We start from the raw sequence: 56,520 nt of genomic DNA on the forward strand, positions 1-56,520 counted from the left end.
CGAGGCAGCGCTTCTGCCCGACGGCAGCCGCTCAGATTTCCTCCTGATGTCCATTCTCCGCCGCGAATGGGCGGCGCGGCGCGGCTGAGGACACCCCATGGAACTTCCCGCCCCGCTCCGCTCCGCCGTCGATCAAATGCTCCAGGGTGAACCGCTGGAACGGCTCGCCAAGGCGAGCGCCATTCTCTCGGATCGCTATCGGCGCGAAGTGCGCGACGGGCGGTTTCATATCGACGATGCGCTTGCCGCCAAGGCCTATCTTGCGACCCGCCTGCCCGCCACCTTCGCCGCCGTTCGGGCAGCACTTGCCATGGTCGAGGATGCGGCACCGGATTTCCAGCCGGAGACCCTGATCGATCTCGGCTGTGGCCCCGGCACAGCACTCTGGGCAGCCGCAGACACCTGGGGTAGCCTAAGCTCCGCCGAGATGGTGGAAGCGAGCGGCGCGATCCGCAGCGTCGGCGAAAAGCTCGCCGCCTCCGGCAGCGTCAAGAGCCACTGGCAGGCCGGCGATGTGACGACCAAGATCCCGGCGCTGGGCGCGGCCGATCTTGTTACCCTTGCCTATGTCCTGGACGAGCTTCCGCCAGCAACCATCGGATCCGTCACGGAAAAGCTCTGGAGCCTTACCCAAGGCATGCTCGTCGTCATCGAGCCCGGCACGCCAGCCGGCTGGCAGCGCATTCTCACCGTTCGCGACAAGCTCCGATTCCTCGGTGCACATCTTGTGGCGCCCTGCATGCATTCTCACGACTGTCCGATCGTGGCACCGGACTGGTGCCACTTCTCAAGGCGTGTGGCGCGTTCGCGCGTGCATCGTCTGGCGAAGGGCGCTGAAGTGCCGTGGGAAGACGAGAAATACATCTTCATTGCTGCCTCGCGAGAGCCGGTCCAGGTGAGCGGCAGCCGGGTGCTCAGCCCTCCGCGCGTCAATGGCGGTGTGGGGCGGGTCAAGCTCTGTCGGACCGATGGCACGGCTGCAGAGCTGACGCTCAGCAAACGCGATGGCGAGGCCTTCAAGGACATACGCCGAGCCGACTGGGGCGATCGGCTGGATTTGGGAGATAAGGGATGACTACGCGGCTGACATCCGAGCTTGCCTCCCGCTTCGCGACGATCGCGCTCGGCCATGTCACCCGCGAATATCCCAATCACATCCTGCATGGGCTCGAAGGGCCTGACGATGCGAGGACGCCATCCGAACTGCATCCGGTTTTCTACGGCAGCTACGACTGGCATTCCTGCGTGCATGGCTACTGGATGCTGGCGCGGCTTTTGCGCCTCTATCCCGAGATGCCGGAGGCGCCCGCGATCCGCGATCTCTTCGGCATGATGCTGGTGCCGGACAGGATCGCCGGCGAATGCGCCTATTTCGACCGGCCGATGGCGCGCGGATACGAGCGTCCCTATGGATGGGGATGGTTGCTGAAGCTGGCTGCCGAATTGCACGGCCACGAGGATCCAGCCTGGGGCGAGGCGTTGTCGCCGCTGACCCTGCGGATCGCCCAGCGGTTCCGGGACTTCCTGCCGCTTGCCACTTATCCGGTGCGAACAGGCACGCATTACAACACCGCCTTTGCGCTGAGGCTCGCCGCCGACTACGCCGACACCGTCGGAGACGAGACCTTCTTCGATCTCCTGCGCGCCACGGCGCTTCGCTGGTACGGCCCTGACACCACCTGCCCCGCCTGGGGCGAGCCTTCGGGCGACGACTTCCTGTCACCAGCACTGATCGAGGCGGAATGCATGCGCAGGCTTCTGCCCGCCGCCGACTTTGCCCGTTGGTTTGACGACTTCCTGCCTGATATCGCAGCCAACCAGCCGTGCACGCTGTTCGCGCCCGCCTCTGTTTCCGACCGCTCGGATGGCAAGATTGCCCATCTCGATGGCTTGAGCCTCAGCCGCGCCTGGTGCTGGTCATCGCTCGCCAGCACCCTGCCGGACACGGATCCGCGCCGAGCTGTGATGTTCGAGGCCGCGCATGGGCATCTCGAAGCCGGCATCGCGCATGTTGTTGGCGACTACATGGGCGAACACTGGCTGGCCAGTTTTGCGGTCTTGGCGCTTACGGAGACGGAATGATGAGCAGCCTCACTGACACCGTCGACATCACGGGCCGCGTGCTCGTTTCAGGCTCAGCCGAGGGCGAGGTGCTGTTCACCGATACGGCGCTCAGCTTCTGGGGTGGCGCCGATGCCGTGACCGGCGAGATCATCGACCGACATCACCCGCTGAGCGGCGAGCGACTGACGGGCCGCGTGCTGGTACTCCCGACCAGCCGTGGCTCCTGCACCGGCAGCGGTGTAATCCTCGAACTGATCCTCAACGGACAAGGTCCCGCCGCGATCGTGCTCGAACATCCCGAGGCGATCATCACGCTCGGCATCATCGTCGCCGAGGAGGTTTTCGGGCGATCCATTCCGGTGATCGCTGTCGGGAAAGAGGCGTTTGCCGCATTGAAGACAGTCAAGCGCGTCCGGATCAGCGACGCCGTTGCAGGGATTGGCTCTGACATCGCGCTCACGGATAAGGACAGGGCCATTCTCGGAGGCGAGCGGGGCGAAGCGGCGGCTGTCGCCATGCGGATCGTGCTCCGGATGGCAGTACTGGAAGGCGCAAAGGAGCTGATCGACATCACCCGCGCCCATATCGACGGCTGCATCTACACCGGTCCTGGCGGCCTCGCCTTTGCCGAGAAGCTGCGCGACCTCAGCGGTCGCGTCGTGGTCCCGACGACGCTGAATGCGATTTCGGTCGATCACCGCCGCTGGCAGGCGCAGGGCGTTTCGGAAGCGCTCGGCCGTCCGGCAGCGGCAGTGGCCGATGCCTATGTTGCGATGGGGGCTGAGCCGACCTTTACCTGTGCGCCCTATCTGCTCGACGACCGGCCAGTCCGCGACGAGCAGATCGTCTGGGCGGAATCGAATGCCGTCGTCTATGCCAACAGCGTGCTCGGCGCCCGAACGATGAAATATCCTGACTATCTCGACATCGCGATCGCGCTGACGGGCCGGGCCCCCAAGGCCGGCTGTCATCTGCCGGAGGAGCGCGCGCCGCAGGTCCGGGTCACCGTGCCACCGCTTGAGGGTGTCGATGACAGCCTCTGGCCGTTGCTCGGTTATCTGATCGGGACCGTATCGCCGGATACCATTCCGCTCGTCGAAGGGGTGTCCGAACATCGACCGGACACGGACGCGCTAAAGGCCATCGGGGCAGCGTTTGCGACTACCTCCGCCGCACCGATGTTTCATATCGCTGACGTCACGCCGGAAGCACTCGACCCAAAGGCCTTTGTAGCCCTCGACCTTCCGACCATTGCACTCACCTACGACGACCTGCTGCGGGCCTGGCGCGAGCTGAACGGTGCGGATGCGGGTCCGGTGCACCTGGTCTCGCTCGGCAATCCACATTTCTCTGCCACCGAACTGGCCGCCCTCGCCGCGCTCTGTCGGGGGAAGACGCGTCATCCTCAGGTGCCCCTCGTCATCACCTGCGGGCGCGCCGAGATGGCCAAGGCGGAAGCCACAGGCGATGTGGCTCTGCTCACCGCCTTTGGCGTCACCCTCGTCAACGACACCTGCTGGTGCATGGTGACCGAGCCGATCATTCCGGTCGATGCTCTGACCATCATGACCAACTCCGGCAAATATGCCCATTACGGCCCAGGCCTCACCGGGCGGACCATGCGCTTCGGCAGCCTCGCTGTCTGTGTGGAGGCCGCCGTGACCGGTGAAGATCGAGGCCACCTGCCCGCTTGGCTCGGCTAGCCTGTGGGTAACGGGTGGCGTCATTGAAACTTCACCCAACGGCAATCGGTGCGACATGAAGGCTCCTTAAGGACAGCGGCGTTTCCTCCCTTCCAACAAGGTGACGCCATGACCCGATCCCTTTTGACTTCTGCCGCGCTCTTCATCCTCTTCGTCTCCCAGGCCTCGGCCGAGGAGAAGACTTTCCCGGCCAAGCTCGTCAACCATGCCATCCTGCCGGCGAACACGATCATCGCGGCCCCTGCCGATGCGCCCGATTATCTCAAGACCTCCGGCAAGTTCTCGACCGCAGACCGCAAGCGTGCGGACGCACTCGGCAGCGTGCCGGGCAAGGATGGCGTGCGCCTGACGGGTCTTTCGCTTCCCTTCGACGGCCAGCCGCTGCAAGGCTTTTCCGGCATCAAGCGCATGGAAGACGGCACGTTCTGGAGCCTCTCCGACAACGGCTTCGGCTCGAAGAACAATTCCAGCGATGCCATGCTGATGCTGCACCACCTGACCTTCGACTGGGATGCCGGCGCGGTAACGGTCGAGAAGACGCTCTTCCTCTCCGATCCCGACAAGAAGGCTCCCTTCCCGATCGTCATGGAAGGCTCAGACAAGCGTTATCTGACGGGTGCGGATTTCGACGTTGAATCCATCCAGCCCGTCGCCGATGGCTTCTGGGTCGGTGAAGAGCTGGGCCCCTATATGCTGAAGTTCTCGACCGAGGGTGCACTGACCGATGTCATCGCCACCAAAGCCGGCGAGATCGAGGTGAAGTCGCCTGACAATCCGACGCTCGTTGTTCCGGCGAACCCGACCGCCAAGATGCCCGTCTTCAACCTCAAGCGCTCCGGCGGTTATGAGGGCCTGGCCATGTCGAAGGACGGCACGAAGCTCTATGGCATGCTCGAAGGCCCGCTCTATCTCGAAGACGGTTCCGTCGAAAAGGCCGATGGCCTGACGGCTCTGCGGATCATCGAGCTCGATGCGGCCTCCAAGGCCTGGACCGGCAAGACATGGCTCTATCTGCTGTCGGAAGGCGGCGAAGCGATCGGCGACTTCAACATGATCGACGAGACGACGGCACTGGTCATCGAGCGCGATAATGGCGCGGGTGTGGTTGAAAAGGCTTGCGCCGATCCGAAGGCTCCGGCTGCCGACTGCTTTGCCGTTCCGGCCAAGCACAAGCGCATCTACAAGATCGAGATGACGGAAGAGAATGCCGGCAAGGCCGTGCGCAAGATCGGTTACATCGACCTGATGAAGATCGAGGACCCCGACAACAAGAAGCGTCAGGGCGGCGGCGAAGGCTTCTATGACATGCCTTTCGTCACCATCGAGAATGTCGATGTCGTCGATCCGACCCATATCGTCGTGGGCAACGACAACAACCTGCCCTTCTCGGCCGGCCGCGCACTGGACAAGGCAGACGACAACGAGTTCGTCCTGCTCGAAGTCGGCGATTTCCTCGCCGCCAAATAAGCTAGACGCCTGAAACGAAGAGAGCGGGTCCCGGCCCGCTCTCATTTCGTCTGGCAAACGGTGTTCGCGCTATTCGAAGACGAAGGCCAGGCGCTTGCCCGTCAGTTTAGAGAGCTGCATCAGGCGCCCATCCAGCCGTTCTCCTGCGAATTCCTGGTAGGATTTCGGCACGACGAATTCGAGGTCGAGATCGGCATTGTCAGATCGGCGGAATGTGAGGTTATGGACCACGCCGGGCATGGATGCCGAGAAGAGGTAGACGACCCGCAACATGCCGCCGACGAGCTTGGCCCGGTCGAGCAGGCGTTCGGTGGCGATCGCGGCCAGCGGACCTGTCTGGCCGTCGTCGTGCAGACCTTCGAAGCGATAGTAATTTGTGAGCGCGATGAAGGCGCGGCCCGGATGGGTGATGCCGACGAAGGAGGAGTGGGCGATCACGTTCAGCGCCTGCAGCCCGCGATAGTCCGGATGGGCACGCCAGCTGATATCGGCGAGCAGGCAGGCGGCCTTGCGGTAGCGGCTTTCTTCCTCCGTCTCCGCGATGTCGAAGAAGGGCATCATCTGGCCCGTCCAGTCGGCCAGTTCACGGGCATGCTCGGGCGAGCGGGCACGCAGGATGGCCAGTTCGTCGGCCGCCTCGACCAGCGGATCGAGTGCCTGTTCCTCGTCGAGCAGCAGAGAGTAGAGATAACCTTCACGCACGCCCTGAGCGGAAAAGCAGACGCTTTTCGGCTTCATCACCTCGATGACTTCGCGCATCGCGATCGCACCGAAGGGGATCAGGTTACGGCGGCTTTTGGAGATCGTCGACCAGGCCGGATCGCGGCTGTTGGCACCCGAGATGATTTCCTCCAGAAAGAAGGCGATCTCGTCATAAGGCAGCTCGTAACCCTGCATCATGTGCAGCGGATACTTCCGGATCTCCATGTGGAGCTTGGCGATATTGCGCCAGGTTCCGCCGACGGCATAGAAGGTGCGCCCCTGCCCCTTCTTGAGCAAAGACACATCGCCGATGAGCTTTTTCGCGAGCGTGCGGGCCTTGGACAAGGATCCATCGACCGATTCCGACAAACGCAGGCCGCCGAGTGGCAGCGTGATACCCTTGCCGAAGCCCTTGCCGTGGATATCGATGAGTTCCAGCGAACCGCCGCCGAGGTCGCCTGCGATGCCGTCGGCGTCGTGGAAGCCACTGAGCACACCGAGAGCTGAGTATTTCGCCTCCTCCTCGCCGGTCAGCACGAGGATCTCGTGGCCGAGGATCTCTTCAGCACGGGCGATGAAATCGGGACCGTTGGAGGCCTCGCGGGCGGCAGCGGTGGCGAGCACATACATACGCGTCGCCTGGGCCTGGTTGGAGAGCGCCCTGAAACGCCGAAGGGCTGCGAGGGCGCGCTCGACACCGTCCTCGTCCATCCTGCCCGTCATGGCCACGCCCCGGCCGAGTCCGCAGAGGACCTTCTCGTTGAACAGAACCGTCGGGGCACGGGCCAGCCCCTCATAGATCACGAGACGGATCGAATTTGAGCCAATGTCGACAACGGAGACAGGGGCGATACCGGGAAGGCGCCCCTGGGCTTCAGATCTTGTCATGAGGTACCAGTGTTATCGTTTCCTGCCGGAAATGAGGCCGGCGATCAGTTTCGGTGCACTCGACTTCAAGGCTTCACCCCGGCCCGAGAGGCTGGGATTGGTCATGAAATAGTGCTGGGCGTTGAAAGGTTCCTCACCCTGTCGCACCTCGATGCGGCGTGACGTTCCGTCGGCCAATATCTCGTAGCTCTGCTGGTTGTCAATCAGGTTGCCCAGCATGATCTGGGAGAGAACCTGTTCATGCACCGTCGGATTGATCAGGGGCACCAGCGTCTCGACGCGGCGGTCGAGATTGCGCGGCATCATGTCGGCAGAGCCAATATAGACCAGCGCATTTTCCGAGGGCAGGCGATGGCCGTTGCCGAAGCAGAAGATGCGGCTGTGCTCGAGAAAACGGCCAATGATCGACTTGACGCGAATATTGTCGGACAATCCTGGCACGCGCGGGCGCAGACAGCAGATGCCGCGGATGACGAGATCGATCTCGACGCCGGCGCCACTCGCCGCATAGAGCGCATCGATGATCTCGGGATCGACGAGGGAATTCATCTTCATCCAGATCGCGGCTGGCCGCCCTGCCTTGGCGTTCTCCGTTTCCTCACGAATGTGCTTGAGGATGCGTGGGCGCAGGGTATGCGGCGATACCGCCAGCTTCATGCCCTCCTCCGGCTCGCCATAACCGGTGATGAAGTTGAAGATGTTCGCCATGTCATGGGCGATCTTCGGGTTGCAGGTGAAGAAGGACAGGTCCGTATAGATCTTTGCAGTGATCGGGTGATAGTTGCCGGTGCCGAGGTGGCAGTAGGTCCGGAGCTTGCCGTCCTCGCGGCGCACGACCATGGACATCTTGGCATGGGTCTTCAGTTCGATGAAACCGAAGACCACCTGCACACCAGCGCGTTCCAGGTCGCGTGCCCAGCGGATGTTCGCCTCTTCGTCGAAGCGGGCCTTGAGTTCGACCAGGGCCGTCACCGACTTGCCGGCTTCGGCAGCATCGATCAGGGCGCGCACGATCGGGCTGTCGTTCGATGTGCGGTATAGCGTCTGCTTGATCGCCAGCACATCCGGATCGCGGGCGGCCTGTAGCAGGAACTGCACGACGACGTCGAAGCTCTCATAGGGGTGGTGGACGATCATGTCCTTCTCGCGGATCGCCGCGAGGCAGTCGCCGGCATGCTCGCGCACGCGCTCGGGGAAACGTGCGTTGTACTGATCGAAGCGCAAGTCGTCGCGCGGCGCCTTGGTGATTTCGGAGATCGTGTTGAGCGCCAGCAGGCCCGGCAGCACCGCGACGCGGTTGTCGGCGACACCCAGCTCATGCACGACGAACTGGCGCAGTGCCACCGGCATTTCCGAGTCTACTTCGATACGAATGACCGAACCACGGCGGCGGCGCTTGAGTGCGGTCTCGAAGAAGCGAACGAGGTCCTCGGCCTCTTCTTCGACCTCGATATCGCTGTCGCGGATGATGCGGAAGGTGCCGAAGCCCTTGACCTCGTAGCCCGGGTAAAGCCGGTTGATGAAGAGGCCAACCATGTCCTCCAGCGTGATGTAGCGGATCGTGTTGGCTTCGTCCGGCAGCCGGATGAAACGGTCGAGCGTGGTCGGCAGGCGCAGAAGTGCCGTCATCGGATCGCCGTTGCGGCTCGAGCAGAGCTGCAGGCCCATGGAGAAGCCGAGATTGGGGATGAACGGGAAAGGATGCGCCGGATCGATCGAGAGCGGCGTCAGGACCGGGAAGATAGACTCTTCGAAGGTGGTCGCGAGCCAGTTTCGATCCGCTTCGGAAAGCGCTGCGGGGCGCACGACCAGGATGTCCTCCTGGGCGAGGTATTGCTGCAGAACGGCCAGCGAGGCCTGCTGCTCCATCTGCAGATTGTCGATCTCCTTCAGGATGTCTTCGAGCTGCTCGGCCGGTGTCTTGCCGTCAGGGCTCTTGATGACGATGCCCTGGCGGACCTGACCCTCGAGGCCGGCGACGCGGACCATGAAGAATTCGTCGAGATTGGCCGCCGAAATTGAGAGAAAGCGCACACGCTCCAGCAGCGGGTGCGCCGTATTCAGGGTTTCCTCGAGAACGCGCCGGTTGAACTGCAGCCAGGAGAACTCCCGGTTGATGAAGCGCAGGGGACTGTTCAGCAGGTCCTCGGCGGGTGCTGCCTCCGCGCCGCTATCGCCGCCCGTGCCGTGTACCGCGCTGTCCATGATTCCGTCCCTTCGTTGTCGTTCCCGGCCAATTATAACAGTTTGACGACAGATCTGTGACGATCAATCCGTACCGTCGGCCGCCTCCAGCGTTTCCAGCACCTCTGCCGCCAGGCTTCGGGTGATCTTGACCCGCCTGGCGAGCGCCAGCCTGTCCATGCGATCGACCACCACCTGCGCGGCGAGGAAGGAACGCTCCATGCGGCTGACGATATAACCGACGATCTTGTCATCGATGTAAAGCTGCCGGTCGGCGAAGAGTTTGGCGATCAGCTGCCCCAGCAGGTCCTCGTCCGGGGTCCCGATCTCGACCACGGTCGCCGCCTTCAGGCGCGAATTGAGATCTGCCAATTGCACGTTCCACGAGGGCGGAAAGCTGCGCGAGGTGATCAGCAGCGTGGTGCCATGCTGGCGCACCGCGTTGATGACGTGGAACAACTCGACCTCGTCGAAGCCCCGGCGGTCGGCATCCTCGAAGAGGACAGGACCTGTGGCTGCTGCTTGCGATGCCCCCTCGCCCGGCTGCGGCAGGATGTCGGTCGCACCGCTTATGTCTCGAAAGATCTGCGCAAGATGCGATTTTCCCGAGCCTTCCGGGCCTGTGAGGATGACCACCGGCGACGGCCAGTCGGGCCAGGCATCGACGATCGACACGGCAGCGGCCATGCGCTCGGAAACCAGCAGGTCATCGCGGCCGGTGGCAGAGCCATGCTCGAAGGCGAGCGGCAACTGTTCGGCGGCTCCGCGCTTTTCGGGAGCCATCTTGGCATCAGTCATTCACGTCTCGGATACGTCTCTGGAGCTTGGGAGTGCGATCTCGCCGACGGCGGAGGAAGGCGGCGCAAGGTCGAGCGTCGTTCCGTAATAGAGATCGCTGTCAAGATAACGCGAGATGGCGAAACGAACAAGGACGCCGACGGCAGCAGCAGCCGGCACTGCCACAAGCACGCCGACGAAACCGAAGAGCGCGCCGAAGGCGAAGAGCGCAAACATCAACCAGACCGGATGCAGGCCGACGCTTTTGCCCACCAGCTTGGGCTGCAGGATATTGCCCTCGATGAACTGCCCGAGGAAGAATATGCCGGCGATGACCCCGATCCAGATGAAATCCGGCCAGAACTGCACCAAGGCGACACCGACCGCGAGCAACAGGCCGACAGTCGAGCCGACATAGGGAATGAAACTGATCAGGCCGGTGAAGAAACCGATCAGCAGGCCGAAATTCAGGCCGGCGACCGACAGCGCGATCGCATAGAAAATGCCGAGGATCAGGCAGAGCGAGCCCTGACCGCGCACGAAGCCGGCGATCGTGTTGTCGAGTTCGGTCGCCAGCTGGCGCACCGTGCCGAGCTGATTGCGCGGGACCCAGCTGTCGACCTTCTCGATCATGCGGTCCCAGTCGAGCAGCAGGTAGAAGGCCACAACCGGCGTTACAACCAGAAGAGAGGCGATGTCGAGCAGCGCCTTGCCGGAATTCCAGATCTGCTCGACCAGGGTGCCGAGGAAGCCGACCCCTTCGCTCAGGTAGCGGGAGAAATTCTCCCGGATCGTGCCCATCTGTCCATCCACCCAATCCGGCAGCCAGGAAGCATTCGATGTCGAGATGAAGGTCTGCAGCTGGGTGATGTAACCGGGCACACGCTGGATGAATTCATTGAGCTGGCTGGCGAGCACCGGGATGATGATCATCAGGGAGAGCACGAAGACGACGACGAATGAGACGAGGATGACCACCGTCGCCATCAGGCGGCTCAGGCCGATACGCTCCAGCCGGTCGGCGACTGGATCGAGGAAATAGGCGAGCGCCATGCCGGCGATGAAAGGCAGCAGGATGGACGAGAACAGCATCAGGAAGCCGACGAAGACGACAAGCGCGACCAGCCAGAAGAAGAGCTGGCGGCGAAGGCCGATTGCACTGATGTTGCGAGCCATATCCGTCTCCGTTCTCACCTATCCAGCCGCGCGCAGTCGCCCTCGCATGCTGCGGCGCCAGAGAAGGAGATAGGTTACAGCCAAAGCCTTGGTCAAGGCTCCGGCATGATCGGCGGTGACAAGATGCAATCGAAGGCCAGAATGCCCGGGAAATCGTGGGGTTCTGCGGCTCGCAGCTTGCATCTGCGGGCTCTTCATGCCATGGCCAGCCCAAATTCTCGCAGGATCGGAGGCAGGCATGAGCCAGGCTGGCAAGAACGGGTTGACCTATAGCGATGCGGGCGTCGATATCGATGCCGGCAACCTGATGGTCGAGAAGATCAAGCCGGCGGTGAAGTCGACCCGTCGTCCGGGTGCGGATGGCGAGATCGGCGGCTTCGGTGGGTTGTTCGACCTGAAGGCTGCAGGCTTCAAGGATCCGATCCTGGTCGCGGCCAATGACGGCGTCGGCACCAAGCTGAAGATCGCCATCGACGCCAATATCCACGACACCGTCGGCATCGACCTCGTGGCCATGTGCGTCAACGATCTTGTCGTGCAGGGCGCCGAACCCCTGCTCTTCCTCGACTATTTCGCCACCGGCAAGCTGGACCCGGATCAGGGTGCGGCGATCGTCCAAGGCATTGCCGCCGGCTGCCGCGAGGCGGGCTGCGCGCTGATCGGCGGGGAAACCGCCGAAATGCCCGGCATGTATTCCAAGGGCGACTATGACCTTGCCGGTTTCGCTGTCGGTGCCGCCGAGCGTGGCGAACTGCTGCCTGCGGGCGACATTGCCGAAGGCGATGTGATCCTCGGCCTCTCCTCCTCGGGTGTGCATTCCAACGGCTTCTCGCTGGTGCGCAAGATTGTCGAGCTCTCCGGTCTCTCCTGGGATGCCGCCGCTCCCTTTGCCGAGGGCCAGTCGCTGGGTGCGGCGCTTCTCACCCCGACCCGCATCTATGTGAAGCCACTTCTGAAGGCGATCAAGGAAACCAAGTCGCTGAAGGCGCTCGCCCATATCACCGGCGGCGGCTTCCCGGAAAACATTCCGCGCGTGCTGCCGAAGCACCTCGCTGCCGAGATCGATCTTTCGTCCTTCCAGGTCCCGGCCGTCTTCTCCTGGCTCGCCAAGACCGGCGGCGTCGCCCAGAACGAAATGCTGCGCACCTTCAACTGCGGCATCGGCATGATCGTCGTGGTCTCTGCTGACAAGGTCGACGAAGTCACCAAGGCGCTCGAAGCAGAGGGTGAGACCGTCGCGCGTCTCGGCCGTATGATCACCCGCGAAGAGGGCACGCATGGCGTGACCTACAAGGGTACGCTCGCCCTATGAGCGGCAGCCGCAAACGCGTCGTCGCCTTCATCTCCGGCGGCGGGTCGAACATGCTGGCGCTGGCCAAGGCCTGCGAAGCGGCGGATTATCCGGCCGAAATCGTCGCAGTCTTTTCCGACAAGCCTCAGGCCGGTGGCCTCGCCAAGGCGGAAGCGCTCGGCATTCCGACACGCGTGTTCGAGCGCAAGACCTTCAGTTCCAAGGCCGAGCATGAGGCGGCAATCCTCGGCGCGCTTTCCGAGATCGACCCTGACCTGATCTGCCTTGCGGGTTACATGCGCCTTCTCTCGGGCGACTTCATCCGCGCCCATGAAGGCAGGATCCTCAACATCCACCCTTCCCTGCTGCCGCTCTTCCCGGGCCTGCACACCCATCAGCGGGCACTCGATGCCGGCATGAAAGTTGCGGGCTGCACCGTGCATTTCGTCACCGAAGGCATGGACGAAGGGCCGGTCATCGCGCAGTCCGTCGTGCCTGTCATGATCGACGATACCGCCGACAGCCTGGCCGCAAGGGTGCTGACTGTCGAGCACCAGACCTATGCGGCGGCACTGAAGCTGGTTGCCTCCGGCAGCGTCTTCATGCGTGCCGATGGCAGCGTCGAGCGGCTGACCTCCGAGACGGATGCCCGCGCGCGGCTGATCAGCGCGTAAAGCTGGCCGCAACGTTGAGGAAGCTCGCCCCTCCGGTAGCAATCTCTTAACCATAAACATGCAACCGTAACGATTATCGCATCGTTACGGTCAGCAAATGTTGAACAGACTCGTCACTTCCGGTCTCGCCCTCGCCGGTATAGTCCTCGCCGCCGCTCCTGTCTCCGCCCAGGATGCGCGCTTCGGCAAGTCGGACGGGTCCTTCCGCTACTTTGCCGGCATCGGCATGGCCAATATCAAGGCCGGTGAATACGTCTACAGTGGCAACCGCAAGATCAGCCAGCTCGACTGGGAGAGCAAGGGCGTCAAGACCGGCACAATCGGCGGTGAGGTGGATATCGGCTATGCATGGCGGCTGAAGGGCCGGCTCGATGTCGGGCTCGGCGGCGACGGCTATATGGAAGACTGGGACTGGCTGAGCACGTCCTATTCCGGTTGGACCCACCAGTCGCTGCATCCAGACACCGAACTCGACCGCTACATTAACGTCCTGCTGGAGGCCGAGAGAGCCTTGGTTGATACCGGCGCCACCCGGCTCGGGGTCGGCGGTGGCGTCGGCTATACCAATGTCAAATGGACGGCCCGCGGCGGCAGCTACATCTATAGCGACGTGACGCTGCACGATACGGTCGGCGACTTCGCCGACGGCGAGAAGGGCATTTCCTACGAGCAGCGGATTCCGACGCTGTTTCTCAGCGCCAATGCCGAGCAACGTATCGGTGCCCTGACGCTTTCCGGCGTTGTGCGCGGCGGCGCAGCACTCGGATACAAGGGTGTCGACGACCATTGGATGCGCGACCTGCGCTTCACCGACACGATGGACCTTGCGCCGATGATGGGGGCGACCGTCACTGCCGACTACAGGATCCTTCCCTCGGCCGCCATCTATGTTGGCGGTGATTTCCAGCAGATCTTCAAGACACGTGGCGATGCCCGTGTCCGCAACACCGTTACCGGCGCAAGCGGCAGCTTCGACGATGGTGCTGCGACCGACTACCAGTCGATTATGATGACGGCCGGTGTGAAGGGAAGCTTCTAGGCGGCCGTACGCCAAGGGCTTCATCTCATCCAGCGCAACTGACAACTTTCTGATGCCATAGACTCATGTTCTACTGCCGAAGATTGCTTTCGACCTTGGCATTTTAGTCCTCAGCGCAGTGTTTCCTATGGCCTTTTCAAATCGTCTGTTTCGTCCGTTTGAGACCCTTCTCCGGCCGCTCGACATCCCTTTCAAGACCATGCCGGATGGTGGACCGTTCCGCCTTCTCTATCATTTCGCCCGATACGCGCCGGGGCCGCTGATATCGATCCTCGTGCTCAGCGCGGCGATCGAGATCTCCAATCTTGCCGTCATCTGGGGCGTGTCGCATCTGGTCGACGGTGTGTCTGAAGGCGGGGCGGTCCCATATCTGCGCGAACATCAGACGGCGCTCGTCCTGTTCCTTGTGCTGTTCTTTCCTGTGACGCCCTTGATGAGCTTCCTCTGCAATGCGCTTGGGTCGCATGTGCTGAGCGTCGCCATGCCTGCGCTCATCCAGTGGCACGGGCACAAGGCTGTTGAGCGGCAGGATCTCGCCTTCTTTCACGACCTCTTTGCGGGACAGGTCGCGACGCGGATTGCCCAGGTCGCGTCTGCCGTGAAGCAGCAGCTCGCGGTCGCCATCTGGCTCTTGCCGAACTTCATCGTGCAATTGATCGGTTCGCTCGCCCTGATGATCACATTGTCGTGGCCGCTCGCCATTCCCGTGGTGATCTGGATCGCGGCCAACGCGCTCGTTGCCCATCGGGCGATTCCGAAATTCTCCGGGACCGCCAGGAAATCGGCCAAGGCTCGCAGCCGGCTGGTCGGCTCGATGACGGACCTCTACAGCAATATCCAGACCGTAAAACTCTTTGCAGCCGAAGACAGCGAGGCCGGCGCCCTGCGCAGGGCAATCGGCACATCGATGGAGGCGCAATACCGGGAGCGCCAGATCGGCATTCTGTCAGACATGGCCGTGATCACGCTGAATGTGCTGCTGTTTCTCTCGATCTTTGCCGTCAGCGTCTGGGGTCTGGTGCGGGGTTTCGTCTCGATCGGCGAGTTCGTGGCCGCGATCACCCTGACACAACGCCTGTCCGCCAATTCGCGCGGCTTCCTCAGCATGGGCCAGCAGATATTCGAAGCCGTAGGGACGATCCGCGATGCCATGCCCGTCATGACGAACGCGCCCAGTGTCGTCGACGCCACCGGTGCACGACCGCTCGCCGTCACACAGGGTGAGATCCGTTTCGAGCAGGTAGACTTCGGCTACCGGGACGAAACGCCAGTTCTCCAGGACCTCTCGCTTCACATCCACCCAGGCGAGAAGGTTGGGCTCGTTGGCCTCTCCGGTGCCGGCAAGACGACGCTGGTGAGCCTCCTGTTGCGGCTCTTCGACGTCAAGGGAGGGCGTATCCTGATCGACGGTCAGGATATTGCCCGCGTGACGCAGGCGAGCCTCAGGCAATCGATCGGCTACATCACGCAGGATGTGTCGCTGCTGCATCGCTCGATCGGCGACAACATCCTGTACGGTCGCCCCGGAGCCAGCGAAGTCGAGGTTACCTCGGCGATACGCGGCGCGAGTGCTGCCGACTTCATCGCCGAACTGAAAGATGGCGAAGGAAGGACCGGACGCGACGCCTTCGTCGGCGACCGGGGTGTGCGATTGTCGGGCGGCCAGCGGCAGCGGGTCGCCATTGCGCGGGTGCTCCTCAAGGACGCACCGATCCTCGTGCTCGACGAAGCGACCTCTGCTCTCGACAGCGAGGCGGAGGCGACCATCCAGGAAAAGCTCGACCTCTTGATGGAGGGCAAGACGGTGATCGCCATCGCCCATCGGCTGTCGACGATCGCACGCATGGACCGCATTGTCGTGCTCGACAGGGGACGCATCATTGAGCAAGGGGCGCCGGACAACCTACTCCGGTCGGGAGGCCTTTACAGCCGCCTATGGGCCCGGCAGACCGGCGGCTACATCGCATCGATGGACGATTAAGCGGCCCCCGCTCCGCCTCAACGCCGCCCATTGCAGCAGCATGATCGTCTTGGCGTCGATGATCTCGCCGGCCTCGACCATTTCCATGGCTTCCGTGAAGGCGATCTCGACCACTTCGATATCCTCCTGCTCGTCGTCCAGGCCGCCACCTTCGTCGATCCGTTCGGCGTCGGTGACGGAGGCGTAAAAGCCGTGGAGTTTCTCAGTGACAGAGCCGGGCGACATGAAAGCGGCAAAGGCGGGGGTGGCCCTCGCGATCTGGTAGCCGGTTTCTTCGCGCGCTTCGCGGACTGCCGCCTGCAAGGCTGTTTCGCCGTCGTCGATGAAGCCTGCTGGCACCTCGAGCAGATAGGGATGTTCGCCGCTCAGATGGGCTGCGATGCGCAGCTGGCGCACCAGGGTGACGGTGTCGCGTTCGACATTGTGCAGGAGAATGGCCGAGGCATTGCGGCGGTCGAAGACTTCCCAGGAGAGCCTGTGCGGCGTCCTGCCCTCGCGGAAGAAATCGAAGGTGATGCCGCGCAGATGGCTCCAGCCTTTCCATAGCGTCTTGTCTTCCAGGATCGCGATCCGGGACTTGTCGAATATGCTCATATTTATGCTTTTCTCAGCCAGACCTTGTTGTCGTGGAACGCAGCGCCGCCATGGGGGGCGGCCGGATCGGCACCGGTCAAAACGTTGATCCCCTCGCCGTCGAGATGGGACTTGTTCGGCCAGAGGCCTTCTGCCACGAGCACGCCCGGCTTCACGGCCTCGGTGATCTTCGCATGGATGCGGAGTTCACCCCTGACATTGCCGAGTTCGACGACATCGCCATCGGCAAGGCCCAGGCTCAGGGCATCGGCGGGGTTCACCATGACCTCTGGGCGGCCTTCCTTGTCGCGCGAGGTCTTGGTCTCGGCAAATGTGGAATTCAGGAAGTTGCGCGCCGGAGACGTGGCGAGCCGGAAGGGATGTTCGGCATCGGCGGTCTCGATCAGGTCGACCTGATCGGGGTAAACCGGCAGCGATTTAACCGGGCCGAGCGAACCGAGCTTTGCCGGCGGCTTGTTCGGGGCGGGCGTATTTTCCCAATCCGGCTTGAAGCGGAACTTGCCGTCCGGGTGGCCAAAGCCGTTCAGATAATGCGCGTCGTCGAAAGCCGGCTGGCAGTCGAGCCACTTGTCCTCGATCAGCGTATCGAAATCCGGCTTGCCGCTGATGTAGAGCATGTGTTCGATATGCTGGCGCTCAGTTTTTCCAAAGCCCGGGCGATCCGCGACTCCAAGGCGTTTGGCCAGTCCCTCGATGACGAAGAGATTGGTGCGCACGAGCGGTGGCGCATCGACAAGCTTCGGTCCGAGCAGGATATGGCTCTGGCCGCCGCCGCGATAGATGTCGTCGTGTTCGACAAACATGGTGGCGGGGAGGACGATGTCGGCCAGTTCCGCCGTCTCAGTCATGAACTGCTCGTGCACGGCGACGAAGAGATCGTCGCGCAGGAAGCCCTGTTTCACCAGCCGCTGTTCGGGCGCGACATTCACCGGATTGGTGTTCTGGATGAGCATGGCGGTGACCGGTCCGCGATGACGCAGTGCCCCGGCGTCCCCGGTCAGGACGCGACCGATCTGCGACTGGTCGAGCATTCGGATATCGGGGTCGACCATGGCGGTGCCCATCAGCTGCGCCTTGTTCAGCTGAAAAATATCGCTGTTGGAATGAAAGGCGCCGCCGCCCTCATATTGCCAGGAGCCGAGCACGGTTGCGAGCGACAAGGCCGCATGCATGGAGACGGCGCCGTTGCGGCTGCGGGTGAAACCGTAGCCGAGACGGAAATAGCTCTTTTTCGTCTGGCCGACGTGGCGGGCGAAGGCTTCGATCTCCTCCACCGAGAGGCCGGTGATGGCAGATGCCCATTCCGGCGTCTTGTCCTTCAGATGCGCTTCGAGCCCCGCCGGATCATCTGAAAACTTCGCCATGTATTCGCGGTCGGCATAGCCATCGCGGAAGGCTATGTGCATGGCAGCGCAGGCGAGCGCCGCATCGGTGCCGGGCTTGAGGATCAAGGCCATGTCGGCCTGTTTCATCGTCGGATTGTCGTAGATGTCGACGACGACGATCTTGGCGCCACGGTCTTTCCGCGCCTTGATGGCGTGGGTCATAACATTGACCTGGGTGGCGACCGCATTGGTGCCCCAGATGACGACACAATCGGAGACGGCCATCTCGCGCGGGTCGGGACCGCGCAGCGTGCCGGTGCCCATCACGTAACCGGTCCAGGCCATGTTGGTGCAGATCGTGCCGAAGAAGCCGGAATACTTCTTCGCGTGGCGCAGACGCTCGATTGAGTCGCGCTGCACGAGGCCCATGGTGCCAGCGTAAAAATAAGGCCAGACGGCTTCCGAGCCGTGGCGCTGCTCGGCCTTGACGAAGGCATCGGCGATCTCGTCGAGGGCGGCTTCCCAGGTGACGTCCTGCCACTGGCCTGCGCCATTGGCGCCAGCGCGGCGCACCGGTTTCATCAGGCGGTCGGGATGATAGAGGCGCTCGGCATACCGTGCGACCTTGGCGCAGATGACGCCGGCCGTGTAGCTGTTCCCGGTTGCCCCGCGCATACGACCGATGCGGCCATCCTCGGTCAGTTCGACGTCGAGGGCGCAGGTGGATGGACAGTCATGCGGACAGGCCGTATGACCGACCGACCGGTTTCGGATGGGGCTCTCAATGTTCATGGGCCGGTTATAGGCCATGGCCGGAATGCTCAAAAGCCCCATTCGAACAAATCATCGATGCCATCGGAAGCGCTCATGAATTATCGCCATATCTATCACGCGGGCAATTTTGCCGATGTGCTCAAGCACCTCGTGCTGTCGCGGCTGATTGTCTATCTGCAGCAGAAGGACAAGTCGTTCCGCGTGCTCGACACCCATGCCGGCATCGGGCTCTATGATCTCTCCTCCGACGAAGCGCAGAAGACCGGGGAATGGCTGGAGGGTATCGGCAAGGTGATAGATGCCGAGCTGCCGCAAAAGGTCGCCGAGATCATGGCGCCCTATCTCGATGCGGTGAAGGCGCTCAACCCGGATCGCCAGGCCGGTGGCCCGCTGCAGAAGTATCCCGGCTCGCCGAAACTGGCCCGCGACCTCTTTCGACCTCAGGACCGGCTATCGGCCATGGAACTCCATCCAGAAGACGCGCGAGCGCTCTCCCGGCAATTCGAGGGTGATTTTCAGGTCCGCGTGACCGAACTCGACGGCTGGCTGACGTTGAATGCGCATCTACCGCCGAAGGAGAAGCGCGGCATCGTGCTGGTCGATCCGCCCTTCGAGATCGAGGGCGAATATGAGCGGCTGGTCGACGGTCTCGCCAAGGCGCATCGGCGTTTCGGCACGGGCGTCTATTGCTTGTGGTATCCGATCAAGAAGGGCGCACCGATCAAGGAATTCCACGAGGCGCTGCAGGCGCTGGGTATTCCCAAAATGCTCTGCGCCGAGCTGCATGTGAAGAGCGACCGCGAGCTGACCGGGCTGTCTGGCACCGGCCTCGTCATCGTCAATCCGCCCTTTACGCTGAAGGACGAGATGCATCTGGTTCTCCCCGAGCTGAAGCGGCTGATGGCGCAGGATCGTTATGCCTCTCATCGTTGCTTCTGGCTGCGTGGGGAAGAGTGATAAGAGGGCTCGCATGGGACGCCATACCGGCTTCATCGCTTTCGGCCTGATGCTTGCGGCCGCCGCGGTCTACAGTTTCCTGCCGGCCGATGCTCCTGCTGATCGTCCTGACCCCGCGCCTTCATCGCAGGCCTCTGCCCCCCAGCAGAAGAACGAAAAGGCAGAAGCGCCGACCGTTCAGGCTTCGGCCGTTCCGCAGGGCAGCGGCTTCGATTTCTATGTGCTCGCACTCTCCTGGTCGCCGACCTTCTGCGACAGCGAGGCGGCGGGCCGCAATCGCGAGCAATGCGGTGCAGACAAAGACTTCAGCTGGGTCGTGCACGGGCTCTGGCCGCAGAACGAAAAAGGTTGGCCGGAGAACTGCCCGACACCAGAGGGAAGCCGCGTGCCCGAGCGGATCGGACGCACGGTCATGGACATCATGCCGAGCATGGGGCTGATCGGGCATCAGTGGCGCAAGCACGGCTCCTGCTCCGGCCTCGGCATGAGCGACTACTTCAAGCTCGTCCGCCAAGCCCATGATAGAATACGCATTCCGGACGAGCTTTCCGACGTCGATGCGTCAACCCGGACATCCCCGCAGGCGGTCGAAGCCGACTTCATCCGTAGCAATCCGGGGCTGCCCCGCTCGGCAGTCTCTGTCACCTGTGATAGGGAGAGAGTCGACGAAGTCAGGATCTGCCTCGACAGAACGCTCGGTTTCCGGTCTTGCCCGGAGGTCGACAGCCGATCCTGCCGCCGATCAGAGATCATCATCCCGCCCATGCGCTGATTGCGCAACGAGAGCCACAGGAAACCGTCATGAAGCTGCTCTTCGCGCCAGCCTCGCCCTATTCCTCCAAGGTGCGCATGGCTGCCCGCCATCTCGGCATCGAACTGGAGGAAGTTCGTGTCAACACGGCGGAAAACCCGTCTGAACTGGTCGACCCCAATCCGCTCGGCAAGATCCCGACGCTGATCACCGAGGATGGCACTGCGATCTTCGACAGCCGTGCGATCATGCACTACCTCGACCGACTTTCGGACAAGCGGCTCTATCCCAAGAAGGACGAGAAGCGGACCGAGGCAGAAGTGCTGGAAGCGCTCGCGGACGGGATCGCCGACTGCCTGCTGGCCATCGTTTATGAAAAGCGCTTGCGGCCGCCGGAACTGGTCAGTCAGGACGTCATCGAGCGGCAATGGGCGAAGATCAATCGCAGCCTCGACCATCTCGACAGACATCTGCCGAAGACGGCCAAGAAGCTGCATGGCGGGCATTTCGCGCTCGCCGCCACACTGGGATACCTGATGTTGCGCTTTCCCGGCGAGTGGGAACAGGGCCGGGCCGCGCTCACCGAATGGCCGGCGAAGTTCGCCAAGCATTTCGAGCCCTATCCGGCACTTCGCCCGAAGGCCTGAACGTCTCTCGCCGTCGCTTCGACACAAAAAAAGCCGGGATCGCTCCCGGCTTTCTTTATCAGGACTGATCGGGTGATCAGAACTTCACGCCCATGCCGACCTTGACGGAATGGTCATCGAAGCCGCGCGAGACGGTCGAACCACCAAGGCTGAAGTCGCGCTTCTGGTAGTCGCTGTAGCGGTATTCGACGCGGGCGGTGATGTTGTCGGTGACGAAGGTTTCGACACCGGCGCCAACCGTGTAACCGGCTGCCAGCTTCTCGTCGTTCGAGCCGCCGCCTTCGAGCTCGTGGTTGGCGACAGCCACACCGGCCGTACCATAGACGAGGAAGGGGTTGAGGTCGTAACCGACGCGGCCGCGGACCGAGCCGTTGACGCCCTGGGTGCCCTTGAGCGCGCCGACCGGAGCCTGGCTGCCAGCAGAGCCGTCTTCACCGGCATAGCTCAGGTCTGCTTCCGCACCGTATACGATGGAACCGCTCTGCATATTGTAACCGCCATAGACGGTGCCGCCGATGCCATCGGCGTCACGGCCGTCCGTCGAGCCGGTGAACTTGCCCATGTCGTAGGTGATGCCACCACCGACATATGCACCCGACCAGTTGCCGGCCGGTGCAGAATAGGATTCGGTAGCAACCGGCGCTTCCGGTGCCTGATAGATGGCGTCAGCTGCCTGGGCGGCGAAAGCGACGACGGTGGTGGCGGATGCCAGAAGCATGATCTTGAGGTTACGCATATTACTCTCCTTTACAGTTCCGGGCCGCACTTCAATCAGAACCAACGGCGGCCTGAACGTTATTGGGTATTCCCTGCCCGTTCCGACTGTACATTTGGCGGCGAAATGAGGAATTGAAAGAGCCGAAATGTGAATTCATTGTGGCGCAGCCGTGACCAAATCGGGACGTTGCTTAAAAGACACAAACTATTTGTTAACCATAACAAATAGTTTACAGAATTACTCAGAAGCTCTCTAAAGTTATACTGAAATTGTACTCCCCGTATCGCAAGCTGAATACCCGCCAAGATTCCGCATCACGCTGTTTAAATCTCGCGGGGGTGCCATATATGCAGCGCACCAACCCTGATGACGCAAGGTAATCCGATGCAAAACGGCATCCCCAAGGTGGCTTTGGTCACCGGTTCCGCGAAACGACTTGGCCGCGCCATAGCGGAAGACTTGGCTGCACATGGTTTCGCGGTTGCCCTGCATGCAAACGCCTCGCTGGAGGAAGCGGAAGCCCTCGCAAGAGACCTCCGGTCGCAGGGAAAGCAGGCAATCGCGCTTCAAGCGGATCTCGGTAACATTTCCGAGATTGATACACTGTTTGCCCGGACGGTCGCGGAATTCGGCCCCGTCGGGCTTCTCGTCAACAATGCGTCGATCTTCGAAGACGATACTGCCGTCGATTTCGACGCCCAGCTCTTCGATCGGCATTTCGACGTGCATGTGCGGGCACCCGCCATTCTCAGCGGCGCCCTCGTGAAGGCGCTGCCGCCGGACAGATCGGGGCTGATCGTCAACATCATCGACCAGCGGGTGCTGGCACTGAAGCCCACCTTCTTTTCCTATACGCTCTCGAAGTCCACACTCTGGACAGCCACCAAGACACTTGCCCAGGCGTTTGCGCCGCGTGTCCGGGTGAATGCGATCGGTCCCGGGCCGACACTGATCTCCGAGCGGCAGCGGCCGGAGGACTTCCAGGCGCAGGTGGACAGCCTTCCGCTGAAGCGCGGCCCTTCGCTCGACGAATTCGGCCGCACGATCCGCTTTCTTTTTGACACGCCGTCGATCACCGGCCAAATGATCGCCTTGGATGGAGGCCAGCATCTGATTTGGCACGGCACGGAGATCAATGAATGAATGGAGGAAAGCTGCCTGATGGCGGCATACTCTATGACGGTACGGAAGACGATGACGAGGACGTCGTGGTGGAGGTGGATGTCACCCGCCCCGGCATCGAGATCGATTGGCATGTCGATGGGCTCGACGAGACCGGCCTGACCGGCGCCGATCTGATCGGTGAATTCGTCAAGCGACTGCCGAATGCGCCTGGCGTCTACCGCATGCTGAACAAGGACAGCGAGGTCATGTATGTCGGCAAGGCGCGCAGCCTGAAGAAGCGCGTCAGCAATTATGCCCAGGGCCGTGTGCATTCAAACCGATTGTCGCGCATGGTACGGGATACCGTGCACATGGAATTCGTCACGACCCGGACCGAGGTCGAGGCGCTGCTGCTCGAAGCCAATCTGATCAAGCGCCTGCGCCCCCGCTTCAACGTGCTTTTGCGCGACGACAAGAGCTTTCCCTATATCCTGATCACCGGCGACAGCCGATCGCCTGCCATCTACAAGCATCGCGGCGCGCGCGCCCGCAAGGGCGACTATTTTGGCCCCTTCGCCTCGGCGAGCGCCGTTGGCCGCACGATCAATTCGCTGCAGCGGGCGTTCTTGCTTCGCACCTGTACCGACAGCGTGTTCGAGAGCCGCACGCGGCCCTGTCTGCTCTACCAAATCAAGCGCTGTTCGGGGCCCTGCACACACGAGATCAGCGATCAGGACTATGCCGGCCTCGTGCGCGAAGCCAAGGACTTCCTCTCGGGCAAGAGCCAGAACGTGAAGGAAGCCATGGCCCGCGCCATGAACGAGGCAGCCGAAGACCTCGACTTCGAGCGCGCCGCTGTGTTTCGCGATCGTCTTGCTGGCCTTAGCCACGTCCAGAGCCACCAGGGCATCAACCCGGCAGGTGTCGAGGAAGCCGACGTCTTCGCGATCCATCACGAGGGCGGACTTTCCTGCATTCAGGTCTTCTTCTTCCGGGCCAGCCAGAACTGGGGCAACCAGGCCTATTTCCCCAAGGCCGATCCGCAGCTCAGCGCGGCCGAAGTGCTCAACTCCTTCCTTGCACAGTTCTACGACGACAAGCCGGTGCCGCGATTGATCCTCCTGTCGGAAGAGGTGGACGAGCAGGAGTTGCTCGCCACGGCGCTTTCGGAAAAAGCCGGTCACAAGGTCGCGATCAGCGTTCCGCAGCGCGGCGAGAAGAAGGATCTCGTCGACCACGTGAATTCCAATGCGCGCGAAGCGCATGGCCGCAAGCTCGCCGAGACGGCCTCGCAATCACGCCTGCTGGCGGGTCTCGCCGAGACCTTCCAGCTGCCTTACGTGCCGCGCCGGATCGAGATTTACGACAACTCCCACATCATGGGCACCAATGCGGTTGGCGGCATGGTGGTCGCGGGGCCGGAAGGTTTCGTGAAGAGCCAGTATCGCAAGTTCAACATCAAATCGACGGACATCACGCCGGGCGACGACTTCGGTATGATGCGGGAAGTGATGACGCGGCGCTTCTCTCGTCTATTGAAGGAAGAAGGCAAGCCGGATCGCAGTGCCGCGCCCGAGGACAGTGCCGACACGGCCTTCCCAGCCTGGCCGGATGTCATCCTGATCGATGGCGGCCAGGGGCAGATGTCGGCCGTACGCAAGATCCTCGACGAACTCGACATCACCGACAGTGTGATCGCCATCGGGGTCGCCAAGGGCGTCGACCGCGATGCAGGCCGCGAGCGATTCTTCGTCCAGGGCAAGCCGGACTTCACCCTGCCCCCGCGTGATCCGGTGCTCTACTTCATCCAGCGCATGCGCGACGAAGCGCACCGCTTCGCGATCGGCTCGCACCGGGCACGACGCAAGAAGGAAATGGTGAAGAACCCGCTCGACGAAATCGGCGGCATCGGCCCGACCCGCAAGCGGGCGCTGCTGCAACATTTCGGCACGGCGAAGGCCGTGTCGCGGGCGGCCGTCAGTGATCTTATGGCCGTGGAGGGCATTTCCGAAGCCGTCGCGCGCCTGATCTACAACCATTTTCACGAAAGCAGCGGTGACTGACACGGAAACGACGCATCCGGGGTCGAGATGATGATACAGACGGTTCAGAATTCTTGAGTTGACGGCCCAGACGGAAATCCATCACATCACTTAGAGCACCAGAGTTTAAAGACAGGGCATCATGGCTTCGCGCGCTTACAACATCCCCAATCTCCTGACCTACGCCCGCATTATCGCCGTGCCGCTGATCGTCGTCTGCTTCTTCCTGGAAGGTCGCCTGCAGAGCTCCGACTTCGCCCGCTGGACCGGGCTTGCAATCTTCATCGTCGCGTCGATTACCGACTATCTGGACGGCTATCTGGCAAGGATCTGGAACCAGACCTCCAATATCGGCAAGATGCTCGACCCGATCGCCGACAAGCTGTTGATCGCCTCGGTGCTGCTGTTGATGGCTGCAGACGGCACAATCGCCGGCTGGTCGCTCTGGGCCGCAATCACCATTCTCTGCCGCGAAATCCTCGTATCGGGCCTGCGGGAATATCTGGCTGCGCTCAAAGTCAGCGTTCCCGTCACGCAGATCGCCAAGTGGAAGACGACGGCGCAGATGTTTGCGCTCGCCTTCCTGCTCGCCGGACCGGCTGGCGACAAGGTGCTGCCCTATACGACCGAAATCGGCATCTCGCTGCTTTGGATCGCGGCGATCCTGACCATCTACACCGGCTACGACTATTTCCGCGCCGGTGCGAAGCACATGGTGGATTGAGATGGTGCAGATCGTCTACTTCGCCTGGGTCCGTGAGCGGATCGGCAAGGGTGAGGAAGAGCTCGACATCCCGGCCGAGGTGAAGACGGCCGGCGACTTGGTTTCCTGGCTTTCAACGCTCGGCGAAGGATACGAGGAGGCTCTCCGCTTCCCCAAGGCGATCCGCGTGGCGGTCAATCAGGAACATGTCGAGCACCACGAATCGATCGCGGGCGCCCGCGAAATCGGCATCTTTCCGCCGATGACCGGGGGCTAAGAGGCCCGCCGCTGGAGTTTATGACCGTGACCGGCAAGCCCATACCCACAATCCGAGTCCAGCGGGATGATTTCGACGCGGCCGTCGAAGCGCGGATGTTGACGGTCGGGCGCCACGATGTCGGCGCACTCGTCTCCTTCATCGGCCTGTGCCGCGACGAGGCCGGCACGCTGGCGGCCCTCGAACTCGAACACTATCCCGGCATGGCCGAGGCCGAGATGCTGCGGATCTGCGAACTTGCGATCGAGCGTTTCTCGCTGCTCGGCCTCACCGCCGTCCACCGCTTCGGGCGGATCGAAGCCGGTGACCAGATCGTGCTCGTCATCGCGGCTGCTCCCCATCGGCAGGCGGCTTTCGACGGCGCGAACTTCGTCATGGACTTCCTCAAGACCTCTGCCCCCTTCTGGAAGAAGGAACATGGGCAAGATGGAAATAGTGGTGCCTGGGTCGATGCCAAGGATGCCGACGACAGCGCACGGGATCGCTGGATCAAGGCGTAAGGCGTTCGCGGCGGCTGAGCACCAGCAGCCAGACGAGCCCCGAGATGATTACGGCGTCACGCCAGACCAGTGGGCCATAGACGCCCCAGAGTTGCTCGGCAAAGGCGACGGCCGCCGCACCCATTGCCGAATGCAATGGACGGGAATATCCGCCGACGGCTGCGATCAGAACCACCTTCAGCCCGAACATCAGACCGGCACCGAAATCCATGGTTCCATAGAGTGCGGTTGCGGAGAGGCCGCCCAAGGCGGCACAAACTGCCGCCGCTGTCAGTGAAAGAACGAAGATGCGGTCGGCATCGACGCCGATGAGGCGCGCGGCCAAAGGATCTTGGCAGACTGCCTGCCACAGGCGCCCTGCCCGGCTCGCCGTCAGCAGCCAATGGCCGCCCACAACCAGCCCTGCCATCAGGCCAATATGCAGCAGCTGCAGTCTGGTGAGGCCGATTGCCACTCCATCGACCGCCAAGAGTGTCACCATTTGCTGGCCCATCGGCGGCAGCCAGAGACTGCGGGTGTTGAGCGCCAGACGAGCACCCTCCGACAGCAGCAGCACGACGCCGAGCGCAGCGACGATCACTGCGTTGGGGGACCTGTTGTGCAACGGGAGCATCACGTAACGCGCGTTCCACAACGCTGCAAGCAGCGTGTAGGCGAGGCCTGAGACAAGGCCAAGGCCGAGCGCTGCCGGAAGGACGAGATAGAGGCGGTTCCAGCCGTAATCGGTGAACAACAGGCAGATCTGCCCCGCAAAGGCGACGAGCGCGCCGAAGGTGATGTCGGGCCGCTTCGTCACCCCGAAGGCGAGTGCATAGCCGAATGCCAGGCAGGCATAGAGGCTCGCCATCGGCAATGCGTTCAGGAGTTGTTGCAGCAGGTAGGCCATCAGATCCTCTCTGCACATTTATAACTGTCAAAATTGCTTTTACTAGTTATATTGAGTCCATGAAGTTCTCCTGGACCCCTCACCGCTTTGCCGGTGGTGCGCTGGCGCTCGATGTCGCCAACAGCGTCATCCTCCGGCATGAACCAGACGGACGCTGCGACCGCTTCGCCGTGCCGGAGCAGCTGGCCGCTTTTCCGGAAGCGGCGTCGCGGCTTTCTGCGGAACACGAGAGATTTGGAGGGCTGCGGCCAGTCGCTCCGGAAAACGAAGCGCTGTTTCTGCACTTGCGCGAGGCAATCGACGGCTATTTCCGCCGCCGCATTGTTGGAGAGGACAGTCGCATACAGCTTGCCGACCTCTTGGAGGCCTGTGCCACCGCACTCCGCGCCGCCGCCAGCGATGACAGCTTGGAGGCTGCGACCGCCCATTCGGCGCTTGGGCTGATCTGCGAGCCACAGCCGGACCGGATGAAGATCTGCGGCAATTGCGGCTGGCTGTTCATGGACCGCAGCAAGAACCGCAGTCGAACCTGGTGCGACATGGCCGTCTGCGGCAACCGGGTGAAGGCAAACCGCCATTATCATCGGAAAAAGAAGGAGGTCTCGCCATGAAGGCGGTCTCGATCTGTGCTGCCCTGCTCCTGGGGCTCGCGAGTTTGGCGGGCTGCCAGCGTGAAGACCTGGACGAGCCGCTCAAGCTCTCCGGCAAGGTGTTCATCTTCAACTATCGCGTTGCGCAGGCAACCTATGTCGTGACGCTCGCACGCAACGGGCCGCTGCCCGACCCGAGCTTCGTCGAGACCACATTCGAGAACCCTGCCGGCGGCGCTCCACTCGTCACGCGCGCAAAGATCTTCCCCTTCTGGGAGAAGGTGTCGCTGGAAAGCCCGCCGGTGTATTGCGTCGTCAAGGACCGGCCCTATGCGGTCTCGATCCGTATCCTCGACGGATCGGGCAAGGTGCTGCAGACAATCGACACGACGCTGACATCAAGCCTCAACCAGACCATCATGCCCGGAAAGGCACTCGTGGTGGGGCCGGTCTACACCCCAAATCCGGAGGTCTATGGCGACGACGGGACGGTGGACTATGCCAAGGAGGAAAAATGTCCGGCTGCCTGAAGCGGCACCACGACACGGGGTACTCCGCAACGAAAAACCGGAGCCTTTCGGCTCCGGTTCATCAATTCTTCCAATCGCTTGAGGCTGACGCCTCAGGACTTGATTCAGCCGACGATCTCGGTGTCGGCGAACCAGTACTTGATTTCTTCAGCAGCGGTTTCCGGAGCATCCGAACCGTGAACCGAGTTTTCGCCGATCGAGAGGGCGAACATCTTGCGGATCGTGCCTTCGTCGGCATTGGCCGGGTTGGTGGCGCCCATGATCTCGCGGTTCTTCAGGATGGCGTTTTCACCTTCGAGAACCTGAACGACGGTCGGGCCGGAGGTCATGCCTTCAACCAGTTCGCCGAAGAAGGGGCGTTCCTTGTGAACGGCGTAGAAGCCTTCGGCTTCGCGCTGGCTCATCCATACGCGCTTGGAAGCAACGACGCGCAGGCCGTTGTCTTCGAAGACCTTGGTGATCGCACCGGTCAGGTTGCGCTTGGTGGCATCGGGCTTGATCATCGAGAAGGTGCGTTCAATCGCCATCTGTCTCATCCTTTTGTCTGTCAGGGAAAGTGGGCGGTATCTACCCGCCCCGAATCACGAAGACAAGAGGGGTCCACGAATTTCACGCCGGCGTCACATTCAAGGCTTTTCCGCCCCCTCAGGCCACTGCCCGGGCCACCCCCTGGTAAAGGTCGAGGCAACGATCGAACCAGCGGCTCACCGGATCGTCCGGCGGCAGATGAATGGAGCCGGTTGTGATCCTCAGCCATTGCAGCGCGCCAAAGAGGATGTAGTCCCCGAAGAGCGGCGTCGCACCGCCCACAAAGGGATGGAAGGAAAGCGTGTGGCGGAGCGGCTGGAGGGCTGCGGGCAGTGCTGCGATTGCAGCATCCCGTCCCGCTGCCATCTCTTCGAAACTGCGCCCCAGCCGTTCTTCCCGGCTCTTGCGAAAATAGGCCTGGTCGACCGGGTCCAGCATGTCGTGAATGTCGATCAAGGCGATGCGGGTGATCGCTCCATGGACGACGTGCTGCGAATAGCCTTCCACCAGACGCGACGCAGCGATACCGCCCTGCCCGCCGAAGAGGCTCGGCGCATCCGCATAGGCCTCCTCCAGATATTGCGCGATGCGAAAACTGTCGGAGATCAACTCCTGTCCATCCCGCAGGACCGGCACGGTCTTCGAGGCGCCATTCTCGACAGTCGGGACCACAGTGAAGGCCAGAGGCCTTTCCTCGAAGGCGAGGCCCTTGTGATGCAGCGCCATCACCACCTTCCAACAATGCGGCGAAAAGGGACGGGCGACATCGGCACCGCAGAGCGAATAAAGCGTGATGGTCATCGATTTCTCCTGACGTTGCGCGCCAGACAAGCCCATCCCGCGGCGGGATGCAAATCAGCAATTTTCATGGGACCCATCAGCCCCTTTTCGGTGAAACCCGTCTAGACTGCGCCTGGACCTTATCAGGAGTACGAGATGCAGAACTACCATATGCTCGCCGACTACAATGCCTGGGCCAACAGGCTCGTCTACGCTGCGGCAGCGGAGCTGTCAGAGGAAGAGTTGCACCGCAACACCGGCGCATTTTTCGGCTCGATCTTTGCCACTCTCAGCCATCTGATCACCGCCGACCGAATCTGGCTCAACCGCTTCACCGGCGAAGGTCCGAAGCCGAAGGCGCTCGACGAGCGGCCCTATGATAACTTTGCAGACCTGCACGCGGCGCGGCTGGAAGATGACCAGCGCATCATCCGCTATGTGCGAGGCCTCACCCCGGAGCGGATCGAGGCCAATTTCGCCTACACGCCGGTCTCCTCTTCCGAAGTCGTCGAGCAAAAGCTCTGGCCCGCCCTCACCCATGTCTTCAACCACCAGACACATCACCGCGGCCAGGTGCATGCCGGCCTGACCTCACTCGGCAAGCCGAGCCTCAGTCTCGATCTCATCTATTTCGTCCGCAGCGAAGGCAAGGCGTATTGCTGACCGGCAGGCGGTCGGCGTTCAGGCTCGGCTAACCAACTCTCGCTCAAGCCCGCCGGGCTTAACGAAATCTGCAGCTATCCTGAAGAAGACTGCCCCGCAAAGGGATCGGGAACCGGGATCGACAGATGCAAGGGGTACAGCAGACGGGCGCAGCGCATGGCGCGAGCGAGGAATTGCAGAAGATCACGGTCTTCATGCTGAAGCACCAGATCGCCGGCCTGCCGCGCAATTTCGAACTGGTGCATGAAGCCTTCACCGGCGGCAATCCGGATCTTGCGCGCGAACTTGCAGCGCTCGGTTCACGGCCGTCGCAACAGGCCCTCGACCAGATCGGCCTCAAACACCGGCTCTCGGCCCATTGCGGCGTTTCTGCCGAGCGCTTGCAGGACGAAATGCTGAAGACACTGACGCGCCTCAGCGATCAGCTGTCGCTCGGCGTCACGCAGAAACGGGCCTTCACCAATTCGGTGGAAGGCGTCATCCGCTCGATCCGCGAGGATGTCACTGTCGGCATCGACCAGTTGCTGGGTGAGCTGGATCTGCTCTCCTCGATCGCCGGAGACATGGTCAAGGCCGAGACCGTGCTGTCTTCCGATGTCGCCCGAGGGCTCGAGAGCCTGAAGGCCGCGGACCGTGCCATTCGGGCCTCGCAGGCCGCGATGAAGCGCGATCATCTGACGGGCCTCGCCAACCGCATCAGCCTCTTTCAGACGCTGGAGGAGGTTCATGCCACGGCTTCGCCTGCCAAGCCGAGCGCACTCGTGCTGATCGAGATCCTCGATCTTCCCGGTCTGCAGCACCAGTATGGCGACGAGGCCGTGAGCAAGCTCATCAAGGGACTGGCCGGTATCTTTCGAAAGGCGATCAAGAAGCACGACTTCATAGCCCGGATCGAGGCCGACACCTTTGCCTTCGTCTTCGAGGGCATCAATGCCGACGAGGCGCATATCATCGCCGAACGCCTGTTCACGACGGCCGAAAACAACCTCGTCTTTGCCTCTGAGACCTCGCCGGGTGTCGGCGGGCTGCCGCTCGCCATCGGTCACGCCATGGCGCACGAGGCGGCCGATCCGACGAGCTGGCTCGCCATTGCAAAGACTGCGACGATGCTCGCCCGACAGAATCCACGCCAGCCGATCATCGGCTACAAGCCAGGACAGCGTCAGGTCGCCTGACGAGATCGCCTGACGGGCCCGACTGGGCCACCCTCGCCCGCTTGCCTTTGGCCGTGACATCGGCCAAAAGCCAGAGCCATGATCACGATCAACGACATCTCCGCCCGCATTGCCGGCCGCCTGCTCATCGACCATGCCAGCGTTTCCCTGCCGGCCGGCACCAAGGCCGGCCTGGTCGGCAAGAATGGCGCGGGCAAATCGACGCTATTCCGCATCATCACGGGCGATCTGGCCTCCGAAAGCGGCAACATCTCGATTCCAAAGAATGCCAAGATCGGCCAAGTGGCGCAGGAAGCGCCCGGCACGGAAGACTCGCTGATTTCGATCGTGCTCGCCGCCGACAAGGAACGGGCAGCCCTGCTGGCTGAGGCCGAGACCGCGACCGATCCGCACCGGATCGCCGAAATCCAGACACGGCTCGCCGATATCGGTGCCCATTCGGCGGAAGCGCGCGCCGCGACCATTCTGTCGGGCCTTGGCTTCGACCACGAGGCGCAGCTGCGCCCGGCTTCGTCCTTTTCCGGCGGATGGCGTATGCGCGTGGCGCTCGCCTCGGTGCTCTTCGCCGAGCCGGACCTGCTTCTGCTCGACGAACCGACCAACTATCTCGACCTGGAAGGCACGCTATGGCTCGAAGACTATGTGCGGCGCTATCCGCATACGGTCATCATCATCAGCCATGACCGGGATCTCCTGAACACCGCCGTCAATTCGATCATCCATCTCGACCAGCAGAAGCTCACCCTCTATCGCGGCGGCTATGACAGCTTCGAGCGGCAGAAGGCCGAGAATGACGAATTGCAGACCAAGGCAAAGGCGAAGAACGACGCTGCGCGCAAACATCTGCAGAGCTTCATCGACCGCTTCCGCGCCAAGGCGACCAAGGCCAAGCAGGCGCAGAGCCGCATCAAGGCGCTGGAGCGCATGGGGACGGTCGCAGCGGTGATCGAGGATCACGTCCATCCGATCACCTTCCCGAAGCCCGAGAAGCAGCCCGCCTCCCCGATCGTCTCCATCTCCGGCGGCGTGGTTGGATACGAGCCGGGCAAGCCGATCCTGAAAAACCTCACGCTGCGCATCGACAATGACGATCGGATCGCCCTGCTCGGCTCGAACGGCAACGGCAAGTCGACCTTCGCCAAGTTCATTTCCGGACGACTGGAAGCCCAGGCCGGACAACTCAAGACCGCGTCGAGCCTGAAGATCGGTTTCTTCGCCCAGCATCAGCTCGACGACCTCATTCCGACCGAAAGCCCGGTCGCCCATGTGCGCCGCCTGATGCCGCTCGAACCTGAAGCGAAGGTGCGGGCCCGCGTCGCGCAGATGGGCCTTGCGACCGAGAAGATGGAAACGGCTGCCAAGGATCTCTCGGGCGGCGAGAAGGCCCGTCTGCTGATGGGGCTTGCGGCCTTTCACGCGCCGAACCTCTTGATCCTCGACGAACCGACCAACCATCTCGATATCGACAGCCGCAAGGCGCTGATCGAGGCGCTCAACGACTACGAGGGCGCCGTCATCCTGATCAGCCATGACCGCCACCTGATCGAGGCGACCGTCGACCGCCTCTGGCTGGTCAACAATGGGACCGTCACCAGCTTCGACGGCGACATGGAGGAGTATCGCGGCCTGATCATCGCGGCGGGCAAGAAGCCTGCCGAGAAGGACAAGGGCGACAGTGGCGCAGACACCGTCAACAAGGCGGAGCAGCGCAAGGCTGCTGCCGACAGGCGGGCAAGCCTCGCGCCGCTGAAGAAAAAGATCAACGAAGTCGAAGCCTTGACGAAGAAACTGGAGACTTTGATTCAGGCGCTCGACAAGGAGCTCGCCGATCCCGCGCTCTACGAAAAGGCCCCGGCCAAGGCGGCAGAAAAGGCCAAGCAGCGCGGCGAAGCGGCCGCCAAGCTTTCGGCTGCGGAAGAGCAGTGGCTCGAGCTTTCGGCCGAGTATGAAGAGGGCATGGCCGGCTGAGTGCCGGCCCATCCTTGTCGAAACTCGGAATATACAATACCTTCATCGCGTATATTCAAGAGGTGACGCCATGCCGCTCTATGTGCGCGACGAACGGGTGAACCAGCTCGCCGAGCAGGCGCAGATAATCCTCAAGGCCCCGACCAAGACGGACGCGATCCGGCAGGCGCTGGAGCGCGTGGTGCGAGAGGATGAGCAGCGGTCGCCGCTGGCCGAGCGACTGCAGAAGATACGGGCGAAACACAACATGCCCGCCTACGAGAGCCTGGAGCCATTCGACGAGAAGGCTTTCCTCGACGAAATGTGGGGCGATCCCGATATTCATCGATAGCTCGGCGCTGGTGGAGATCCTCACCGACGCCCCGCGACGCCAGGATCTTCTCGATCGCATGGCGAATTCGCCGACGCCCTTTTCCACCTCCGCCACCGTAATCTACGAAACAACCGTGGTGATCAGCTCGCGAACAGCCAAGACCGTCGAGGAGGCGTTTGATTTCGTCGAGGAATTCCTCGCCGAACTGAAGGCCGAAATCCTGCGCGACACGGCGCTCTGCGCACTCGACGCATTCTCGCGCTACGGCAAGGGCCGCCATCCGGCCCGTCTCAACTTCGGAGACTGCTTTTCCTATGCGGGTGCCAAGGCATCCGGTGCAGCCCTTCTCTATGTCGGCGAGGATTTTCGGCGCACGGATCTCGCCTGACAGAGGCGATCTGCAAGCGGCCCCTACGCCTTCTTTTCCCACCGCCCCTCGGGGCTCTGCTGCCAGTAGGTCAGGCTATGTCCTTCGGCCTTCAGCCGTTTCCATTGCGACCGGGCACCCTCGAGCTGCTCGGTGTCGTAGCCATCGAAGACGAAGACCACGCGGTCGTATGTCAGGTCGGCGGGCGGCTCGGCACCGTCGACGAGGAATCGAACGCTGGCCGAGTTGCGGTTTTCGTGCTCGACGGTGAGCAGAACCGGTTGCCGGTCCGCTGACGCCCCCTCGTCCGTCCCGTGCGGGAGAAAACTTTCCTCACGATAGGTCCAGAGATGGGCGTCGAGCGCATCGCGCCGCTCCGGGTCGCGGGTTTGTACCGCGACCTTCCAGCCCCGCTCGACGCTTTTCTCCAGGAGAGGAGGCAGAGCGTCTTCCAGCTTCGATTCGGTCAGATGGTAGAACAGGACTTCGGCCATCCGGCGCTCAGCCTCCAGGATCACGACTCGTAATTTGCGCGCACGAGTTCGTCGAGCAGGCGCACACCGTAACCCGAGCCCCAGGACTGGTTCACCTCGTCATTCGGCGAGCCCATGGCGGTACCGGCGATGTCGAGATGTGCCCACGGCGTTTCCTTGACAAAGCGCTTTAGGAATTGGGCAGCGGTAATCGAGCCCGCCAGACGCCCGCCGGTGTTCTTCATGTCGGCGAACTTCGAGTCGATCATCTTGTCGTATTCCTTGCCAAGCGGCATGCGCCACAGGCGCTCATGGGTCACCTGCCCGGCGGCCAGCAGCTTTTCAGACAGCGTGTCGTCGTTGGAGAACAGTCCTGCATGCTGATTGCCCAACGCTACCGTGATCGCGCCCGTCAGCGTGGCGAGGTTGATCATGAAGGCCGGCTCGAAACGATCGTTGCAGTACCAGAGGGCATCGCAAAGGACGAGGCGCCCCTCGGCATCGGTGTTGATGACCTCGATGGTCTGGCCGGACATCGAGGTCACGATGTCACCCGGACGCTGGGCGTTGCCATCCGGCATGTTCTCTACGAGACCGAGGATGCCGATGGCGTTCACCTTGGCCTTGCGCGCCGCGAGCACGTGCATGAGACCGGTCACAGCGGCGGCACCGCCCATGTCACCCTTCATGTCCTCCATGCCGCCGGCCGGCTTGATCGAAATCCCGCCGGTGTCGAAGACGACACCCTTGCCGACGAAGGCAACCGGCTTGTCCTTGGACTTGCCGCCCTTCCACTGCATGACGACGAGACGCGGCGGTCGCACCGAGCCCTGGGCCACGCCGAGAAGTGCGCCCATGCCGAGCTTTGCCATTTCCTTCTCGGTCAGGATCTCGATCTCGACGCCGAGTTTTTCGAGTTCCTTCGCCTTGGCGGCGAATTCGAGGGGACCGAGTACATTGGCTGGCTCGTTGACCAGATTGCGGGCGAGTACCACGCCCTCCGCAATGGCCTCCGCTTCGGCAAAGGCCTTCTTCGCAGAAGTGGCGCCATCGGTGACAATGGTCACCTTAACGGTCTTTGCCGCCTTTTCCTCGTCGTCATCCGCCTTCTTCTTCGTCTTGTATGTATCGAATTTGTAGGCGCGCATCAGCATGCCCAGTGCGAAATCGGCAGCGGCCTTGGGGGTGACGTCGATGCCCGGCGCGTCGAGATAGACGGTGACGTTCTCCGCGCCTTTCAGCGTGGCCGTTGCCGACCCGCCGGCCTTCAGCCAGTCGTGAGCAACGAGACTGTCCGGCTTGCCCATGCCGAGCACGACAAGACGATCCGATTCAGATCCATGCGGCGCGACGATGTCGAGCGTGGAAAGCGCTTTGCCCTTGAACTTGCCGACTTTCGCGGCCCGGGCATAGACGCCCGCTGGGTCTGCCTCCATCGCGCCCGCTGGCTGCTCTGCGCCGGAAGCCGCCAGCAGGATGGCGAGGCCGCCTGTCACAGGGTTGGACTTGGCGAAGGAGATGGCGAGTTTCAACGACATATGAGGCACCTTGAATCGGCATAACGGGAGATCTTCAGGGATCATGGTCTTTTCGCAAACGATGGCAAGAGTTTGACCCGTCATTCATCGCCCCATCCCCGGATTGCTCGGATCCAGCCGAGAGCGTGTCCGATTTATCGCGGTGTCAGGAAAAACGATTTTATGGAATCGGGGAAAATGCGATCGGCTGGTCGCCAAATCGCCGCAAGCATCGTAGAGAAAGCCGATTCTCGGCGCGGTGTGAGCGTGTCGCGCCTGCAAGGGAACCCTATGAAGATACTCGAACAATACATTCTGCGACGGGTCGTCCTGATGTTTCTCACAGCGCTGCTCCCGGTGCTGGCGATCATCTGGACCACGCAGGTATTGCGCCGTATCAATCTGGTGACTGACAGCGGACAGTCCGTCGGCTCGTTCATGGTTCTGGCAACAATGATCCTGCCGACAATCGTGGCAACGGTTCTACCCTTCGCGCTCGTCATCGGAATCACCCATACGCTGACCACGATGAACAACGATTCGGAGCTTGCGGTGATCGATGCTGCCGGGGCGCCGCGTTCGATCATCCAGCGCCCGCTGATCATCTTCGCTGCGGGGCTGAGCTTCTTTTCCTTCGTGATGATGGGGTTCGTCGAGCCCGCGATGCGGGTGAATGTTCGAACCATGATCGCCACCGCCTATGCAGATCTCCTGTCATCGGTCATCGAGGAAAGGACTTTCCGGCAGATCGAGCCGGGCCTCTTCGTGCAAATTTCCGAGCGACAGTCGGGCCGAGCGATGAAAGGCCTGCTGGTCGCCGATTCGCGGGATCCGGCATCCGAATTGATCTATTATGCGCGCGAGGGGGCAGTCGATGAAACGGGCAAGGCGTTGGTGATGCAGGACGGCGAAGTCCAGCGCAAGGCACCAAACGGCGACGTAACCGTCATCCGCTTTGACCGATACGCCTTCGATCTGTCCGATCTTTCCGAAGAACGCGGTCAGGCGCGTTACGGTGCGAAGGATCGCGATCTGCTCTACCTCATGGACCCGGATCCCCTCGATGAGCGATATGTCGACAAACCGAATGATTTCAGCGCGGAGCTGCATCGCCGCATCAGCAGTTCCTTCCTGCCCTTGGTGTTTGCCTTGATCAGCCTCATGCTGTGTGGTGATGCGCGATCTCACCGCGAGGCGCGGCTACACCCCATGGCATCGGCCCTGATCATGGCCCTTACCCTTTTCTGGGCATCGAACTATCTGACGACGCTTGCGGAGACCTCGTCTGCGTTTCTGCCGCTCCTGTATTTGCTGCCGCTCGGCAGTGGTAGTGCGGCGCTGTTCATGCTCGCGACAAACCGGAGTCCGCGACTGCCCAAGTTTCTGTCATCGCTGATTGAGGCTGTAGCGACAGTCACGCAGAAGCGTATGGGCGTAGGGACTGGAGGAAGCGCGTGATCTGGACGCTCGGCCTTTATTTCTTCCGCCGCTACATGATGACCTCCCTGTGGTTTATCCTCGGCGTTGTCTCGATCACCTATCTGATCGACTTTACTGAAACCGCGGGGCGCTACGACGGCCTGCCGGGCTATTCCATCGCCGGGGTGCTTTATCTGACTGCGCTTCGGCTACCGCTCATACTGCAGCAGACAGTGCCGTTTATTGGTCTCTTCGTCGGCATGGCGACCCTCATATCGTTGAACAGAAAGTCGGAACTCGTCGTCGCGCGGGCGGCCGGCATTTCAGTTTGGCAGTTTATGGCGCCCTTCGTGATTGGTGCGACGCTGATCGGTCTGGCGACGACCCTGGTTATCAACCCACTCGCCGCCTGGGGCGAGCGGCAAGGAACCGAGATTGAAACGCGCTGGCGCGAAACCTCTGCCAACAGCGCGCTTGCTCCTATTCCGTGGCTCCGACAGTCGAGCGGCGAAAACGACGTGGCGATCGGCGCGCGCTCCGTATTGGAAGATGGAACGCTGTTTGCCGATGCAGTTCTGCTGCACTTCGACCAAGAAGGTCGCATCATCCTTCGTCAGGATGCGCGCACAGCTAAGTTGAAAGATGGTTACTGGATGCTTACCGACGTGCTGGAGACACGTCCCGGAGAGATCCAGGCACGCGTGGCCGATGCACGGGTGGCCACCAATCTCAACGAGGAATTCGTCCAGCAACGACTGGCAAAGCCGGAAAGCGTTGCTTTTTATGATCTTTTTCAGAAAATTGAAGTTGCCCGCTCATTTGGAATCGCGCCATATGCACTCGAAACGCAGTTTCACTCGCTGCTTTCGCTGCCATTCCTGATGATTGCAATGACGCTGATCGCGGCAACCGTTTCGCTGAAATTCAGCCGTATCAACCAATCTCGAACGGTGATTCTCGGTGGAATATTGTCAGGCTTCGTGCTTTATGTTGTCACAGTGCTCGTCAGAGCATTCGGAAGCAGCGGCGTCATGCCGCCATATGTTGCGGCCTGGGTCCCAGTTGTCGTAGCGATGGCACTGGGGGCAACGATTCTGCTTCACAAGGAGGATGGTTAGTGGCGGTAAAAGACCGCGGGAATATCAGGAGGCTCTCAGTAGCCCTGCTGACCAGTGTTGCTGTGTGCGCTTTGCCGCTCACCGCGCCTCTCGTGCATGCGCAGAGCCTGTCGGATTCGGCAGTGACGGCAGGTCAACTCCCTGATGACGCGAAGCTGCTTCTTGCAGCCAATGAACTGGTTTATGACCGTGATGCCGAACGCGTTGTCGCGAACGGTGCGGTGCAGATCAATTATGCGGGCTACCAGATGGTTGCCCGACAGGTCGTCTACGATCAGAAGTCGGGTCGCGTCACCGCGGCAGGCAATATCGAACTGGTCGAACCAACCGGGAACCGCATCTATGCGGAATCGCTTGATGTCACGGACAATTTCTCCGACGGCTTCCTGAGGGCGCTGCGCGTCGAGACGGCCGACAATACGCGTCTCGTTGCCGAGAGCGCGGAGCGCGTCGGTGGCACGCAGATGATCCTGCACAAGGGTGTCTACACCGCCTGCCTTCCGTGCGCCGAAAACCCTTCGCGACCGCCGATCTGGCAGGTCAAGGCCGAGCGCGTCGTTCAGGACGGCAAGAAGCAGACCATTCGCCTGGAGAAAGCACGCTTCGAGCTTTTTGGTCGCTCGATCGCAACCCTGCCCTTTCTCGTGGTGCCTGATAACACCGTGAAGCGGAAGACTGGTTTTCTATTCCCGGAATTCCGCTCGGGTGAAAACGTCGGCTTCGGAATTTCGGTCCCGTACTACATTGCCATCGCGCCGGACCGCGATGCAACGATCACGACGACCGGGTTCAGCACCCAGGGCGTGCTTCTGGAAGCGGAGGTTCGTCAGCGGTTTGAAAAGGGCGAGGCCAACCTGCGCCTGGCCGGCATCAGCCAGATGAATACCGACGAATTCACCGCCGGCACCAGCGACGCGCAGCGCGACTTCCGCGGGCTTGTCGCGTCGAAGGGCGACTTCAAGATCAACCCTCGCTGGACCTTCGGCTGGGATGTGATGTTCCAGACAGACAACAACTTCGCCCGCACCTATGGCGTTGAAGGCCTGAACAGCTCGACGAACACCAATACCGCCTACCTGACCGGCGTCGGCGAGCGCAATTTCTTCGACATACGCGGCTATTACTTCGACGTGCAGGACGCGGATCTGAACAATACCGCTGAGAAAAAGCAGGCGACCGTCCTGCCGGTCATCGACTACAGCTATTATGCGCCCGAGCTCGTGGCCGGCGGCCAGCTGTCCGGTACGCTCAACTTCACCTCCCTGTCCCGCTTTTCCGGTGAATCGGCAGATAGAAATGGCGACGGCATAGACGACCTCTATCGTGGCCTCAAGGGCAATGTGAACCGCCTCAGCGGTGAACTCGCGTGGGAACGCACCTTCGATGGTCCGGGGGGTCTGCAGATTACGCCGTTGCTCGCTGCCCGTGGCGACGTCTATGGTCTCGCGATGGATGCGCCTGCCAACTATTCCGGAGGCTACACATCGAATGACGCCCCGGCGCGCGCCTTGCTGACAGCCGGCGTCGAAGTTCGTTATCCGTGGCTTATCACCACCGACAACAGCACGCATATCATTGAGCCGATTGCCCAGATCTATGCGCGCAATGACGAAGACTTTGCGGGCCAGCTGCCCAACGAAGACTCGCAGAGCCTGGTCTTCGATGCCAGCAACCTCTTCTCGCGTAACAAATTCTCGGGCTTCGACCGAGTCGAGGGTGGAACGCGCGCCAATGTCGGCATGCGTTATACCGGCAGCTTCGACAATGGCGTCGGTGTCCGTGCAGTTATCGGCCAGTCCTACCATCTGGCGGGCCTGAACTCCTATGCGACCGACGACCTTCTGGCCGTCGGCACCGATTCCGGTCTGGAAACGGATGTATCGGATTTCGTCGCCTCAGCTGGCTTCGAGCTACCGATTGGACTGTCCCTTTCCGCGGGCGTACGTCTGGATGAGAAGACGCTCGACGTTCGCAGGACCGACCTGAACGCCACATATGCGCAGGATCGCTTCGAGACGAGCCTGACCTTCACCCAGGTCGATGCCCGTCCCGAATATTCCTTCGACGAAGACAATCAGACGATCACAAGCTCGTCCACGGTCAAGCTCAACCAAAACTGGTCCGTCTTCGGCTCGGTCAACTACGATATCGACGCGAACACGTTCAACCGTCGCAGCGTGGGCATCTCCTATGCCGACGAGTGCACCGTCTTCTCGATCGCTTATTCGGACAAGTATGACCCGAATGATGAGACCGCGAACGACTGGACGATCGGTGGCAAGCTTGTCTTCCGTACACTCGGCGAGATCAACCTGAGCGACACGACGTTCTGACGCGAAAACGCCGCTTTGGCGGAGGTCATTGTTTTGCCGCACGGATTGTGCAATCCGTGCGGCAGTTTTAAACTCCGTCTAATGTTGAACGACCGGATGATGCCTGATCCTCCGGAGAAAGGATTACAGATGGCCACAGCGAAAAAGGGCACCAGCTTCTTGCTTGCCGGCGTCATCGCGCTGTCGCTCAGCGTGAGCCCCACTCCGATGATCACCCAGGCGCAAGCTGCGACATCCGTTGTCGCCGTGGTCAACAAGACGGCGATCACGAGCAGCGACGTGGCGCGGCGCGCTGCCTTCCTGCGCCTACAGCGCCGCAGCGGCAATCTGCAGAGTATTGCCAAGGAAGAACTCGTCAACGAAGCCTTGAAGCGCGAAGAAATCGCCCGCGTGGGAATGTCCGTCAGCACGTCGGATGTTGATGCTTCGTTCGAGCGGTTCGCCAGTTCCAACAAGTTGTCGGTGTCGCAGCTGAACTCTGTGCTCGACCAGGCCGGGGTCGGTGCTGCGCATTTCAAGGCGTATATCGCCGTTTCGATGAGCTGGCCGCGCCTGGTCAATGCCCGCTACGGAGCCGGTGCGCGCGGTCGCCTGTCGAACCAGGATCTCGTCACGCGCCTTCTGGAAAACAAGCAGAAGCCGGTCACGACCGAATACTTCCTCAAGCAGGTCGTGTTCGTGGTGCCCGCATCGAAAAAGGGCATTGTCGGCAAGCGCAAGGCGGAGGCCGAAAAGTCCCGTGCGTCCTTCCCGGGCTGCGATCAGGCGATGGAATTCGCCAAGAACTATCTTGATGTCTCGATCCGCAATCTCGGACGCGTGATGGAGCCTGAGCTTCCGCCGGAATGGAAGCCGTTGATCGAGAAGGCAAACGGCGGCACCACCGGGACGCGCGTGACCGAACGCGGTGTCGAGTATCTGGCGATCTGCAACCAGCGCCAGGTTTCCGACGACGTTGCGGCAGAGATTGTCTTCCGTGCCGAGGATATCGGCAAGGAGCAGCAGGGCGAAAACCCGAACGCCGAAAAGTATCTGGAAGAACTGCGGTCCAAGGCCCAGATCGTAATCCAGTAAGCGGCGAAAGGCGGAACCATGACCGACGGCGTGCTTCCGCTTGCGCTCAGCCAGGGCGATCCGGCCGGTATAGGGCCGGATATCGCATTACAGGCATGGCTGAGACGTGGCGAGGTCGGTCTGCCGCCATTTCTGTATATTGGCGATCTGGCCGTCCTGCAGATCCGTGCACGGCAACTCGAACTGGACGTGCCTGTCGTCGAGGCGAATGCGGCACAAGCGAGTGCGGTCTTCGACCATGCGATTCCCGTGCACAACATTCCGATCGGCGTCGATGTTCTCGCCGGCAAGCCACATGTTTCGAACGCACGCGGCACGATCGCCGCGATCGAGACGGCCGTTTCGCTCTGCCTTTCAGGTGAGGTGCGCGCCATCATCACCAATCCGATCGCAAAGTCCGTACTGTATGAGGCCGGCTTCGGCTTCCCCGGTCACACCGAATTCCTCGCCGACCTCGCCACGCGGGCGACCGGCCAAGCCTGCATGCCTGTCATGATGCTGGCAGGGCCGAAGCTGAAGGCAGTTCCCGTCACCATCCATATTCCGATCAAAGATGTTCCAGCAGCGCTGACGGAGGCGCTGATCGTCGACACGTGTCGCATCGTCGCCCAGGATCTCGTCGCACGCTTCGGACTGGCTTCGCCAAGGCTTGCTGTCGCCGGCCTCAATCCTCATGCCGGAGAAGGTGGTGCGATCGGCCATGAAGACGACGAAATCATCCATCCCGCGATCCGGATGCTGCGCGACGAGGGTATCGATGTGTTCGGCCCCCTGCCCGCCGACACCATGTTCCATGACGATGCGAGGGGACGCTATGACGTCGCGATCTGCATGTATCACGATCAGGCTCTGATCCCCGCCAAGGCGCTGGGCTTCGACGACAGTGTCAACGTCACCCTGGGGCTTCCCTTCATCCGCACCTCGCCCGATCACGGCACGGCCTTTGGTTTGGCCGGGACCGGACACGCGAAGGAGACGAGCTTGATCGCTGCGCTGCAGATGGCCGACAGAATGAGCCAGGCACAAGGCGTATCCTCCTGATGGCCGCACTCGACGGACTGCCGCCACTGCGCGACGTGATTGCGCGCCATGGGCTCGACGCCAAGAAGGCACTGGGTCAGAATTTTCTGCTCGACCTCAACCTGACCCAGAAGGTCGCGCGCACTGCCGGCTCTCTCGAGGGGGCGACCGTGATCGAGGTGGGACCGGGACCGGGCGGCCTGACCCGCGCAATCCTGGCACTCGGGGCGAAGAAGGTGATTGCAATCGAGCGCGATGCCCGCTGCCTGCCAGCGCTGCAGGAGATTTCCGACCATTATCCCGGCCGCCTCGAAGTGATCGAGGGGGATGCCCTGAAGACAGATTTCGAAACGCTGGCTCGGGGCGAACCGGTCAAGATCATTGCCAACCTCCCCTACAATGTCGGCACGCAACTGCTGGTCAACTGGCTGCTGCCCGGGCACTGGCCGCCGTTTTGGCAGTCTCTGACATTGATGTTCCAGAAGGAAGTCGGCCAGCGGATCGTGGCTGGCGAGGATGACAATCACTATGGCCGCCTCGGCGTGCTCTGCGGATGGCGGACACAAGCCCATATGGCCTTCGACATTCCACCACAGGCCTTCACGCCGCCGCCCAAGGTGACGTCGACTGTGGTGCATCTCGAACCGATCGAAAAGCCCCTGCCCTGCGATCCGGATAAGCTGGAAAAAGTGACGCTGGCCGCCTTTGGCCAACGCCGCAAGATGCTGCGACAGAGCCTCAAGCCAATCGGCGGCGAAGCGCTTCTCGCCCGTGCCGAGATCGATCCTCAGCGCCGGGCGGAAACGCTGAGCGTCGAAGAATTCTGTCGGATCGCCAACCTCATCTGAGTTTCAGCTAGCGAGTCGCCGCTCAGGCTCATGTTGGGCCGGACGTCGTCGCTTCACTGACCAGCCAAGTGGCCAGAAGTCTGGCAGCAGAACTGTCGGTGCCGTTCACCAGCCAGTATCCGCGATCGGGGACGGACACTGTCTGTCCTGCAACGACCAGAAGGTTGGAATCGAGCAGCTGATCGATGATGCCCAACCAGCCGAGCGCAACACCCTGCCCTCCCATGGCGGCCTGGATCACCAGCGCATAGGTATTGAAGCGCAGATCGCCCGGACGATCTTGCTGGAGAGCGCCGATGGAAGCGCGTTCACCATAAGATTTCCAATCGAGCCAGGGGGAGAGATTGTCTGCTTCGAGATGAATGAGAGGTTCGGCTTGATCCGGAGCGCCCGCGTTCCCTGCCATTCGTCCGGCGAGCGCCGGGGTGCAGACCGGTACCACGCGCTCCGGCATCAGCAACCTGCCCTGGGGCGAAAACTCGCCTACGGTTCCGAAGGCGACTGCGAGATCGGCATCTTCCCGCCAATGTTGCCCGAGGCGCTGCGTGGCGACGATCTGCAGGTCGATCTCGGGATGACGCTGGCGAAAGGCATGCATGCGCGGAATGAGCCAGAGGCTGGAAAAGGCGTAGTCGGTCGCCAGGCGGACAGTTGGACGCCGACGAGCGGCGCGCAGACTGCGCTGCAGGCTGTCCACGTCAGCGACGGTGCGGTCCGCGATCGCCAAGAGGCGGCGGCCTTCTTCGGTGAAGCGCACCCCCCTGTGGAGACGATGAAGAAGCGGCAGTCCTGCACGCTGTTCCAGGAGGCGGATCTGATAGCTGACCGCCGGCTGGCTGAGACCCAACGCCTCAGCCGCAGCTGATAGCGAACCCCTGCGATCGATTTCGACCAGAAGCCGCATCCAGGCGAGGTCGATCAGTCCTTCAGACATAGATCATCTTTATAGGAAGCATCAAAAATATCCGGCTTCACAGGTCTTCATCCCCCCTCTTCAATAAGCAGGAACAATACCACAACAAGAGGGAACCACCATGCGCGTCTCATCCGGCAATCGCAGAACTCTCGGCGGCCTTGCCGCCCTCGGCCTGCTCCTCCTCTCCACAGCCGCTTCCGCGCAGGACGGGGAATCCTGCAAGACCATTCGTCTGTCGGATCCGGGCTGGACCGATATCACCGCGACCAACGGCGTTGCGACGGTCATTCTCGAAGCTCTGGGCTACCAGCCAGACGTCAAAACGCTCTCCGTACCGATCGGCTACCAGTCGATGAAGAACGGCGAGATCGACGTCTTCCTCGGCAACTGGATGCCAGCGCAGCAGGCCTTCATCGACGACCTGAACAGCACCAAGGCGATCGAGGTCATGGCGAAGAACCTGGAAGGCGCGAAGTTCACGCTCGCCGTGCCGACCGCAACCGCCGAGAAAGGCATCAAGGACTTCGCCGATCTCGGCAAAAACCCGGACGAATTTGAAAGCAAGATCTACGGCATCGAGCCTGGCGCACCGGCCAATGCCAATATCCAGAAGATGATCGATGCCGGCGAATTCGGCCTCAAGGACTGGGAACTGGTCGAATCGGGTGAACAGGCCATGTTGGCCCAGGTCGAGCGGGCCTCAAAGGAAGGCAAGGGTGTCGTCTTCCTCGCCTGGGCACCGCATCCGATGAACGAGCGTTTTGATCTGACCTATCTCTCCGGCGGAGACGCCTATTTCGGTCCGAATTTCGGTGGCGCCGAAGTTTATACGCTTGCCCGCACCGGCTGGAGCGGTGACTGCCCGAATGCGGCAACCCTCTTCAAACAAATGACCTTCGACGTTTCGATGGAAAACGTGTTGATGGGCGAGATCCTCGGTGGAAAGGATTCCACGGAAGCCGCGTCGACCTGGCTGAAGGCCAATCCGGCTGCTCTGGACACCTGGCTCAACGGCGTCACCACCTTCGACGGGCAGCCGGGTGATGCGGCGGTCAAGTCGGCTCTCGGTCTCTGAGGGATCGACGCGTGAGCTCTCGCCCCAACATCCTGATCCTGATGGTGGATCAATTCAACGGGACCCTCTTTCCGGATGGTCCCGCCGATTTCCTGCATGCCCCGCATCTGGCGGACCTGGCGAAGCGCTCCGTGCGCTTCGCCAACACCTATACGGCAAGTCCGCTCTGCGCCCCGGCACGGGCCTCCTTCATGTCGGGGCAATTGCCGAGCCGCACGCGAGTCTATGACAATGCGGCCGAGTTCGCCTCCGACATACCGACTTACGCGCATCACCTGCGGGCAGCTGGCTACCAGACCAGCCTGTCGGGCAAGATGCATTTCGTCGGGCCGGACCAGTTGCACGGCTTCGAGGAGCGGCTGACGACCGACATCTATCCTGCCGATTTCGGCTGGACTCCGGATTATCGCAAGCCCGGCGAGCGCATCGACTGGTGGTACCACAATCTCGGCTCCGTCACCGGCGCCGGTGTCGCCGAGATCAGCAACCAGATGGAGTATGACGACGAGGTCGCCTACAATGCCACGCGCCGGCTCTACGACCTATCGCGGGGCCATGACGACCGCCCCTGGTGCCTGACGGTCAGCTTCACGCATCCGCACGACCCTTACGTCGCGCGGCGGAAGTACTGGGATCTCTACGAAGGCTGCGAAGCCCTCGTGCCGAGTGTCCCTGCCATCCCCTATGACGAGCAGGATCCGCATTCGCGCCGCCTGATGGATGCCTGCGACCATCTCGCCTTCGACATCACCGACGAGAATGTCGCGCGGGCACGTCAGGGCTACTTCGCGAACATCTCGTACGTCGACGACAAGATCGGCGAGATCCTAGACGTGCTCGAGCGCACGCGCATGGCCGACAATACCGTCATCCTCTTCGTTTCCGACCATGGCGACATGCTGGGCGAGCGGGGCCTCTGGTTCAAGATGAACTTCTTCGAAGGCTCTGCACGCGTGCCGATGATGATGGCAGTCCCGGGTGTCGAAGGGCGGCTTGTGACGACGCCTGTATCGACGCTCGACGTCACGCCGACGCTTGCCGGCCTCGCGGGGATCGACATCTCGACCATCGCCGACTGGACAGACGGCGAGGACCTGATGCCGCTTGCGACCGGCAAGGGCGGACGAGGCATCGTGCCCATGGAGTATGCCGCCGAGGGTACGGTAAGCCCTATGATCGGGCTTCGCAACGAGCGCTACAAGCTGACGCTCTGCGAGGCCGATCCGCCGATCCTGACCGATCTCGAAGCCGATCCGTATGAGATGACCAACCTTGCTGACGATCCGGCTGCGGCCGAGATCCTTTCCACGCTCAGCGAGGAAGCCGCGAGGCGGTGGGATCTCTCGCGCTTCGATGCTGCGGTCCGGGAAAGCCAGGCACGTCGCCACATCGTCTATGCAGCACTGCGCAACGGTGCGTATTTCCCCTGGGACTACCAGCCGCTGCAGAAGGCTTCGGAGCGCTACATGCGCAACCACATGGATCTCAACATCCTAGAAGAGAGCCAGCGCTTCCCCAGAGGCGAATGACACAAAAAAGGGCGGCCGAGACAATCGGGCCGCCCTTTTCAGTTCCGAGTACTCGCGCCTCAGGCGATCAACCCCTCAACGAAATCGAAGAGGCCGTGGCGGCGGTCGCGGCGAAGGCGCTCTGCCTTGACGATCGACTGGACGGCATCGAAGGCCGCATTCAGGTCGTCGTTGACGATGACATAGTCATATTCGCGCCAATGGGCGATCTCGGCGCGGGAATTGTTGAGGCGGGTCTGGATGACCTCTTCTGAGTCTTCGGCGCGGCGGTGCAGGCGGGACTGGAGTTCGGCCATTGTCGGCGGAAGGATGAAGATGGAGACGACATCGGCCGACATCTTGTCCTGCAGCTGCTGGGCGCCCTGCCAGTCGATATCGAAGAGCATGTCGCGGCCCTCACCCATGGCCGTCTCGACGGCCTCGCGCGGCGTGCCGTAATAATTGCCATGGACCTGCGCCCATTCAAGAAGCGAGTCGCTGTCGCGCAGGCGCTCGAATTCGCGTTGCGACACGAACTGGTAGTGCACGCCTTCGATTTCGCTCTGGCGGCGCTGGCGCGTGGTGACACTGACCGACAGACCGATCTGCTTGTCCTTGTCCATCAGCGTCCGGGCAATGGTGGATTTTCCCGCACCTGACGGCGAGGAGATGACCAGCATCAGACCCCGCCTGGCGATCTTGACGTGGGCAGGGGCAATGTCGGCCATAGACTACTCCAGATTCTGAACCTGTTCGCGGAACTGGTCGATGACGACCTTCAATTCAATGCCGGCGGCGGTGACCGCGACGGCATTGGATTTGGAACAGATAGTATTTGATTCTCGGTTAAATTCCTGCGCCAGGAAATCGAGTTTGCGGCCGACGGGACCCCCGACAGACAACAATTCCCGGGCCGCCGTGACATGCGCCTTCAGCCGGTCGATCTCCTCGCGCAGATCTGCCTTGGTGGCGATCAGGGCGATTTCCTGGTGCAGGCGATCGCGGTCGAGGCCATTGGTCGTGTCCATCAGTGTCGCTAGCTGGACTTCGAGCCGGCGCGCGATCTCCTCCGGAGAACGAGAAGGATCGGCCTCGATCTGCAGAGCGAGATCCTCGATCCTTTCGATCTGCTCTTCCAGGATACGACGGAGTGCCGCCCCCTCGGTCGTGCGCATGTCGGCGAGCGCCGTGATGGCGCGTTCGAGGCCATCGAGTATATCGGTGTCACGGGCTGCGATCGCGTCGGCATCATCGGTCGCCTCGCGCATATCAACGAGGCCCCGGATCGAGAGCAGCGTGTCGAGACGCAGCGGTGCCGGATCGAGCACACCCGGTCCGAGTTCGTCGCGTAGCGCGAGAACGGCGGCAAGCGCATCCCGGTTGAGCACCGCCTCTACGCGGTTCTCGCTGACCGTTACCGAAAGGCCGATCTGCAGGTTGCCGCGGGTCAGTCGCTCGCCGGCAAGCCGGCGGATGTCTGTCTCCAGCGCCTCGTGCCCCTGCGGCAGGCGCGAGCGCAGATCCAACCCCTTGCCGTTGACCGAACGCAGTTCCCAGGCCCAACGGTAACGCCCCGACGAGCCTTCGACACGGGCAAAGCCCGTCATGGATTGCAGTGTCATGCCCCGCCCCTTGATGCCAGTCTCAATCGTTCGCTGCCGGATCGACCTCCGGTTCGACATCGAGGGTCGCCGGTGGCGTCTGTGCGCGTTCGGCCTCGATCTTGCGCCAGCGGCGCACATTCGCATTGTGCTCGTCCAGCGTCGTTGCGAAGGCATGGCCACCAGTGCCGTCGGCGACGAAGTAGAGATCCTCCGTCTTCCACGGATGAGCGACAGCCTCAAGTGCCGCGCGGCCCGGATTTGCGATCGGTCCCGGCGGAAGCCCCTTGATCACATAGGTGTTGTAGGGCGTTTCCTTGCGGATATCCGATTGGAAGATCGGACGGTCGGCCGGTTTGCCGTCACCTCCGAAGAGGCCATAGATGATAGTCGGATCGGATTGCAGGCGCATGCCCTTGTTCAGGCGGTTGATGAAGACAGAGGCCACATGGGCGCGCTCGTCGTCCTTGCCGGTTTCCTTCTCGACGATGGAGGCGAGCGTGACGAATTCTTCCTTGGTCTCGACCGGCAGGTCCGGATCGCGCTTTTCCCAGATCTGGTCGATCAGCCGCTCCTGATCGGCGCGCATCTGGGTGACGATCTCGGCGCGATTGGTGCCGCGGGTGAACTTGTAGGTATCGGGACGCAGGCTGCCTTCCGGTGGCAGTTCGGTCGGCAGGTCACCTTCCAGCACCGTATCTGCTGCCAGGCGCTGGAACATCTGCTTGACCGTCAGGCCTTCCGGAAAGGACACCGCATAAAGGATCGACTTGCCGGATTCGAGCAGCGCCGTGATTTCCTTCATCGAGGCACCAGCCTTGATCTCGTATTCACCGGCCTTCAGGGTCTGGCCTTCGTCGAGAGAGGTCGTCGTGACGTAACGGTAGATGCGGGCGTCGGATACGATCCCGTTGCGCTCGAGATTGTTGGCGATCTCGGCGAGACCGGCACCGCTGCGCACGACGAAATTGGTGTTGGCAGCGAGCGGGCCGGGCTTCTGGTAGCTGTCCATCACATAGAAGAAGCCGGCGACAGCGACGACACTGACGAAGACCACCATGGTCATGAGGAAGTTCAGGAAGATGACCACCTGGCTACGCGCCTTGCGCGAACGGCGCGGCGGCTGTGGCACGCGCTCGGGACGCAGTGCCTCGTTGGGCGACTTCGGAATAAAGGGGCCCTTGCCCGGTTGGCTATCGGCATCGCGGCCGAAGGAGACACCGTTGTTCTGGCTACCGCCGTTCTGGCTGTTGTCGGTCACCGGCAATCCTTCTTTGTTTCGCACTCGCGGCTGTTTCATCCAGCAATGCGGCAAAAATCCGGGTCATCGTCCGGCGCTGATGCGCCGGGCGTTGCCATGATTTCTACCCGCAGACAGTAGCGGCGGGCAAGAGTGTCCCGCCATGATCCAGAGCAATCACGGGCAGCCGAGCTAATCCCAGCCGCCCTCGCCCAGATCAGCTCTCGTAGCGCTTCAGCACCAACGAGGCATTCGTGCCACCGAAGCCGAAGGAATTCGACAGGGCGACATTGATCTCGCGCTTCTTTGCCTTGTGCGGCACGAGATCGATCTGCGTTTCGACCTGGGGATTGTCGAGATTGAGTGTCGGCGGTGCGACGTTGTCGCGGATCGCCAACGCAGAGAAGATTGCCTCTACGGCACCGGCAGCGCCCAGAAGGTGGCCGATGGCGGACTTGGTAGAGGACATCGAGATCTTCGACGCGTGTTCGCCAACCAGACGCTCGACCGCGCCGAGTTCGATCGTGTCGGCCATTGTCGAGGTACCATGGGCGTTGATGTAGTCGATGTCGGCAGCCGTCAGACCGGCTCGTTTCAGCGCCATTGTCATGCAGCGGAATGCGCCATCACCATCTTCCGACGGAGCGGTGATGTGGAAGGCGTCGCCCGAAAGACCGTAGCCGACGACTTCGGCATAGATCTTTGCACCGCGGGCCTTGGCATGTTCGAGTTCTTCGAGCACCACAATGCCGGCGCCCTCGCCCATGACAAAACCATCGCGGTCCTTGTCATAGGGGCGCGATGCGGCAGTCGGGTCGTCGTTGCGGGCCGTCGACAGCGCCTTGCAGGCGGCAAAGCCCGCCAGCGAGATACGGCTGATCGGAGATTCTGTGCCACCGGCGACCATGACGTCAGCATCGCCGAGCGCCACGAGACGGGCAGCATCACCGATCGCATGCGCGCCGGTCGAGCAGGCCGTCACGACGGAATGGTTCGGACCGCGCAGCTTGTGGCGGATCGAGACCTGGCCGGAAGCGAGGTTGATCAGACGGCCGGGAATGAAAAACGGCGAGAGACGGCGCGGCCCCTTGTCGCGCAGGATGTGGCCAGCCTCGACGATGCCTTCGAGGCCACCGATGCCGGAGCCGATCAATACGCCGGTCTGGCACTGGTCTTCATAGCTGCTGGGCGCCCAGCCGGCATCTTTCAAAGCCATGTCGGCCGCGGCGATGGCATAGATGATGAAATGGTCGACCTTGCGCTGTTCCTTGAGCTCCATCCAGTCGTCAGGATTCCAGGCGCCCTCACCTTCGGTCGGGATGCGGCAGGCGATCTTGGCGGGAAGGTCATCGACCTCGAATTCCGTGACAAGACGCGCGCCACTCTGGCCGGCAAGAAGCCGTTGCCAGGTCAGTTCCGTTCCACATCCCAGAGGCGATACCATGCCGGTACCGGTGATGACGACACGTCTCATCGTGCGAAGCCCACCCAATTTATTTGACCGAAGTCACTGTAAACAAAGGTCCAGATACAACAAGGCCCGCTCATCGCGGGCCCAAGCGGACAGGACGGGCTCGCGCCCGCCTTCCGCAGCAGTGCGATCGATCAGGCCTGGGCCTTCTCGATGAACTTCACAGCGTCGCCGACCGTCAGGATCGAGTCAGCTGCATCGTCCGGGATCTCGACGCCGAATTCTTCTTCGAACGCCATGACGAGTTCGACGGTGTCGAGCGAGTCGGCGCCCAGATCGTCGATGAAGCTCGCGCCTTCGACGACCTTTTCAGCGTCAACGCCGAGATGATCAACTACAATTTTCTTCACGCGTTCTGCGATATCGCTCATGTCGGTATCCTCGACCTTCTAAAATTCAGAGGGAGCCTTGATGGCTTCCCTACCCTGCATTCAGCCGGTGATCGCTTTCGTCCCCACCAGCAAACCCGTTCGGCCCTGACCCAGAGCGGTTTATGCAAACAAAAGCATAAACTTCGGCTCATGAGGCGGAGCGACTGCTCACAGTCATGGCCCGCTTAACACGGTTTCAGCGCGCCGCAAAGCCAGAAATTCGCCCCTTTGCCTCGGTCAACATCCTATTGCAGAGAGGCTCTTCCGGCACTTCGATCAGATCATCGCCATGCCGCCGTTGACGTGCAGTGTCTGCCCCGTCATGTAGGCCGCCTCGTTCGAGGCGAGGTATACGACCGCCGAAGCGACCTCGGCGCCGGTGCCCATGCGCTTCATCGGGATCGCTCCCATGATCGCGTCCTTCTGCTTGTCGTTCAGCTTGCCTGTCATCGCGCTTTCGATGAAGCCAGGTGCTACGCAGTTGACGGTCACGTTGCGGGTGGCGATTTCCTGGGCGAGCGACTTCGAGAAGCCGATCATGCCGGCCTTCGACGCGCAGTAGTTGGCCTGACCCGGATTACCGGTGACGCCGACGATCGAGGTGATGTTGATGATACGGCCGAAGCGGCGGCGCATCATCGGATGGGTCAGTTCGCGCGTAAGGCGGAAGACGGCCGTCAGGTTAACTTCGAGAACCGCATCCCAGTCTGCGTCCGACATGCGTACGAAGAGGCCGTCCTTGGTGATGCCGGCATTGTTGACGAGAATGTCGACGCCTTCGAGTTCCGCCTCGGCCTTTTCGCCGAGCGCCTTGACCTCGTCGCGGTCGGAAAGGTTGGCCGGGAAAATCTTGACGCGGTCGCCGAGTTCGGCAGCCAGCGCCTCCAGCTTTTCGACGCGCGTGCCGTGCAGGCCGACGATCGCGCCCTGGGCGTGAAGCTGCCTTGCAATTTCTTCACCGATGCCGCCGGTGGCACCGGTCACGAGAGCCTTGCGGCCGGTCAGATCCAACATGGTCGAGTTCCTTCTTGTTCGTTGAGGCGATCAGCCGTTCAGCGCGGCGATGGCCGCGTCGATGTCGGCCGGACCATTCACGGCAACGCCATTGATATTCTTGTCGATGCGGCGTGCGAGACCGGTGAGGACCTTGCCGGCGCCGATTTCATAAAGCGTGGTGACTCCGCTTGCGCCAAACCACTCGACTGTTTCGCGCCAGCGGACCTGGCCCGTCACCTGCTCGACGAGCAAGTCAGCGATCTCGGCAGCGGAGGTGACCGGGGCTGCGCGGACATTGGCGATCAGCGGCACCGCAGGATCCTTCTTCTCGACCTTGGACAGCGCTTCGCGCATGGCGTCTGCCGCCGGGCCCATCAGGGCCGAATGGAAAGGCGCAGAAACCGGCAACATGATGGCACGTTTGGCACCCTTCTCGGTGGCCAGTGCTGCAGCCTTTTCGACGGCGGCCTTTCCGCCCGAGATGACAAGCTGGCCACCGCCATTGTCATTGGCGATCTGGCAGGGACCGATGGCAGAGGCTTCCGTGCAGATGGCTTCAACGTCGCCGTGCTCCAGACCGATGATCGCGGCCATGGCGCCAGCACCGACGGGCACGGCCGCCTGCATGGCATTGCCGCGAATGCGCAAGAGACGGGCCGTGTCGGCGATTGAGAACGTGCCGGCGGCGCAGAGAGCTGAGTATTCACCGAGCGAATGGCCGGCGACATAGGCGACCTTCGACTTCAGATCGAGTCCCTTGGCTTCGAGCACGCGGATGACGGCCATGGACACTGCCATCAATGCCGGCTGGGCGTTGGTGGTCAGCGTCAGCGTCTCTTCCGGACCATTCCACATGATGTCGGACAGTTTCTGACTGAGCGCTTCATCGACTTCCGCGAAGACGGCACGCGCTTCGGCAAAATTGTCGGCAAGGTCCTTGCCCATTCCGACGGCCTGGCTGCCCTGGCCTGGAAAGGTAAATGCGACTGACATGGGCTTTTCTCCCTTGGGTTTTTCCCTGTCAATTCACGGTTGACCCTTGCGAGTCAAGCCTCGTACCCCTTCCGTAACCAACCCAACCGGCCTTACACCAAGGCTGTTCCACAGCTATCGGCATCTTGCGGTGCATCAATTTCTGCCTAAATTGCCGCTGACCAATCCCCGTCTCCCAAGACACCCTCTCCCAATCGAGGCATTCCCCCATGAAGATGAACCGGCTCGGCCGCACCGATATCCTTGTTTCCGAAATCTGCCTCGGCACCATGACCTGGGGCTCACAGAACACGCCCGAGGAAGCCTTCGAGCAGATGGACTATGCGCTCGACCACGGCGTCAACTTCTTCGATACGGCCGAACTTTATCCCACAACACCGCTTTCGGCGGAGACCTATGCCGATACGGAGCGCCTGATGGGCGACTGGTTCGAGAAATCAGGCAAGCGTGACAAGGTCGTTCTTGCGACGAAGGTTGCCGGCCCTGGCCGTCCCTATATCCGCGAGGGCAAGCCGATCACCGGTGCCGTGGTCAAGGAAGCACTCGATGCCAGCCTCGAGCGGCTAAAGACCGATTACGTCGATCTCTACCAGATCCATTGGCCGAACCGCGGACATTTCCACTTCCGCGGCGCCTGGAACTACAACCCCTACAAGCAGGACAAGGCCAAGGCTTCTGCCGAGATCGCGGAAATCCTTGAAGCACTCGGCGACTGCGTGAAGGCCGGCAAGCTCAAGGCATTCGGACTTTCGAACGAGACCACCTGGGGGACGCAGAAATATCTGACGCTTGCCGAAGCGAAGGGTCTGCCGCGCGTCGCGACGATCCAGAACGAATACAATCTGCTCTACCGGCACTACGACCTCGATCTCGCAGAACTCTCGCACCACGAAGATGTCGGCCTGCTCGCCTATTCGCCGCTAGCCGGCGGCATACTCTCGGGCAAATATCTCGACGGGCAGAAGCCGACGGGGTCGCGCGGCTCGATCAACGGCGACATCGGTGGTCGCCTCGTGCCGCAACAGCAGGCGGCGACCCGCGCCTATGTCGAACTGGCGGCCAAGCACGGGATCGATCCGTCGGCCATGGCACTCGCCTTTTGCCTGACGCGCCACTTCATGGCCTCGGTCATCATTGGTGCGACGACAATGGACCAGCTTAAGGTCAATATCGGCGCTGCCGATCTCAAGCTCTCCGACGATGTCTTGACGGAGATCGCGAAAATCCACCGCGAATATCCAATGCCGATCTGATTCACGAATCTCGTTGTTGGCCTGACCAACAAAAACGTGAACATATTTGACCTACACATCGCCGCCGCCGATCACCACTTGCGGCGGCGATCGAATACGGGCCTGCGGGCCATGAAGGATGGGGGATTACTTGGATTATCTGTTCGTTGCCGGCGGTCTCGTCGGGCTTTATTTCGGAGCTGAGTGGCTTTTGCGCGGAGCGATTGCCGTCGCGCAGAAGCTGGCGATTCCGACTCTCATCGTGTCGCTGGTCATCGTCGGCTTCGGGACATCCATGCCCGAGCTGCTGGTTTCCGTCCGCGCCGCCCTCACCGGCTCATCCGACATCGCTCTCGGCAATGTTGTCGGCTCGAACATTGCGAACATTCTCCTGATCGTCGGCGTTTGCGCGATGATCTTCCCTATCACCCACTGGGACAAGGGCGTCAAGCGCGACACCTACGTGATGATCGCAGCGGCCGTGCTCTTGCTCGGACTGGTGCAGTTCTCGACCATCGGCCGCCTCGCCGGACTGCTGATGGTCGCGGTCCTGATCGCCTACATCCTCTACGCCTATGTTAACGGCAAGGGCGCGATCGAGGAGCTGGCCGAAGAAGACGTCAAGCATGAGACACTCGGCAGCGGGTTCATGACGCTGCTGATCCTCGGCGGCCTGGCCACCCTCTTTATCGGTGCCGAATTGCTGGTCCGCGGCGCTACCAACCTCGCTCGTGACTTCGGCGTCTCGGAAGCGGTCATCGGCCTGACCGTGGTTGCGGTCGGCACGTCCCTTCCGGAACTCGCCACCGGCATCATGTCGGCGATGCGCAAGCATTCCGACATCATGATTGGCAATATCGTCGGATCGAACATATTCAACATCCTGTTCATCCTGGGCGTGACCTCCGTCATCCAGCCGATCGCCGCGGCCCCGCGCTTCGGGAGCTTCGACGTCCCGGTCATGCTGGGCATCACGCTCGGCTTCGCCTTCCTGCTGCTCGCCCATCTCGGGGTCCGCAGGCTGACGGCCGGTGCGATGCTCGTCGCCTATGTTGGCTACACGGTCGCGCTGGTGCAGGTCTAAAGGCCAGCAAACCGCAGAGCATTGGCAGGGCCGCCGGCAGAAAACGCCGAGCGGCCCTTGCTTTTGTGGCCAATGCGCGTATAAGCGCGCCGT

General features: G+C 61.8%; 54 protein-coding genes (1 of these 54 running past the window's edge). 34 read left to right on the forward strand and 20 right to left on the reverse strand.

All coding sequences use genetic code 11. The features are described 5' to 3' along the window. From E9677_RS14130 to E9677_RS14150, 5 genes are all read left to right on the forward strand, one after another. Positions 1-88, forward strand: the 3' end of a protein-coding gene (locus E9677_RS14130) for a GNAT family N-acetyltransferase (protein ID WP_136558703.1). 410 nt of this gene lie to the left of the window's left edge; 88 of the gene's 498 nt are visible here — the last part of the coding sequence; its start codon lies beyond the left edge, outside the window; its stop codon occupies positions 86-88. A 9-nt stretch (positions 89-97) separates the two neighbouring features. Beyond that, on the forward strand, positions 98-1,075 hold the full coding sequence (locus tag E9677_RS14135; RefSeq protein ID WP_136558704.1) for a small ribosomal subunit Rsm22 family protein: 978 nt from the start codon (positions 98-100) through the stop codon (positions 1,073-1,075). After that, positions 1,072-2,082 (forward strand): DUF2891 domain-containing protein, encoded by a 1,011-nt coding sequence (locus E9677_RS14140; RefSeq protein ID WP_136558705.1) that lies wholly within the window; start codon positions 1,072-1,074, stop codon positions 2,080-2,082. Before E9677_RS14135 ends, E9677_RS14140 begins: the two co-directional genes overlap by 4 nt. Further along, the gene (gene lhpI, locus E9677_RS14145) at positions 2,082-3,767 is read left to right on the forward strand and encodes a cis-3-hydroxy-L-proline dehydratase (protein ID WP_136558706.1); all 1,686 of its coding nucleotides are present in this window, start codon (positions 2,082-2,084) and stop codon (positions 3,765-3,767) included. Before E9677_RS14140 ends, lhpI begins: the two co-directional genes overlap by 1 nt. Positions 3,768-3,875: 108 nt before the next feature. Further along, positions 3,876-5,234 (forward strand): esterase-like activity of phytase family protein, encoded by a 1,359-nt coding sequence (locus E9677_RS14150; protein ID WP_136558707.1) that lies wholly within the window; start codon positions 3,876-3,878, stop codon positions 5,232-5,234. Between the two features lie 69 nt (positions 5,235-5,303). Here E9677_RS14150 and ppx read toward each other — a convergent pair whose 3' ends face one another. From ppx to E9677_RS14170, 4 genes are all read right to left on the reverse strand, one after another. After that, positions 5,304-6,824 (reverse strand): exopolyphosphatase, encoded by a 1,521-nt coding sequence (gene ppx, locus E9677_RS14155; RefSeq protein WP_136558708.1) that lies wholly within the window; start codon positions 6,822-6,824, stop codon positions 5,304-5,306. 12 nt (positions 6,825-6,836) lie between these two features. Further along, on the reverse strand, positions 6,837-9,029 hold the full coding sequence (locus tag E9677_RS14160; protein WP_136558709.1) for an RNA degradosome polyphosphate kinase: 2,193 nt from the start codon (positions 9,027-9,029) through the stop codon (positions 6,837-6,839). Positions 9,030-9,092: 63 nt separating this feature from the next. After that, positions 9,093-9,806 (reverse strand): DnaA regulatory inactivator HdaA, encoded by a 714-nt coding sequence (gene hdaA, locus E9677_RS14165; RefSeq protein WP_136558711.1) that lies wholly within the window; start codon positions 9,804-9,806, stop codon positions 9,093-9,095. Further along, positions 9,807-10,961 carry an AI-2E family transporter gene (locus E9677_RS14170; protein ID WP_136558712.1) on the reverse strand — a complete coding sequence of 385 codons (1,155 nt, stop codon included), beginning with the start codon at positions 10,959-10,961 and terminating at the stop codon, positions 9,807-9,809. A 238-nt stretch (positions 10,962-11,199) separates the two neighbouring features. Between E9677_RS14170 and purM the strand changes: the two genes are divergently transcribed. The 4 genes from purM (at position 11,200) to E9677_RS14190 (ending at position 15,946) form a co-directional block, all read left to right on the forward strand. Then, a complete protein-coding gene (gene purM / locus E9677_RS14175; RefSeq protein WP_136558713.1) occupies positions 11,200-12,273 on the forward strand; it encodes a phosphoribosylformylglycinamidine cyclo-ligase in 1,074 nt (357 codons plus the stop codon). Then, positions 12,270-12,926, forward strand: a complete 657-nt coding sequence (gene purN / locus E9677_RS14180) for a phosphoribosylglycinamide formyltransferase (RefSeq protein WP_136558714.1) — start codon at positions 12,270-12,272, stop codon at positions 12,924-12,926. The genes purM and purN overlap by 4 nt, the downstream gene beginning before the upstream one ends. A gap of 97 nt (positions 12,927-13,023) precedes the next feature. Beyond that, positions 13,024-13,965, forward strand: a complete 942-nt coding sequence (locus tag E9677_RS14185) for an omptin family outer membrane protease (protein WP_136558715.1) — start codon at positions 13,024-13,026, stop codon at positions 13,963-13,965. Positions 13,966-14,092: 127 nt separating this feature from the next. Further along, positions 14,093-15,946, forward strand: coding sequence for an ABC transporter ATP-binding protein (locus tag E9677_RS14190; RefSeq protein WP_136558716.1), 1,854 nt, complete (start codon positions 14,093-14,095; stop codon positions 15,944-15,946). Here E9677_RS14190 and E9677_RS14195 read toward each other — a convergent pair. Both E9677_RS14195 and E9677_RS14200 read right to left on the reverse strand, forming a co-directional pair. Then, positions 15,899-16,540 carry an NUDIX domain-containing protein gene (locus E9677_RS14195; RefSeq protein WP_136558717.1) on the reverse strand — a complete coding sequence of 214 codons (642 nt, stop codon included), beginning with the start codon at positions 16,538-16,540 and terminating at the stop codon, positions 15,899-15,901. The genes E9677_RS14190 and E9677_RS14195 overlap by 48 nt on opposite strands. Positions 16,541-16,542: 2 nt before the next feature. Beyond that, positions 16,543-18,657 carry a molybdopterin-containing oxidoreductase family protein gene (locus E9677_RS14200; RefSeq protein WP_408014732.1) on the reverse strand — a complete coding sequence of 705 codons (2,115 nt, stop codon included), beginning with the start codon at positions 18,655-18,657 and terminating at the stop codon, positions 16,543-16,545. A 75-nt stretch (positions 18,658-18,732) separates the two neighbouring features. Here E9677_RS14200 and E9677_RS14205 point away from each other — a divergent pair, with 75 nt between their 5' ends. Genes E9677_RS14205 through E9677_RS14215 form a run of 3 tightly spaced genes read left to right on the forward strand, consistent with a single transcriptional unit; the run spans position 18,733 to position 20,994 of the window. Beyond that, entirely contained in the window at positions 18,733-19,596 is an 864-nt protein-coding gene (locus E9677_RS14205; protein ID WP_136558719.1) for a 23S rRNA (adenine(2030)-N(6))-methyltransferase RlmJ, read from the forward strand. 13 nt (positions 19,597-19,609) lie between these two features. Next, on the forward strand, positions 19,610-20,368 hold the full coding sequence (locus E9677_RS14210; protein ID WP_136558720.1) for a ribonuclease T2 family protein: 759 nt from the start codon (positions 19,610-19,612) through the stop codon (positions 20,366-20,368). 29 nt (positions 20,369-20,397) lie between these two features. Then, positions 20,398-20,994 carry a glutathione S-transferase gene (locus E9677_RS14215; protein WP_136558721.1) on the forward strand — a complete coding sequence of 199 codons (597 nt, stop codon included), beginning with the start codon at positions 20,398-20,400 and terminating at the stop codon, positions 20,992-20,994. A gap of 76 nt (positions 20,995-21,070) precedes the next feature. On the opposite strand, the gene E9677_RS14220 is transcribed toward E9677_RS14215, so the two are convergent. Further along, entirely contained in the window at positions 21,071-21,730 is a 660-nt protein-coding gene (locus E9677_RS14220) for an outer membrane protein (protein WP_136558722.1), read from the reverse strand. A 366-nt stretch (positions 21,731-22,096) separates the two neighbouring features. Here E9677_RS14220 and E9677_RS14225 point away from each other — a divergent pair, with 366 nt between their 5' ends. From E9677_RS14225 to E9677_RS14245, 5 genes are all read left to right on the forward strand, one after another. Beyond that, positions 22,097-22,855: an SDR family oxidoreductase gene (locus E9677_RS14225; RefSeq protein ID WP_136558723.1), complete on the forward strand. Its 759-nt coding sequence runs from the start codon at positions 22,097-22,099 to the stop codon at positions 22,853-22,855. Then, a complete protein-coding gene (uvrC, locus tag E9677_RS14230) occupies positions 22,852-24,879 on the forward strand; it encodes an excinuclease ABC subunit UvrC (RefSeq protein WP_136558724.1) in 2,028 nt (675 codons plus the stop codon). The genes E9677_RS14225 and uvrC overlap by 4 nt, the downstream gene beginning before the upstream one ends. Before the next feature lie 121 nt (positions 24,880-25,000). After that, positions 25,001-25,582: a CDP-diacylglycerol--glycerol-3-phosphate 3-phosphatidyltransferase gene (gene pgsA / locus E9677_RS14235; protein ID WP_136558725.1), complete on the forward strand. Its 582-nt coding sequence runs from the start codon at positions 25,001-25,003 to the stop codon at positions 25,580-25,582. Position 25,583: 1 nt separating this feature from the next. Then, positions 25,584-25,838, forward strand: coding sequence for a molybdopterin converting factor subunit 1 (gene moaD, locus E9677_RS14240; RefSeq protein WP_136558726.1), 255 nt, complete (start codon positions 25,584-25,586; stop codon positions 25,836-25,838). Positions 25,839-25,858: 20 nt separating this feature from the next. Further along, the gene (locus tag E9677_RS14245; protein WP_136558727.1) at positions 25,859-26,338 is read left to right on the forward strand and encodes a molybdenum cofactor biosynthesis protein MoaE; all 480 of its coding nucleotides are present in this window, start codon (positions 25,859-25,861) and stop codon (positions 26,336-26,338) included. Here the strand turns inward: E9677_RS14245 and E9677_RS14250 are convergent. After that, positions 26,328-27,224 (reverse strand): branched-chain amino acid ABC transporter permease, encoded by an 897-nt coding sequence (locus E9677_RS14250; protein WP_136558728.1) that lies wholly within the window; start codon positions 27,222-27,224, stop codon positions 26,328-26,330. The two genes, E9677_RS14245 and E9677_RS14250, sit on opposite strands and share 11 nt — an antisense overlap. A 59-nt stretch (positions 27,225-27,283) precedes the next feature. Between E9677_RS14250 and E9677_RS14255 the strand changes: the two genes are divergently transcribed. Further along, the gene (locus E9677_RS14255; protein ID WP_136558729.1) at positions 27,284-27,835 is read left to right on the forward strand and encodes a CGNR zinc finger domain-containing protein; all 552 of its coding nucleotides are present in this window, start codon (positions 27,284-27,286) and stop codon (positions 27,833-27,835) included. Then, positions 27,832-28,344: a hypothetical protein gene (locus E9677_RS14260; protein ID WP_136558730.1), complete on the forward strand. Its 513-nt coding sequence runs from the start codon at positions 27,832-27,834 to the stop codon at positions 28,342-28,344. Before E9677_RS14255 ends, E9677_RS14260 begins: the two co-directional genes overlap by 4 nt. A gap of 104 nt (positions 28,345-28,448) precedes the next feature. On the opposite strand, the gene ndk is transcribed toward E9677_RS14260, so the two are convergent. Both ndk and E9677_RS14270 read right to left on the reverse strand, forming a co-directional pair. Then, positions 28,449-28,871, reverse strand: a complete 423-nt coding sequence (gene ndk / locus E9677_RS14265) for a nucleoside-diphosphate kinase (protein WP_102021392.1) — start codon at positions 28,869-28,871, stop codon at positions 28,449-28,451. Between the two features lie 118 nt (positions 28,872-28,989). Next, positions 28,990-29,673 carry a glutathione S-transferase N-terminal domain-containing protein gene (locus tag E9677_RS14270; RefSeq protein ID WP_136558731.1) on the reverse strand — a complete coding sequence of 228 codons (684 nt, stop codon included), beginning with the start codon at positions 29,671-29,673 and terminating at the stop codon, positions 28,990-28,992. A 135-nt stretch (positions 29,674-29,808) separates the two neighbouring features. On the opposite strand from E9677_RS14270, the gene E9677_RS14275 reads away from it, so the two are divergent. The 5 genes from E9677_RS14275 (at position 29,809) to E9677_RS14295 (ending at position 34,159) form a co-directional block, all read left to right on the forward strand. Continuing rightward, complete coding sequence (locus E9677_RS14275; RefSeq protein ID WP_136558732.1) at positions 29,809-30,315, forward strand: DinB family protein; 507 nt, start codon at positions 29,809-29,811, stop codon at positions 30,313-30,315. Positions 30,316-30,440: 125 nt separating this feature from the next. Continuing rightward, on the forward strand, positions 30,441-31,490 hold the full coding sequence (locus tag E9677_RS14280; protein WP_136558733.1) for a GGDEF domain-containing protein: 1,050 nt from the start codon (positions 30,441-30,443) through the stop codon (positions 31,488-31,490). A 78-nt stretch (positions 31,491-31,568) separates the two neighbouring features. Further along, positions 31,569-33,458 (forward strand): ribosomal protection-like ABC-F family protein, encoded by a 1,890-nt coding sequence (gene abc-f / locus E9677_RS14285; protein ID WP_136558734.1) that lies wholly within the window; start codon positions 31,569-31,571, stop codon positions 33,456-33,458. A gap of 70 nt (positions 33,459-33,528) precedes the next feature. Then, the gene (locus E9677_RS14290; protein ID WP_136558735.1) at positions 33,529-33,789 is read left to right on the forward strand and encodes a type II toxin-antitoxin system VapB family antitoxin; all 261 of its coding nucleotides are present in this window, start codon (positions 33,529-33,531) and stop codon (positions 33,787-33,789) included. A 10-nt stretch (positions 33,790-33,799) separates the two neighbouring features. Continuing rightward, positions 33,800-34,159: a type II toxin-antitoxin system VapC family toxin gene (locus E9677_RS14295; protein WP_235882954.1), complete on the forward strand. Its 360-nt coding sequence runs from the start codon at positions 33,800-33,802 to the stop codon at positions 34,157-34,159. Between the two features lie 23 nt (positions 34,160-34,182). Here E9677_RS14295 and E9677_RS14300 read toward each other — a convergent pair whose 3' ends face one another. Together E9677_RS14300 and E9677_RS14305 are read right to left on the reverse strand one after the other, a co-directional pair. Beyond that, on the reverse strand, positions 34,183-34,632 hold the full coding sequence (locus E9677_RS14300) for a DNA polymerase III subunit chi (RefSeq protein ID WP_136558736.1): 450 nt from the start codon (positions 34,630-34,632) through the stop codon (positions 34,183-34,185). Positions 34,633-34,652: 20 nt separating this feature from the next. Further along, a complete protein-coding gene (locus tag E9677_RS14305; protein ID WP_136558737.1) occupies positions 34,653-36,149 on the reverse strand; it encodes a leucyl aminopeptidase in 1,497 nt (498 codons plus the stop codon). 270 nt (positions 36,150-36,419) lie between these two features. Here E9677_RS14305 and lptF point away from each other — a divergent pair, with 270 nt between their 5' ends. The 6 genes from lptF (at position 36,420) to rsmA (ending at position 43,940) form a co-directional block, all read left to right on the forward strand. Then, the gene (lptF, locus tag E9677_RS14310; protein WP_136558738.1) at positions 36,420-37,586 is read left to right on the forward strand and encodes an LPS export ABC transporter permease LptF; all 1,167 of its coding nucleotides are present in this window, start codon (positions 36,420-36,422) and stop codon (positions 37,584-37,586) included. A 35-nt stretch (positions 37,587-37,621) separates the two neighbouring features. Further along, positions 37,622-38,665, forward strand: a complete 1,044-nt coding sequence (gene lptG / locus E9677_RS14315; protein ID WP_235882982.1) for an LPS export ABC transporter permease LptG — start codon at positions 37,622-37,624, stop codon at positions 38,663-38,665. After that, the gene (locus E9677_RS14320; protein ID WP_136558740.1) at positions 38,665-40,998 is read left to right on the forward strand and encodes an LPS-assembly protein LptD; all 2,334 of its coding nucleotides are present in this window, start codon (positions 38,665-38,667) and stop codon (positions 40,996-40,998) included. The genes lptG and E9677_RS14320 overlap by 1 nt, the downstream gene beginning before the upstream one ends. Before the next feature lie 129 nt (positions 40,999-41,127). After that, the gene (locus E9677_RS14325) at positions 41,128-42,072 is read left to right on the forward strand and encodes a SurA N-terminal domain-containing protein (protein WP_136558741.1); all 945 of its coding nucleotides are present in this window, start codon (positions 41,128-41,130) and stop codon (positions 42,070-42,072) included. A gap of 18 nt (positions 42,073-42,090) precedes the next feature. Continuing rightward, positions 42,091-43,113: a 4-hydroxythreonine-4-phosphate dehydrogenase PdxA gene (pdxA, locus tag E9677_RS14330; RefSeq protein ID WP_136558742.1), complete on the forward strand. Its 1,023-nt coding sequence runs from the start codon at positions 42,091-42,093 to the stop codon at positions 43,111-43,113. Beyond that, complete coding sequence (gene rsmA, locus E9677_RS14335; RefSeq protein WP_136558743.1) at positions 43,113-43,940, forward strand: 16S rRNA (adenine(1518)-N(6)/adenine(1519)-N(6))-dimethyltransferase RsmA; 828 nt, start codon at positions 43,113-43,115, stop codon at positions 43,938-43,940. Before pdxA ends, rsmA begins: the two co-directional genes overlap by 1 nt. A 28-nt stretch (positions 43,941-43,968) precedes the next feature. Here rsmA and E9677_RS14340 read toward each other — a convergent pair whose 3' ends face one another. Beyond that, positions 43,969-44,874: a LysR family transcriptional regulator gene (locus tag E9677_RS14340; RefSeq protein WP_136558744.1), complete on the reverse strand. Its 906-nt coding sequence runs from the start codon at positions 44,872-44,874 to the stop codon at positions 43,969-43,971. Positions 44,875-44,974: 100 nt separating this feature from the next. Here E9677_RS14340 and E9677_RS14345 point away from each other — a divergent pair, with 100 nt between their 5' ends. Together E9677_RS14345 and betC are read left to right on the forward strand one after the other, a co-directional pair. Continuing rightward, a complete protein-coding gene (locus E9677_RS14345) occupies positions 44,975-45,931 on the forward strand; it encodes a choline ABC transporter substrate-binding protein (protein WP_136558745.1) in 957 nt (318 codons plus the stop codon). Between the two features lie 11 nt (positions 45,932-45,942). After that, the gene (gene betC / locus E9677_RS14350) at positions 45,943-47,460 is read left to right on the forward strand and encodes a choline-sulfatase (RefSeq protein ID WP_136558746.1); all 1,518 of its coding nucleotides are present in this window, start codon (positions 45,943-45,945) and stop codon (positions 47,458-47,460) included. A gap of 59 nt (positions 47,461-47,519) precedes the next feature. Here betC and gmk read toward each other — a convergent pair whose 3' ends face one another. The 7 genes from gmk to fabD all read right to left on the reverse strand — a co-directional run bounded on the left by gmk (position 47,520) and on the right by fabD (position 54,111). Next, positions 47,520-48,167, reverse strand: a complete 648-nt coding sequence (gmk, locus tag E9677_RS14355; RefSeq protein WP_136558747.1) for a guanylate kinase — start codon at positions 48,165-48,167, stop codon at positions 47,520-47,522. A gap of 3 nt (positions 48,168-48,170) precedes the next feature. Next, positions 48,171-49,061, reverse strand: coding sequence for a YicC/YloC family endoribonuclease (locus E9677_RS14360; protein WP_136558748.1), 891 nt, complete (start codon positions 49,059-49,061; stop codon positions 48,171-48,173). Between the two features lie 22 nt (positions 49,062-49,083). Further along, the gene (gene mltG / locus E9677_RS14365) at positions 49,084-50,307 is read right to left on the reverse strand and encodes an endolytic transglycosylase MltG (RefSeq protein ID WP_168801230.1); all 1,224 of its coding nucleotides are present in this window, start codon (positions 50,305-50,307) and stop codon (positions 49,084-49,086) included. Positions 50,308-50,497: 190 nt separating this feature from the next. Then, the gene (gene fabF / locus E9677_RS14370; protein WP_136558749.1) at positions 50,498-51,754 is read right to left on the reverse strand and encodes a beta-ketoacyl-ACP synthase II; all 1,257 of its coding nucleotides are present in this window, start codon (positions 51,752-51,754) and stop codon (positions 50,498-50,500) included. 131 nt (positions 51,755-51,885) lie between these two features. Then, positions 51,886-52,122: an acyl carrier protein gene (locus E9677_RS14375; RefSeq protein WP_006727438.1), complete on the reverse strand. Its 237-nt coding sequence runs from the start codon at positions 52,120-52,122 to the stop codon at positions 51,886-51,888. Between the two features lie 276 nt (positions 52,123-52,398). Continuing rightward, positions 52,399-53,136 (reverse strand): 3-oxoacyl-[acyl-carrier-protein] reductase, encoded by a 738-nt coding sequence (gene fabG, locus E9677_RS14380; RefSeq protein ID WP_136558750.1) that lies wholly within the window; start codon positions 53,134-53,136, stop codon positions 52,399-52,401. 30 nt (positions 53,137-53,166) lie between these two features. Continuing rightward, on the reverse strand, positions 53,167-54,111 hold the full coding sequence (gene fabD, locus E9677_RS14385) for an ACP S-malonyltransferase (RefSeq protein ID WP_136558751.1): 945 nt from the start codon (positions 54,109-54,111) through the stop codon (positions 53,167-53,169). 209 nt (positions 54,112-54,320) lie between these two features. Here fabD and E9677_RS14390 point away from each other — a divergent pair, with 209 nt between their 5' ends. Both E9677_RS14390 and E9677_RS14395 read left to right on the forward strand, forming a co-directional pair. Continuing rightward, positions 54,321-55,364 (forward strand): aldo/keto reductase, encoded by a 1,044-nt coding sequence (locus tag E9677_RS14390; protein WP_136558752.1) that lies wholly within the window; start codon positions 54,321-54,323, stop codon positions 55,362-55,364. A 130-nt stretch (positions 55,365-55,494) separates the two neighbouring features. After that, positions 55,495-56,427: a calcium/sodium antiporter gene (locus tag E9677_RS14395; RefSeq protein ID WP_136558753.1), complete on the forward strand. Its 933-nt coding sequence runs from the start codon at positions 55,495-55,497 to the stop codon at positions 56,425-56,427. The last annotated feature ends 93 nt before the right edge of the window (positions 56,428-56,520 follow it).

Origin of the sequence: Peteryoungia rhizophila (assembly GCF_004912145.1) — a bacterium.
Lineage (GTDB): Bacteria > Pseudomonadota > Alphaproteobacteria > Rhizobiales > Rhizobiaceae > Allorhizobium > Allorhizobium rhizophilum.

Bases quoted from the DNA above. Each gene is read 5' to 3' on its own strand.
- E9677_RS14305 (WP_136558737.1), bottom strand. From the start codon at position 36,149: ATGTCGTTGAAACTCGCCATCTCCTTCGCCAAGTCCAACCCTGTGACA.
- E9677_RS14275 (WP_136558732.1), top strand. From the start codon at position 29,809: ATGCAGAACTACCATATGCTCGCCGACTACAATGCCTGGGCCAACAGG.
- E9677_RS14390 (WP_136558752.1), top strand. From the start codon at position 54,321: ATGAAGATGAACCGGCTCGGCCGCACCGATATCCTTGTTTCCGAAATC.
- lhpI (WP_136558706.1), top strand. From the start codon at position 2,082: ATGAGCAGCCTCACTGACACCGTCGACATCACGGGCCGCGTGCTCGTT.
- E9677_RS14245 (WP_136558727.1), top strand. From the start codon at position 25,859: ATGACCGTGACCGGCAAGCCCATACCCACAATCCGAGTCCAGCGGGAT.
- E9677_RS14290 (WP_136558735.1), top strand. From the start codon at position 33,529: ATGCCGCTCTATGTGCGCGACGAACGGGTGAACCAGCTCGCCGAGCAG.
- E9677_RS14220 (WP_136558722.1), bottom strand. From the start codon at position 21,730: ATGCGTAACCTCAAGATCATGCTTCTGGCATCCGCCACCACCGTCGTC.
- moaD (WP_136558726.1), top strand. From the start codon at position 25,584: ATGGTGCAGATCGTCTACTTCGCCTGGGTCCGTGAGCGGATCGGCAAG.
- E9677_RS14135 (WP_136558704.1), top strand. From the start codon at position 98: ATGGAACTTCCCGCCCCGCTCCGCTCCGCCGTCGATCAAATGCTCCAG.
- E9677_RS14150 (WP_136558707.1), top strand. From the start codon at position 3,876: ATGACCCGATCCCTTTTGACTTCTGCCGCGCTCTTCATCCTCTTCGTC.
- purN (WP_136558714.1), top strand. From the start codon at position 12,270: ATGAGCGGCAGCCGCAAACGCGTCGTCGCCTTCATCTCCGGCGGCGGG.
- E9677_RS14255 (WP_136558729.1), top strand. From the start codon at position 27,284: ATGAAGTTCTCCTGGACCCCTCACCGCTTTGCCGGTGGTGCGCTGGCG.
- gmk (WP_136558747.1), bottom strand. From the start codon at position 48,167: ATGGCCGACATTGCCCCTGCCCACGTCAAGATCGCCAGGCGGGGTCTG.
- hdaA (WP_136558711.1), bottom strand. From the start codon at position 9,806: ATGACTGATGCCAAGATGGCTCCCGAAAAGCGCGGAGCCGCCGAACAG.
- E9677_RS14280 (WP_136558733.1), top strand. From the start codon at position 30,441: ATGCAAGGGGTACAGCAGACGGGCGCAGCGCATGGCGCGAGCGAGGAA.
- E9677_RS14140 (WP_136558705.1), top strand. From the start codon at position 1,072: ATGACTACGCGGCTGACATCCGAGCTTGCCTCCCGCTTCGCGACGATC.
- E9677_RS14325 (WP_136558741.1), top strand. From the start codon at position 41,128: ATGGCCACAGCGAAAAAGGGCACCAGCTTCTTGCTTGCCGGCGTCATC.
- purM (WP_136558713.1), top strand. From the start codon at position 11,200: ATGAGCCAGGCTGGCAAGAACGGGTTGACCTATAGCGATGCGGGCGTC.
- E9677_RS14190 (WP_136558716.1), top strand. From the start codon at position 14,093: ATGGCCTTTTCAAATCGTCTGTTTCGTCCGTTTGAGACCCTTCTCCGG.
- fabF (WP_136558749.1), bottom strand. From the start codon at position 51,754: ATGAGACGTGTCGTCATCACCGGTACCGGCATGGTATCGCCTCTGGGA.
- uvrC (WP_136558724.1), top strand. From the start codon at position 22,852: ATGAATGGAGGAAAGCTGCCTGATGGCGGCATACTCTATGACGGTACG.
- E9677_RS14225 (WP_136558723.1), top strand. From the start codon at position 22,097: ATGCAAAACGGCATCCCCAAGGTGGCTTTGGTCACCGGTTCCGCGAAA.
- pdxA (WP_136558742.1), top strand. From the start codon at position 42,091: ATGACCGACGGCGTGCTTCCGCTTGCGCTCAGCCAGGGCGATCCGGCC.
- E9677_RS14170 (WP_136558712.1), bottom strand. From the start codon at position 10,961: ATGGCTCGCAACATCAGTGCAATCGGCCTTCGCCGCCAGCTCTTCTTC.
- E9677_RS14360 (WP_136558748.1), bottom strand. From the start codon at position 49,061: ATGACACTGCAATCCATGACGGGCTTTGCCCGTGTCGAAGGCTCGTCG.
- E9677_RS14260 (WP_136558730.1), top strand. From the start codon at position 27,832: ATGAAGGCGGTCTCGATCTGTGCTGCCCTGCTCCTGGGGCTCGCGAGT.
- E9677_RS14160 (WP_136558709.1), bottom strand. From the start codon at position 9,029: ATGGACAGCGCGGTACACGGCACGGGCGGCGATAGCGGCGCGGAGGCA.
- abc-f (WP_136558734.1), top strand. From the start codon at position 31,569: ATGATCACGATCAACGACATCTCCGCCCGCATTGCCGGCCGCCTGCTC.
- E9677_RS14215 (WP_136558721.1), top strand. From the start codon at position 20,398: ATGAAGCTGCTCTTCGCGCCAGCCTCGCCCTATTCCTCCAAGGTGCGC.
- lptF (WP_136558738.1), top strand. From the start codon at position 36,420: ATGAAGATACTCGAACAATACATTCTGCGACGGGTCGTCCTGATGTTT.
- E9677_RS14200 (WP_408014732.1), bottom strand. From the start codon at position 18,657: ATGAACATTGAGAGCCCCATCCGAAACCGGTCGGTCGGTCATACGGCC.
- fabG (WP_136558750.1), bottom strand. From the start codon at position 53,136: ATGTTGGATCTGACCGGCCGCAAGGCTCTCGTGACCGGTGCCACCGGC.
- E9677_RS14250 (WP_136558728.1), bottom strand. From the start codon at position 27,224: ATGGCCTACCTGCTGCAACAACTCCTGAACGCATTGCCGATGGCGAGC.
- pgsA (WP_136558725.1), top strand. From the start codon at position 25,001: ATGGCTTCGCGCGCTTACAACATCCCCAATCTCCTGACCTACGCCCGC.
- ppx (WP_136558708.1), bottom strand. From the start codon at position 6,824: ATGACAAGATCTGAAGCCCAGGGGCGCCTTCCCGGTATCGCCCCTGTC.
- E9677_RS14300 (WP_136558736.1), bottom strand. From the start codon at position 34,632: ATGGCCGAAGTCCTGTTCTACCATCTGACCGAATCGAAGCTGGAAGAC.
- lptG (WP_235882982.1), top strand. From the start codon at position 37,622: ATGATGACCTCCCTGTGGTTTATCCTCGGCGTTGTCTCGATCACCTAT.
- E9677_RS14375 (WP_006727438.1), bottom strand. From the start codon at position 52,122: ATGAGCGATATCGCAGAACGCGTGAAGAAAATTGTAGTTGATCATCTC.
- ndk (WP_102021392.1), bottom strand. From the start codon at position 28,871: ATGGCGATTGAACGCACCTTCTCGATGATCAAGCCCGATGCCACCAAG.
- E9677_RS14345 (WP_136558745.1), top strand. From the start codon at position 44,975: ATGCGCGTCTCATCCGGCAATCGCAGAACTCTCGGCGGCCTTGCCGCC.
- E9677_RS14205 (WP_136558719.1), top strand. From the start codon at position 18,733: ATGAATTATCGCCATATCTATCACGCGGGCAATTTTGCCGATGTGCTC.
- E9677_RS14340 (WP_136558744.1), bottom strand. From the start codon at position 44,874: ATGTCTGAAGGACTGATCGACCTCGCCTGGATGCGGCTTCTGGTCGAA.
- E9677_RS14210 (WP_136558720.1), top strand. From the start codon at position 19,610: ATGGGACGCCATACCGGCTTCATCGCTTTCGGCCTGATGCTTGCGGCC.
- E9677_RS14270 (WP_136558731.1), bottom strand. From the start codon at position 29,673: ATGACCATCACGCTTTATTCGCTCTGCGGTGCCGATGTCGCCCGTCCC.
- E9677_RS14185 (WP_136558715.1), top strand. From the start codon at position 13,024: ATGTTGAACAGACTCGTCACTTCCGGTCTCGCCCTCGCCGGTATAGTC.
- rsmA (WP_136558743.1), top strand. From the start codon at position 43,113: ATGGCCGCACTCGACGGACTGCCGCCACTGCGCGACGTGATTGCGCGC.
- E9677_RS14195 (WP_136558717.1), bottom strand. From the start codon at position 16,540: ATGAGCATATTCGACAAGTCCCGGATCGCGATCCTGGAAGACAAGACG.
- fabD (WP_136558751.1), bottom strand. From the start codon at position 54,111: ATGTCAGTCGCATTTACCTTTCCAGGCCAGGGCAGCCAGGCCGTCGGA.